Raw genomic sequence first — 57,671 nt, 5'->3', positions numbered from 1 at the left:
GAAAGAAAAAATGGATTTTTATCCGTCATCATTATCTGGAGGACAGCAACAACGTGTTGCGATCGCACGTGCACTAGCAATGCGTCCTGACGCTATTTTATTTGATGAACCTACCTCGGCCTTGGACCCTGAAATGGTCGGCGAAGTCTTACAGGTTATGAGAAGTTTGGCAGAAGAAAAAATGACCATGATCATAGTGACACACGAAATCAATTTTGCTCGTGAAGTGGCTGATAGAGTATTGTTTTTAGATGCTGGATCGATTTTGGAAGAGGGTCCATCAAACGAGATTCTGACCTCCCCGACTAATCCTAGAACGCAAGATTTCCTTCGTCGTGTAACCCATCCAATATAGGGAGATGTTATGAGTAATAAGCTATACCATTCACTCTGGGATGACACGAATAGAGTATTATTCGAACCAGATTCGTTAGAACCTTCTTCCTCTAGCTCCGTTGTCGTCATTGGCGGAGGCATTCTTGGTGTTTCTACTGCCTACCATCTGTCCCATATGGGTGTAAGCACAACGCTCTTGGAGAAACATGATATTGGTTTTGGCGGTAGTGGTCGTAACGGTGGGCAGGTAATATCAGGATTAAAGTACGATCCAAATGTTTTGGATGTCATGTACGGTGAAGAAACAACCAAATTAGTTGGCGAAGCTGCAGATTTTACCTTTCACCTTATTCAGTCATTAAACTTAGGTTGTCAAGCAGAACAAAAAGGGTGGGTGCAATCTACCTGCAAAACGAAGCATTTAGATATGCTCGCCAAACGTGCTGAGCAATGGTCAAAAAGAGGTGTAAAGGCCGAGCTTTTAGATGCTGGCACTATTTCAAAACGACTTGGTACTGAGTACTTTTGTGGCGGATGGCACGATCCTCGTGGCGGCACCCTTCACCCTTTGAGCTATGTGAAATCGTTAGCATGCGCGGCACAGCAATCAGGCGCTAAAATTGTCACAAAAGCAGAGGTTGTAAAATGGCATAAAGCGTCCCCGAATCGCCTAGAGTTAGCAGACGGAACACAGCTAAACGCAGATTATGTCGTATTGTGTTGTAACGCTTACACAGATGAGCTTCAGCCCAACTTGAAACGCAGCATCATACCGGCCCACAGTTTTCAAGTTGCCACCAGCCAACTGACACAAGAGCAGCTAACGACCATACTACCCGCGAAGGTAGCCTCTTCTGATACCCGAAGAATAGGGAATTACTTCCGCCTTAGTCCGGATGATCGTTTGATGATGGGCGGACGAGGCAGCTTTAGTGAGCCACAGTCCCAAGCAGACTTCTCTGAGCTTCATCGCGCAGTAACCCAAATATTCCCACAATTGGAAGGTGTAACCTTTACTCACCATTGGTATGGGCGTGTCGCCATGACAGCAGATCACTTGCCCCACATTCATAAGCTTTCTGACACTAGTATTAGTGCTGTCGGCTTTAATGGCCGAGGCGTAGCCTTAACAACACGTTTAGGAGAGGCAATAGCTCAATATATTAGCAGAAATACCACATTGCCTATGTCGTTCATACCAGTAAAGCCGTTTATACTGCACAAACTTCATCCAGTTTATGCGTCCATCGCCATAAAGTACTATCGCATTAGGGACTCTCTAGAGTCTTAAAAAGAGTGACAAGATAGGCTCAGAACCATACCCAATCACTTGAAAGCACTGTTTAAAATTTATTCCACACGCGATGCAGCAATATGCTCTAGTACTTGACGTTTGGTATTTGCAATATGAGAGCGTAATTTTTCAATGGCGCCTTCGACATTGCCTTGGCGAGCCAGTCTTAATAAATCACTATGATCTTGCTGGGCATGTTGGGATTGGTTCAATTGATCGATGTGCATGCTCACATAACGGTTGGATTGTAAGCTGGCACGTTCCAATAGCTGATTGGTCAGTTTTCTCCCTGCGGCCGCGTACAGAGCGCTATGAAAGGCGGCGTTTAATGGCCCCCAAGCGGCGATATCGCCCGATGCGTAAGACGCTTCCATTTCTTTCAGGATACGCTCACATTCAGCAACGTTTTCCTCTTTCATTAAAGGAATGGCACGGCTGAAAAGATCCACTTCCAGCATCATTCGGACATCAAAAATTTCCGCAATTTCATCCAGAGAATGCTGAGTCACGGTGGCACCACGGTGATTGGTAAATACCACCAGCCCTTCGGCATCAAGACGTTTTAGCGCTTCACGAACGGGCATGCGGGACACATCGTACTCTTCTGCCAACAGTTCTTGACGAATCAGTTCCCCTTCGGCCAGTTCCCCTGACAAAATACGCTGACGCAGATCCGCCACTATGACATCGGGCAAACTTTGACGTACTACCGCTCTTTTCGGCGCCAATTTACAACTCCTTTACAGCCAACAGTCATTAACATCAGCTTAATTATACGCAAAAGCGCCACTCACGTGAGATGAGCCGCGCTTTTTTATGATTTATTTAATCCGCCATTTATCAGATATGGTTAACGAGACAACCATTTCATGTCCACTCTTTAAGTGATTATTTGAAGAGGCCTTGCTCGAATAGGCTCATTGTTTGAACTACATCAAACATTGAATTGATAGCTTGCCCTTTTTTCTCCTCTTGCCTTTACCTACTATCGAAACATGCGATTGAGTTCTAGTACTCAGTAAAACCACCAGCATGTGACCAAATTTGGAGTTCATTATGCAAGTAGAGTTAACCCAAGCTTCATTACTTAAAAGCCATTCTTACATCAATGGTGAGTGGGTTGCCGCGCAGTCTGGCAATACCTTTGCCATTACCAACCCCTCAAATCGCCAGCATCTTATCGATGTTGCCAACCTGGGGGCCGATGAAACAACCGCTGCAGTAGAAGCGGCCAATAAAGCGTTGAAAGGTTGGCAAGCACTTACTGCAAAGGAACGCGCCACACTATTACGTCGCTGGAACCAACTGATTCTAGACAACCAAGATGACCTCGCCAAACTGATGACCTTAGAGCAGGGCAAACCCTTAGCGGAAGCAAAAGGAGAAGTGGCGTATGGTGCCTCTTTTATCGACTGGTTTGCTGATGAAGCACGCCGTTTAAATGGTGATGTGATTCCCACCTATGCTAAGGACAAGCGTGTTTTAACCATTAAACAAGGCATTGGTGTGGTCGCGGCGATTACGCCTTGGAACTTCCCCATCGCCATGATTACCCGTAAAGCCGGCCCTGCATTGGCGGCTGGTTGTACCATTGTCATTAAGCCTTCTGACGAAACACCTCTGTGCGCTTTGGCTCTAGCGGAACTGGCTCATCAAGCAGGCATCCCCGCTGGTGTATTAAATGTGGTGGTCGGCAAAGATGCAAAAGCCATCGGTGGCGTCTTAACAGGCCATCCTACGGTGCGGAAATTGTCTTTCACAGGCTCAACTCCTGTTGGCAAATTGCTGTTATCTCAGTGTGCTCAAACGGTGAAACGTACTTCAATGGAATTGGGTGGTAACGCGCCTTTTATCGTCTTTGACGATGCCGACCTAGATGCGGCGGTAGAAGGGGCCATTGCCTCTAAATACCGTAACGCCGGACAAACCTGTGTTTGTGCCAACCGTATATTGGTGCAAGAAGGCGTGTACGAGGCGTTTGCCGACAAACTGGCCAAACGTGTTGCCAGCTTTAAAACTGGCGATGGTTTTGGCGAAGGCGTGAATATTGGTCCTTTGATCAATGCTGCTGCCATTGAAAAAGTGGAAGCCTTAGTCAGCAACGCCATTGAAAAAGGCGCAAAAACGCTGATTGGCGGTTCAAAAGCCAGCACGATCGGTACACAGTTCTTTGAGCCCACCATTTTAACTGACGTAACCGAAGACATGGACATCTTCTCCAACGAGATCTTTGGTCCAGTGGCGCCATTGTTTAAGTTTAAAACCGAAGAAGAAGCCGTTGCCATGGCGAACAATACCCCATTTGGCTTGGCATCTTACTTCTATTCTCAAAATATCGGTCGTATTTGGCGTGTGTCTGAAGCTTTGGAATACGGCATGGTTGGCATCAACGAAGGCATTATCTCTACGGAAGTAGCGCCATTTGGTGGGGTTAAAGAGTCCGGGAGTGGCCGCGAAGGGTCCCAATACGGTATCGACGAGTACGTTGAAATCAAATACTTGTGCATGGGCGGCTTGGCGTAAGGAATTCCTTAACTCAATCAGGCTATCTCAACTTACTCGTATCTCAATTAAGAACAAGCGGTGCAGACGCTACCGCTTTATGTACATAACATAGAGCATGCTCTAAAGGTGAAGACAAAATGAAAAACGCAGATTTACAAAAACGCAAAGAAAGTGCGATTGCTCGTGGTCAGGGCAACATGGCGCCTTTATATGTTGACCGAGCTTTAAACGCAGAAATCTGGGACGTAGAAGGCAAACGCCATATTGATTTCGGCGCAGGTATTGCGGTAGTGAACACGGGCCACAATCACCCGAAAGTGAAAGCTGCGGTCCAAGCCCAGCTAGAACGCTTCACCCACACTTGTGTGATGGTCAGCCCGTACGAATCCGCTGTTGCCTTGGCCGAAAAACTCAATGCTGCAGCACCTGGTAATACACCGAAAAAATCCATCTTCGTTACCACTGGTGCCGAAGCGGTCGAGAACTGCGTGAAAATCGCTCGTGCTTATACAGGGCGTCCTGGCATCATTGCGTTCAACGGTGGCTTCCATGGTCGTACTAACATGACCATGGGCTTAACAGGTAAGGTCAACCCATATAAAATTGGCTTTGGTCCTTTCCCAAGCGATATTTACCATATTCCTTTCCCAAATGAGTATTTGGGCATTACTGAAGAGCAAGCACTTGCTGACCTTCAAATGCGCTTTACATGCGATATTGAGCCTTCGCGAGTGGCGGCGATTATCATCGAGCCAGTACAAGGTGAAGGGGGCTTCTACCCAGCATCAGCCAGTTTCCTACAATCACTACGTAAGCTGTGTGATGACCACGGTATTTTGCTAATCCTTGATGAAATTCAAGCAGGCTTTGCCCGTACAGGTACCATGTTCTGCCACGAACAAGCAGGCATCGAAGCTGACCTTATGACTGCCGCAAAAGGCATCGCTGGTGGCTTCCCGCTGGCAGCCGTTGTCGGTAAAGCTGACATTATGGATGCACCGATCCCTGGCGGCCTAGGCGGTACATACGGTGGTTCTCCTGTGGGTTGTGCCGCAGGTCTTGCCGTATTTGAAGCAATCGAAGAAGAAAAGCTCTGTGACCGCGCAAAACAAATCGGAGCACACTTTGCAGAGCATCTAACCGCTCTGCAAGCAGAATATCCACAAATCATCGGTGACGTTCGCCATGTTGGTGCCATGATTGCCGTGGAATTCGTACAAGATGGGGATGTGAACAAACCTTACCCTGAGCTTGCTAAAAAACTCTCTGCTAAAGCAGGAGAAAATGGTTTGATACTGCTTTCTTGTGGTATTCGCGGCAACGTGATTCGTTTCCTTCCAGCGTTAACGATTGAAACCAGCATCATTGACGAAGGCATGGAAATCTTCAAACGCTGCTTTAAAGAATTGGTTTAACAACCCATAAGATCACCCTACAAAACGCTGTTCTGAGCCATCGGAGCAGCGTTTTTTTATGCTCGACATAATGTTCACCCCATCAATAACGCACAAATAGAATGAGCTCATCTATTTTTGCGAATCTCTAGGACTAAGTGTGTCCCTATAGGTCACTACTTTTTGCTCTGTCATCAATGTTTCACCATCGTGACTTCATTCTGTCACTTACATTTTATTACATTGTTCGTCTATTTCTATCTTCCTTACGCCACTTGGAGATCAAAACGCTTATGAAAACGCTGATGTTTGCCGCCAGCGCTATTGCTGTGCTCAGTAGCCAACTAACCTTTGCCTCATCGACCATTCCACCCGAATTGATAAAAAAAGCCCAGCAAGAAGGCGAGGTAGTCAGTGTGGGGATGCCCGATAGCTGGGCTAACTGGAAAGAAACATGGCAAGACTTAAAAACCAAATATGGTATCCAACACCAAGATACTGACATGAGCTCAGCACAAGAAATCGCGCGTTTTGCCTCTGAAAAACACCATGCAACGGCCGATATCGGTGACATTGGTTTTGGCTTTGCCAAAATTGCCAAGCAGAAAAACATTCTGCTGCCTTATAAACCCACTACTTGGAACGATATTCCAAACTGGGCAAAAGATCCCGACGGTTATTGGGCAATGGGGTACACAGGTACGATTGCCTTTATTATTAATAACAAACTGGTCAAAAACATCCCCCATAGTTGGCATGATCTATTAAAAGGTCACTACCGTGTTTCCCTTGGGGATGTGGGTTCGGCAGCACAAGCCAATAACGCCATACTAGCCTGTGCCTACGCGAATGGTGGCAGTGAAAGAAACATCGAACCCGCCTTAAAATTCTTCGCAGAATTAGCGAAACAAGGTCGTCTATCACCGAATGGACCAAGCCTTGCCAATCTGGAAAAAGGTGAAGTAGAAGTGGGCGTCATGTGGGATTTTAACGCCTTGAATTACCGCGATAAAATCGATCGCAGCAAATTCACCGTGTTGATTCCTTCTGATGGTTCAGTGACCTCAGGCTATGTTTCTATCATTAACAAATATGCTCCTCACCCATGGGCGGCAAAATTAACACGGGAATATATCTTCTCTGATGCCGGGCAAATTAACCTAGCCCGTGGCTATGCTCGACCCATCCGTACCGATGTCAAGCTGCCAGCGGATGCGAAGAGTAAGTTGTTGCCTAACTCTGAGTATAAAAACGCTCACCCCATTCGTGACTTCAAAGCATGGCGTTATGTCTCTAGCCGTTTACCACAAGAGTGGCAAAGCCAAGTTATGATTTACCAACACTGAGGTTAATATGTCCAGACGCGTCATATATATTGTACTGGACGGTTTAAGTGATCTGGTAGCCCGTGAACACATGGGCTACCTACTTGCTTTGACCGAAGCCAATATCGCCACTCACTATACCATTGCCTGTGAACTGCCTGGGATTTCACGCCCCCTCTACGAGTGCCTATTAACAGGAGCCACGCCGGTTGAAAGTGGCGTGCTGCACAATCAAGTGGTTCGCCTTAGTAATCAGACCAGCTTATTCGATCTGGCCCGTTCACAGGGGAAAACCACCGCAGCAGCAGCCTATCATTGGGTCAGTGAACTCTATAATAATGCCCCTTATGATCCCGTAAGAGATCGCATCACTTGTGCACCTGCGCTGCCGATCCAGTACGGGATGTTTTATCACAAAGATCATTATCCAGATGATCACTTATTTTTGGACGCCGAGTATCTGCGCCGTACTTATGACCCAGATTTACTCCTGATCCACCCGATGAACATTGACGATGCGGGCCATAAGTTCGCTTTTGATTCCAAGCAATATCGCAATCAAGCGCGTATGACGGATGGCATTTTGTCAAATTGGCTACCCAGCTGGTTAGAACAGGGCTATCAGATCGTCATCACCGCCGATCATGGTATGAATAACGATTTTAGCCATGGCGGTATCCTGCCGGAAGAACGCCAAGTGCCCTTGTTTGTAATGGGGGAGGTGTTTAGCCATGATAAGTTTGCCAGCCCTAAACAGACGCAATTGTGTGGCTTGGTCGCCGATATTCTCAAGCTCCCTCATGACAAGCCGAACTGCCGAACCATGCTTAAGGACGTCCCGTGAACAATAGATTATGTCGTCCATTTTTGGTGTTCATTCCTTTTTTCATCATCCTCGGCCTGTTTCAACTGGCCCCTTTGGTGTGGGTTGTCATAAACAGTTTCATCAATAATGACGGCCATTGGTCGCTGGCCAATTATCAGCAAGTGGTGAGTTCGCCATTCTACCGACAGGCCTTTACCCATAGCTTTTTGATATCGATTTTTTCTGCAGTGGCGGGTTTACTCATCGCGACCATAGGTTGTGCCTCGCTCCGCCATATGCAGGGAAAAATACGCAATATCATGATTGCCTTTACCAATATGACCAGTAACTTCGCGGGTGTGCCACTGGCGTTTGCTTTCATTATTGTCTTGGGCTTTAACGGGGCAATCACCTTGATTCTGCGCAAATGGGGATGGATAAACAGTTTTGATCTGTATGGTACCCAAGGCTTGTCTGTCGTCTATACCTATTTTCAGATTCCGCTTGCCATGTTGTTACTCTATCCCGCGTTTGATGCCTTAAAAGTTGATTGGCAGGAGGCAGCCAGTTTATTAGGCGCTTCTCACCGCTATTATTGGCAACATATTGCACTACCAGTTCTTAGCCCTGCGTTATTAGGCACCTTCATCATTTTATTAGCCAATGGCTTAGGTACCTACGCAACGGCTTATACCCTGACCTCAGGCAACTACAATTTGGTTACGGTGCGCATTGCTAACTTGGTCGCAGGGGATTTATTTCTGCAACCCAATCTTGCTGCTGCGATTTCGGTCATCTTGATGTCCCTGTTAATTTTTATTACTTGTGTTAATCAATGGCTCGTTAAAAGGAGCTATCATGTCTACTAAACGTGCGATGGCTTATCACTATTCGGTTACCTGTTTTATCTATTTTCTGTTGCTCATTCCGTTGCTCGCCACCTTAGTGTATTCCCTATGCGATCAATGGGGTGCCACCATTTTGCCCTCTGGTTTTACTTTTAAATGGTACATTCAGCTTTGGACAGATCCACGCTTTCTCACAGCACTCTATCATTCCATGACACTGGCCGTTGGCACGCTGATTCTCAGTGCCGTGTTAATAGTTCCTTGCGTGTTTGTGGTGTTTTACTACTATCCTAAACTCGATACTGGGCTGAACATTTTGACCCTGCTGCCATTTGCTATCCCTCCAGTGGTGTCATCCGTTGGTTTATTGCAGCTTTATTCTGATTACCCATTGCTGTTAACGGGTACTCCTTGGATTCTCGTCGGTTGTTATGTGGGCATTGCGCTACCTTTTATCTATCGTGCTGTGAACAACAACCTACGCGCCCTGAACGTGCATGACCTCATGGATGCGGCACGCCTATTAGGCGCCAGCAGTACTCAAGCTTTTTTTAAATTGATTTTACCCAACATTCGTAAAGGCTTGATGGCGTCTTTATTTCTGTCCTTCTCTTTCCTAATTGGTGAGTTTGTCTTTGCTAACCTGCTGGCTGGCGCCAATTTTGAGACGTTACAGGTCTATCTCTACAACATGCAGCAAAACAGCAGCCATTTTACTTCTGCATTGGTGATTTCCTATTTCTCCATCACCTTGATACTGACACTGCTAGCCACTCGATTTAACCGTTAGGACGTCATCCATGAATTCAGTTGCCATTTCCCATTTAACAAAACGCTTTACTGAAAAAACGGTCTTCTCTGATATTAATTTAACCATTCAAGACGGCGAGTTTTTCACGCTATTAGGCCCTTCTGGCTGTGGTAAATCCACACTATTACGCTGTTTGGCAGGACTCACCCAAGTCGACAACGGAACCATACAATTAGGCGAACGGGACATCACTCACCTTGCTCCACAAAAACGAGATATTGGCATGGTGTTCCAAAGCTACGCGCTGTTTCCCAACCTCACGGTAAGAGAAAATGTCGCCTTCGGTTTGCGCATTCAAAAGCTGGATACTAAGCAAATCAAACAGCGTGTCGATGACATCCTCGCACTGGTTGAGTTAGGAGAGTTTGCCGAGCGTTATCCTCATTCTTTATCAGGCGGTCAGCGCCAACGGGTAGCGTTAGCCCGCAGCTTGGTGGTACGCCCCAAAATGCTCTTACTAGATGAGCCCCTATCGGCACTTGATGCGCGTATTCGCAAACATTTACGCCAGCAAATCTGTGCCATTCAAAGGGAGTTAAAACTCACAACGGTCTTCGTCACCCACGATCAAGAAGAAGCCCTGACCATGTCGGACCGTATTGCTTTGATGAACGAAGGTAAAATCATACAATGTGACCCACCGGAAAAGCTCTATATCGAACCAAGCTCCGACTTTACTGCTCGCTTTATGGGGCAATATAACGTGCTGGATGCGGATCAAGCGCAACAACTGTTTAAAGAAGCCTATCAAGGTTCGCTCGCCATTCGCCCTGAGTCGATTTATGTCTTTGAGGATAACCGACAATACGATGAACGATTTTCAGATAAAATTGCCGCCACCGTCAAAAGTCAACAGTTACTGGGTTCCATCATCCGCTATCAACTGATCGCCAATAATGTTGAACTTACCGTCGATCTACTCAATCGTCGTGCGGAAAGACTGTTCGATGTGGGAAGCGAACTCTCTATCTTGATTGATAAGTCGGCCATGCGTCATCTCTAATCTATAGCGAGTAGGAACAAATAGCCGAACGCTCTGAAGAACGGATACAGCTATCATCCCCTACCAAGTCGCTGTATTCGCTGCAGCGGCTTGAATAGGAGTTGAGAAGCTCTTAGGGAAGGTCGTGACGATTCGAATTATAAGGAGGTAACCCCATATCTCGTTTAACAAAATCCGGTAGATGACGAGATGACTGCTGTATATTCTGCTCTTTACGATAGATTTCCTTATCCTGTCTTTTTTTCTTTTGGTCTTTATACCATTTGATTATTTTTTGGTTTAACCATAACAATAATGTCCACATAGCCTTCTCTCCTTGTCTGTAGGCTTGTATTATTAAAAAGAAATGCATAAAAAACGAACGTTGTATTCTTACGATATACATTAGAAAATCTTATATAATGCTGTTTTCGACCACCCCACATGGACGCCACCCATGAACACACGAGTCTCCCATCTCAAAGCCACACATTATTTCTGTATTGCCAGTCAAACCTTGAGTTATACCAAGGCAGCCCAGCAACTCCACGTTTCCCAAGCCGCCGTCAGCCAACAAATTCGCTTATTGGAAGACTATTTGGGAGTACCGTTGTTTTATCGTCATGGGCGAGAAATGCGCTTAACACGCCAAGGGCAACACTTGTCATCCCACCTGACTCAAGCGTTTGATCATATTCAAAAAGGATTAGACAGTGTCAAACTCGAACCCTTAGAAGGGATTTTGGAAGTATCAGGACTACAGAGTTTCGTATCCTTATGGTTGATGCCCAGATTATGGCGTTTCTCGGATCTGCACCAAGAAATTACAGTAAAGCTCTTTTCATCCGATGAACGAGAAGACATTCACTCCGGTAAAATAGACGTCATTATTGATAACAAGCTAACCAACGACAAAGAAGACATTGTTCAACAACGCTTATTATCTTCAGAGGTAATTCCTGTCTGTTCGCCCTTATTAGAAGCTCGAATTGGTTTTTATCATGCATCAGACCTATTGAAATGCTGGATGATTCAAGTTGATGACCCAGCCTATCAATGGAAGGTGTGGTTTGCTGAGCAGTCAATATGTCCGATACGTACAGGCAATATTCCTTGGGCCGAAGTGAACTCTTGGTACATGGGCATCAGTGCAGTGAAAGCAGGGCACGGAGTGTTCCTATGCCCACGCTTTTTAGTAGAAGAAGAATTACAAGAAGGGACATTGGTAGAGGCCTTTCCTAAAGCCATTAATCAACCAATAGAGTTCTACGCCACCTACGCAAAAAGCTCCCCGAAAAAAGCACGCATTGAAGCCTTTGTTGATTGGACGCTCCTAGAAACCGAACGAAAAAATAAAAAGCCCTCGGCGGAACACCCCCATCAAGCTCTGCCTTGGCCCTAATGCAGTTTAGTCAGTGAATAGATCTGACGGAATAATCGCGCCACGCTGCTGGATCACTTGCGCCGCTATAGTATGCGCTTTAAGAGCCGCTTCTTTAGGGCTAGCCCCCTGAAGAAGCCCTGCGATATAGCCACCATTGAATGAATCTCCAGCCCCAGTGGTATCAATCGGTGTAATACCTGGTAAGGCAGGCACGAGCGTTTTCTCTGACGCAATAAAACAACCTTTTGCCCCCATTTTGACAATCACATCACCAGCTCCCTGTGCTAACCAGAAAGCCGTCACCGTATCGGCGCTATTTAGGTCCTGCAGTGCCTCTTCGTCTTCTAGGGTCGTCATGACAATCGCTCCCGTTTTCGCTAGGGCTTGGAAGCTTGCTAATGCGTCGCGTTTTGATTCCCATAAAGCGGGGCGATAATTCGGATCAAAAATCACCTGACGACCCTGTTCTTTCAACGTATCGATTAACAACGCTCGATCATTAGGTGGTAAGATCGCCAACGAAATACCCGATAGATAAACCGTTGAGAAGGATTCTAACGACGCTAACAAACGATGACCCTCTTGCCCTTGGAACAGGCTTTTCGCCGCCGATTGTGAACGCCAATAGGTAAAATAGCGCTCCCCGTGGACATCGTTTTCGACTAAATAAAGCCCCACAGTGCGATCATCCATCTGACGGATGTATTGTGTATCAAGGCCCGCATTTTCTAAGGTTTGCACAAGTTCCTGACTCAACGCATCCTTACCGACAGCGGTCATATAACTAACACGTTCACCTGTACCTAAAATATGCTTCAAATAGTAAGCTGTATTGAAAGTGTCCCCAGCGAAGCCTTTTTTTAATTGGTCAGGCTGATCCGATGCCATCAGTTCCACCATGCATTCACCAATGCAGACCACAGAACAATGTGTCATTGTGTGTTTTCCTCTTGCAAAACATATCGCTTTAACGCGAACTCCACACCGCGAATTTCTGCCAAGCCCTTCATTCGACCTAACGCAGAATACCCAGGCTTCGATTCTCGACGTAAATCGTCCATGATTTGATGACCGTGGTCAGGGCGTAAGGGAATAGGGTGATGCAATCCCAATGATCGACGACGTTGCTCCTCTTTTAACAACACCAGCATCACATCCGCAATATCAGCGTTGCCTTCTAAATGGGCCGCTTCATGGAAGCTGCCCCAAGTGTCTTCTCGTTGCGTGGAACGTAGGTGGGTAAAGTAAATCCGCTCAGCGAAACTAGTGGCCATTTCACATAATGCATTATCTTCACGGACGCCATAAGACCCAGTGCAAAAGGTTAAACCATTGGTCATGGAAGGCACCCGTTGAATCAACCATTCAATATCGTCTTTTGTCGACACAATGCGCGGCAACCCAAACAAAGGGCGCGGTGGGTCATCCGGATGAACCGCCAAATGCACACCACAGAGTTCGGCAATGGGGACAATTTCATCTAAAAAGAGGCCAAAATTTTCTCTTAATGTGGCTTTATCAATGCCATCGTAAGCGTCTAAGGCCTCGCGGAAGTTGTCCAAAGTATAGCTTTCTTCTGCCCCAGGTAAGCCCGCTAGGATAGTGCCAATTAAAACGTCCTTTTGCTGTTGCGTTAATTGCTCAACATACTGCTTGGCGGCGTGTATTTCCACGTCCGTATAGGTGTTTTCGCTACCAGGTCGCTGCAAGATAAATAGGTCAAACGCGGCAAAAGCAGTTTGATCAAAACGCAGCGCGCGGGAGCCATCTGGTAGGGCATAGGTTAAATCAGTACGTGTCCAATCCAAGACGGGCATAAAGTTATAGCACACCGTGGTTACACCACACTCCGCCAAGTTTTGGATACTCTGGGCATAATTCTGAATGTAGGTTTGGTAATGACCAGTGCGTTGTTTAATATCCTCATGCACAGGAATACTTTCAACCACAGACCAGCGCATGCCGGCCTGTTCAATCGTGTTTTTAACCTTTTGGATAACCTCAGTAGGCCACACTTCCCCATTAGGAATATGGTGCAATGCAGTGACAATGCCAGTTACACCCGCTTGTCGAATATCCTGTAATGAGATGGGATCCTGCTCCCCAAACCAGCGCCATGTATGTTCCATAGTAAACTCTCTTGTTTTTATTGAGACATTCCAGCAATTAGTCAAATACTTTTAATAGCTTGAATGGATAAGTTCTTGAACACGCGTTTTGTTGATCAGTGCGCTAAAATAATGAACCACTCGACTCACACAGTCGCTATCGGAACGAATCTCAACTGGAAAAATATCGTCACGCGATAAGCACGCAGTCACTAACTCATATGCGGTAGCGTCGGGCTGTTTCATAATGTCAAATAGGTCACTTTCTAACGGATCATTGATGGATCGTTGAGCTTTTTCCGCTAAGTAGATAAATGCCATCCAACCGGCAATGCCAAGCTCGATGGCGGAGGTTTTATGAAATAACCCCCGCTGTTCGACAAGCGTGCCTAACCAGCGCTGAGGCAGCTTTTGACTGCCATCCATCGCGATTTGAATTAGCTGATGTTGCAGACTGTCATTTTTGAAACGAGCAATTAGCCGCTGATAATAATCGGTCAACACAGATTCAGGGAAACCGGACAGCGTCGGCGCCACTTCCTTAAGCATAAAGCCCTCAAGCAAGCGACCAATCGCCTCGTCCTGCATAGCTTGTGCCACGGTTTTATAGCCAGCTAGAGAGCCAAGATAAGCCAGCAATGAATGACTACCGTTGAGCATGCGTAACTTCATCATTTCATACTGGGCAACATCATCGACCATTTCTACACCAACGTCTTCCCATTTAGGTCGGCCAGCAGGAAAGTGGTCTTCTACTACCCATTGGCTAAATTGCTCACACTTCACCACCGTTGGTTCTCTAATGCCAGTGTCCCGTTCAATGTCGGCTAAGTCTTCTGGCGTGACCGCTGGCACAATGCGATCGACCATCGAACTTGGAAACGCCACATGGCTCTCAATCCATTGCGCTAAGGCTGGATTCTGAGCATGCGCCAAGGCCACCACCGCATTTTTGGTTCGCTTACCGTTATGGGGCATATTATCGCAAGATAAGACGGTAAACGGCGGCATGCCTTTCTCACGACGTAGCTTTAACGCCACCACGATAAAGCCTAAAGCGGTTTTTGGAGTATCGGGTGAAGCAATATCATGCTGAATATCCGGGTTGTCCACTAGCAATGCTCCAGTTGACGGTGCTAAGTAGTAGCCTTTTTCCGTCACCGTTAACGTCACTATCTTGATATGTGGTGCCACCAGAGTATTGATCAGGTCGAGGCCGCCTTCCTTCGTGCCACTAAACAGCGTCTGTTTTATCGCTTTAATGGAACGGATGGTAAGATGTTGGCTGTCAGCGTATTCAATCACTTGGTATTGATTATTCGCTTTGTTCAGTTGCTCCACCAGCTGATAATTGGAGCGAATATTCGCACTGGCAATCATCCAATCACCACCGTGTAATGCCAATACTTGCTCTCCATACACCGCTTGATGGGCGCGATGAAATGCCCCAAGCCCAATATGGACAATGCCTACTTGATGTTTTGATGGATCAAGAGAACTCGAAATCGTATTAATTTGCATAGTAAAAGCGCTCTTAATGAATGAGTGACGGCAACCATAAAGACACTGCAGGGATATAAGACACAAGCAGTAAAACAATTAGGTTACAGATTAGAAAAGGCCAAATGGCTTTCACCACTTTGGTCATGGGCAATTCACCAATGCCAGCGGCAACAAAGAGACACACACCAACGGGTGGTGTCGTCAGGCCAATAATCAAGTTCAGTACGGCCATCACACCGAAGTGAATAGGGTCCATTCCAACCCCTTCCGCAACTTTTAACAAGGCAGGAAAGAGAATGATCAACGCTGCAATGGTTTCCATAAAGCCGCCCACTATCAGAAGCACAATATTGATAATGAGAATAACGACATAAGGGTTTTTGCTGATATCAAAGATGGCATTGGCCAACATTTGTGGAAGCTGCTCACTGGTCAAAATCCAGCCAAACAAATTGGCCATGCCAACTAAAAGCAACAAGCTTGCCGAGCTCATGGCCGTATCTACAAGCAACTTAGGCAGGTTTTTCCAAGTAATGCCCTTATAAACAAACATACCAACGACAAAGGCATACAAACTGGCCATGATTGAGGCTTCAGTTGGCGTAAAGAGTCCGCCGATAATCCCATAGAGGATGATAAAGGTCATCAATAGAGCCCAAAAAGCCCCTTTACCAACAGACAGAACCTCACGAAAGGTCGCTTTTTTCTCACGGGGGTACTGACGTTTCACGGCGATAATGTAGGCCGTTATCATCATCGCAAGCCCCAATAAAAAGCCTGGGACAACACCTGCGAGAAACATTTTGCCAACCGATATACCGCTTAAAGAACCAACAATGATCATTGGCACACTAGGAGGAATGATCGGTCCAACCGTCGAAGAAGCCGCCGTTACAGCCGCCGCGAAGGATTTGTCATAACCGCTGCGTGTCATCCCCGGAATCATCACGGCACCAATACTGGCGGTATCAGCCACAGCAGTTCCAGAGATGCCACCAAAGATCATCGAACCACCCACGTTGGCCAAGCCTAAACCGCCACGAATATGGCCCAACAAGGCATTACTAAAGCGAATAATATAGTCCGTTATATTCCCCACATTCATTAAATTCCCCGCCAGGATAAAACCGGGAATACACAGCAATACAAAGGAATCCATTCCCGCATACAAACGCTGAGGAACGATGGTCAGCGAAATCCCAGCCAGCATTAAGTAACTCAATGAAGAGATACCCAAGCAAAAAACGATGGGCACACCAATCAATAATAAAGAAAAGAACACAGCAAAAAGAACGAATGTATCCATTATGACTCTGCTCCTTGGTTATCGCGATCAAGCAGCAAAAATAGTGCGCAGACCACACTGTAAAAGACGGTTACACAGAAAAACACGTACACAGACATAAAGATCCACGACATAGGGATTTCTAGAGTAGGGGAGGTTTGCCAGCGACCTATCATCACGTACTTCAAGGCAAACGGTAAAATATAATAGGCAAAACCGCCGATCAGAACATGGCAAAAAATCTGATAAGCTTTATGCCATGCAGGGGGCAACGCCCAATGGAACAGCTCTAAACGAACATGGCGATTATGTCGAATCACCAACCCCGAACTAAACACAATTAGATAAAGAAACAGATAGCGAGACAGCTCTTCTGTCCAAATAGGAGAGGAAGGAAGCATAAAACGTGATACGACTTGAATAATCACGACCACCACTATGCCCAATAAAGCAGACACAGCAAGTGTTGCAAAAACCCAATCCGTTATTCTGACCAGCCACCTTAACCCTTGCACAAGCTTCATAAGCCTTATTCTCAACGTCGAATGATTACCAACAATGTCACGCACTTTCCCCACAAAAAGCCCCCATTACTCAGGTAATAGGGACACCACTTTTTGAGGTTAGATTTTGTTATAAAGTGCAAGTTGCTCAGGTGTTAAAGACTCTTTTACTGCTTCTTTCGCCTTGGCTTTAAAAGCTGCCACATCCGATTTCACAAAGATCATTCCATGTTTTTCAAGGGTCTTTCTTAAATTGGCTTCATCAGAGGCAAACATACTATGCTCGTAGTTTTGCATCTTTTTCGCCGCATCTAACACCACCGCCTGCAGATCCTTCGGCATGCTGTTAAACTTATCTTGGCCAATAACCACATAGATCCAGCTACGCACATGGCCCGTTAGGTCGACGTATTTTTGCACCTCATAAAAACTCGCACTGTTAATCAAGCTCAGAGGGTTTTCTTGCGCATCAATCGTGTGTTGCTGAAGTGCTGTAAACACCTCGCTGAATGCCATAGGTATTGGTTTTGCCCCCAATTTTTGCCATACCTTCACAAACAAAGGTACGTTCGGTACTCGAAGTTTCAAGCCATCTAAGTCGCTCGGTTCAATGATTTTGCGGTTTGAGGTAAGGTAGCGAGGACCACGTTCAAACCAAGCAATCGGCTTAAGACCAGTACGCTGTTCAATTTGTTGCTTGATTTCTTTACCTACTTCGCCATCGACCACCTGTTTCATCTGTTTAGAACTGGTAATAGCATAGGGAACGGCCAGTAACGCGGCTTTAGGTGCCCAGTTTTGTAAGGATTCCCCGGTGATGGTCATATCCGCCGTACCCAGTTGAATGCTATTGATCACATCCATTTCTTTACCCAACTGCTCATTAGGATAAAGTTTTACTTTGATACGCCCATGTGATTCTTGCTCGGCGACTTGTTTGAACTTAATCGCCGCTTTCCCCCAAATGTTTTGGTTATTAACTGGGTAGCCAAATTTCAATGTGAAATCCGCCGCTTGAGAAAAGCCCGCCAACAAAACAGATGACATTAAGGCCGCTTTTAAGATTGGTTTTATCATTTTCTAGCTCCAATTTTTTATTTTTAAATGGATGGGATATTTACTCATCACCTCTTTACCCACTGGTCATTTGCCTTGCGTAATCAATAGAGCCACCCAAAAAGGCCTTTTGGGTGGAACTTAAACGCTGATTAGTGTGGCTTAGGAAACTCAATTCCTGCCTCTTGTGCGGATTTCAGCAAACGGTTTAACGTCTCATCATTTAATCGAACGCCATGAACCTTAGACTGTTTAGCGCAATCAAGGCCAAACTGCCCGGGTACTCGCACAGGACTCGTGTCGTCTTTAGGACGAGAAGCAAGACAGAGCTCTGTCAATTTATCCATCTGTTGCTTAAAGGCTGCTAAGCCAGCAAAAGCTTCTGGATCAATCAGCTGGATATAAACATTCCCACCCCACCGCGATACATCATCTGCTCGGCCATGCCCTGAAAGGCCTTGCGTCAGCATCTCTACCATCATGCTGAAACAATAACCTCTGTGCCCATAATCTGCGCCACCAATAGGAAGTATTGCGCCTCCATCATTGATAACGGTTGCATCCGTTGATTCATTGCCTTTTTTATCTTGCAGCATTGGGTAGGGCATAGGCAGGCCAGTATTTAAATGTTCACGGACTTTAGAAAAGGTACAAATAGAAGTAACGGTATCAATAATCACTGGATCTTCACTTGTCGGATAACCAATCGCCCAAGGGTTGGGCGTTAACACTGGATCAAGCCCACCAAATGGTGCTACAAGTTTCCCAGCAGGATCGGATGTTGAAACAATACAAATCAAGTCCTTATCCGCCGCTAACTTAACATAAGTGGATAAACAACCAATGTGATGTGCCCGATTAATCGAAGCGGTAACAACCCCATACTCTTTTATACGCGAAAACGCTTCATCCATTGCCTTATTCATCATCCAGATCCCTGGAAGGTATTGTGCATTCCAGACAAATGTCGAGCCAGTATCGTTAACGATGACAACGTCATCGGCTTCTTGCATCTTCCCCGCCTGTAACTCTGGAATATAATAGGGAATTAACGATAAGCCATGTGTCGTAAAACCTAATTCATCACTTTGAATTAATAGTTCAGTGGTAATATTGGCTCTTTCTTCAGGCATTCCATATTGAGTTAATAGTTTGGTTCCTAATGTTTTCAATTCATTACGATTAAAATAGGTAAAGTTCATTTCTTACTCCATTAAAGTAGAAGGCAGCATCAAAGATATCTCAGGAAACAAAGTTAAAATAATTAAAAACAATATGAAGGTCATAATAAATGGCAGTGAGGATTTGAAAAAATCTTCCGTTTTACACTTCAACAAACTGCATACGGTAAACATACAGATACCAACAGGAGGCGTGTTTGCTCCGATGAGAATGGTTGTTGTCATAATTATGCCAACATGTACAGGGTCGTAACCAATTGAGGTCAAAACAGGTAAGATAATTGGAGTCAATAGGAGTATACAAACCGAACCATCTAGAATCATTCCGAAAAATAATACGAGCAATAAACACAAGGCTAATATCAAATAATGGTTGGTAGTGATCCTTGAAATGAAATCTCCTGCTGCGACAGGTAGTTGCTCTAATATGATGGCATACCCTAATGCCCCAGCAGCCATTATCAAGAACATCACCATGCCTAAGTCGACGGCCGAGTTTTTTAACGCCTTTTTCAGACCATCAAAAGATAACTCTTTGTAAACCCAGCGCCCCACAATCAATGCATAAACTACGATAAAAGCACCGGCTTCACTAGGAGTAAAAAGGCCAAGTCGAATAACAAATAGTAAAAAAACAGGGAATAACAACGCCCAAATATTGATTTTCGCGCTATGAGATACCTCTTTGAACTTAGGCAATCCCGGTAGTTCAGGTTGTATTTTATAACGTTTTGCAATCCACCAACTTAGCATCATCTGCATAACCGTTAGTAGTAATCCAGGGATGATGCCCGCTAGAAAAAGCTTACCGATTGATACATTTCCGACAAAACCAAATAGAATCAAGCTAATGCTAGGAGGAAATAGACCGGTAATAAGAGAGCTAAAGGCAATCACATTAGCAGAATAAGGAACAGGATAGCCTTTACGCGCCATCTCTGGTCCAATCAATCGACTTTGCATGGAAGCATCAGCCACAGCAGACCCAGAGACACCTCCAAGGATGGCACTCATAAAGATAGATATTTGCGCTAAACCACCCGACATCCAGCCCACAACATAGCGAGTAAAATGAAAAAGGCGGGCAGCAATGCCCGTTTCATTCATAATGTTACCAACTAGAATAAATAACGGCACCGCCAGTAACGCAAAATTCTGCGTAGGCGAGGCTATTTTTTGATAAAAAATAGTAAATGGTAACTCACCAATAAAGTAAAAATAGACAGCTGATGATATTAAAATTGAAAAAGAGACGGGCATACCTATGAGAATTAAGACAAAAAACACTATGCTTAATGTTAACATCTTATACCTCTGCCTTTTCTTCTTTAAATTTATAGCATCCTATTTTTTTTATACAGCTTTCTATTTGAGCCATGATGGTAATAGACATCAAGAACATGGAGATTGGAATAATCGGCATCACATATCTGTATGGAATGCCAGTCGCATTAAACATCCTAAACCTATACACTTGAATCAACTCCATACCTCTACTAATAGAAAAGAGGGTAAAGCCTAACATCAGTATAAGTACTAATAATTGAATGATGTTTTGTGTCTTTTCGCTTAGTTTTTCGACAAGGTATGTTATCCCAATATGTTGTTTTTTCTTTAGCGTTATATCGACACATAAAAAACAAATAAGCATGAAGAGTATTTTGGCAATTTCAATAGACCAAATTATTGGATACCCCAAACTTCTTGATACAGCGGAGCAAAATACAAGTGCAACAATTAATGATAAAACAATCTGAGACAAAACAACTTCTAGGCGATAAATATATCGGCTTATTTTATTAAACATAAAAGCTCCTAAAGCTCAATTTAATAATGAACTACCATTTTTAGGTTTATCATTTTAAGCTTGCTTCTACTTTTTTATATTCCGACTCCAGCCCTAATTCTTTAAATAATCCTTTGCTATTTTCTTTAAATTTATTGATATCAACTGGGTGAAAGATCATTCCATGCTTAACAGACTCTTGAATATAATGCTTCTCATTTTTAATAATTTCATTAGTCACCAAATTGCCTGCATCAAATGCTTTTTCTTTTAGTAATTTTTGATATTTTTCGGGCAAAGATTTTAGCCAATGATCTCCTACAACAAGATATGTCATTAAATATGCATGATCTGTTGGTTGAATATATTTAGCGACTTCATATAGCTTAGAATCATAAAATGCGGCAGGATGAACTTCTACACCATCAATTACTTTTTGCTGTAATGCGGTATAGACTTCGTTCCACGGCATAGGTGTTGCTGTCCCTCCTAGCACTTCAACGGTTTTAATACCAATCTTTGAATCTGCCGCTCTAATACGCATACCTTTTACATCAGCAGGTGTTGATACCGGTTTTTTTGTAATTAACATTCTGGTTCCCTGAAACCAGTTCGCAGAAAGAATATCTAACCCACCTTTTTTTTGTAATTTCGCTTCTAATTTTTTGAAAGCATCTGATCTATAGTATTTTTGAGCTTGCTTTAAAGAGTCAAAAATATAAGGGCTGGCCAACACGCCAAAATCATTAACATAATTCTGTAAACGTGATGGATCCGCCATCATAGAGACATTAGAGCCCGCTCTAGCTTGCTCAATTAAGTCACCTGTTCCTCCAAGAGAGCCACTTGGGAAAACGTTAATCTTAATATCGCCATGGGAGGCAGACTCTACTTGTTTTTTAAAATAATACAGTCCTTTTGTTAGCGGGTTGTTTGGTGCCAACACCGTACTCATATTTAGCGTGTACGAGGCAGCATGTGCCGACAAGCTAATAAGTGATACAGATGCTATTAACCATGTTCTTTTGATCGTCATAATCGTCTCCGTTGTTTTTTATTTTTATTTCATGAGACATGCGGTCTCGTTATGAACTTCTCGTGCAAAAATTAATTAATCACTCGCTCATCTCCACAAGCACTTTGCGAGTCAGTTCAGGGTGGTTTTCCATTAGCTGAATCCCTTCAGAGATACTGTCTAATGAGATGCGGTGGCTAATAAGCGCGAGTGGATCCAAACGGCCAGTTGAAATCATTTCCAGCACATAAGGAAAACGTTTGTTATTCAGACGAGAGCCCACAATGGTTAGCTCTTTTTTAATCACTTCAATTTGTGCCAGATCACTCGGCGTCGCACTAAAACCTAACAAGCCAACACGGCCTGCAGGGCAAGCAATGCGCAGAATTTCAGGCAATAAGGCGGGGATGCAAGCCGCATCAGCAATCAAAGGTACACCTTCTCCGTTCATCCATTCTTGGATACAGTCCTCTACCTTTTGCTCTTTGCTGTTAATGGTGTCAGTCGCGCCCAAGGACTTGGCGGCGGCTAATCGCTCCTCAACAATGTCAGTGACAATAATGCGCTCAATGCCCATGGCCTTAGCCACTTGCACGATAGTCAAACCGATCACTCCTGCACCATAGACCAGTAAGGTATCCCCAGGAATGGGCGCCATACGAGAGAGCACATTCGCAGCAATAGAGTAAGGCTCCACTAATGCAGCCTGTTCAAGGCTCACATTGTCAGGCAGCTTTATAACATTGCTGGCAGGGGCACTGGTAAACTCACCAAAACCACCATTACAGTGTACGCCAAATACTTGTAAGTTAGCGCACACATTCGAACGGCCAGCTCGACAGGCATAACATTTCCCGCAACCAATAACCGGATCGACACAGACATGATCACCAACCGATACATGGTCAACGCCGTCTCCTACCGCCGCTACGACACCGGAAAACTCATGACCCGTAATGCGAGGAAACTGCACAAAGGGGTTCTGTCCATGAATGATATGGAGATCAGACCCACAGATCCCAGCAAAAGAGGTTTTGATTAACACTTCTCCCGCTTCAACGACAGGTCTATCTATATCGATCAGTGCATAGTCATTAACGTTTGCAACTTGGAAAGCTTTCATAATCGGTTACCAATTCCAGATGGTGCCATCTTCCAAGCGATTTACCGGAAGATAAGCAGGTTGATAGGGATATTTCGCTGCTAACACTTCATCAATATCAACGCCGTGGCCCGGCACTTCCCCAGGCGTAAAGAAGCCGTCGTTAAATTGATAGGCATGCGGAAATACAAGATCGGTTTCTTCTGTGTGGGGCATGTGCTCTTGAATACCAAAATTTGGCACCCAAGAATCAAAGTGCAATGCGGCCCCCATCGTGATCGGCGACAAATCCGTCGCACCATGAAAACCAGTTTTGACATGAAAATTAGCGGCAAAATCGGCAATACGACGCACATTGGTGATACCACCCGCGTGACTAATGGTAGCTCGAAGATAATCGATCAATTGCCTTTGGATCAGCTCCTGACAGTCGGACAGGCTGTTAAATACCTCGCCGATCGCCAATGGCGTAGTCGTATGCTGACGAATCCATTCATAAGAAGACTGATTTTCTACTGGTGTACAGTCTTCTAGCCAGAATAGGTGATAAGGCTCGACGTCTTTACCTAATCGGCCTGCTTGAATTGGCGTCAGGCGATGATGAACATCATGAAGAATATGTAGATCCTCACCAAATTCTTTGCGAACGGCGGCAAATAAAGAAGGGACGTGATTTAGGTATTTCTCAGTCGACCAAACATGTTCGGCAGGTAAGGAAGAGTCCGCTGGTTCATATGGCTGACCAGGGGTTTTCGATACACCATAGGTGGTTGGTATACCAGGAATCCCGCATTGAACTCGTACTGCTTTGTAACCTCTATCAACATGCTTTTGGACTTCTTCAAGACAAGAATCAATATCTAGCCCTGTCGCGTGCCCATACACCATGACTTTATCGCGACTTTTCCCACCGAGTAGTTGGTACAGTGGCATACCAGCCACTTTGGCTTTAATATCCCATAAGGCCACATCAACGGCCGCGATAGATGTCATCCCAACAGGGCCACGGCGCCAATAAGCGCCTCTATATAAGTATTGCCAGATATCTTCTATACGATGGGGATCTTTGCCAATAAGGGTAGGAATGACATGATCTTCAAGGTAAGCAACGACGGACTTTTCACGGCCATTTAACGTCGCATCACCGATTCCGTATACGCCCTCGTCCGTCTCAATTTTTATAGTAACCAGATTACGACCAGGGCAGGTTACAATCACTTTTGCAGAACAAATCTTCATAAAAGGTACCTGATTATTTTTTTTGGTATACCAAAACAAGAAATTGCACTAAACTTAACGGAATAAAAAGCAAAAAACAAGACCAAAATTCAAATTTGGCATACCAATATAATCAATAAGCATTTGATATTTTGTAGGCTTATTGATTTTATTAACAAAATTAGAAAATTGGCATACCAAAAAACTAAACAAAAGACAGTACTATGGCAGAACGACTTTATAGAGAGATCGGCGAAAAAATAAAATTGGAAATCATAAAATCCAAACTAAAAGTAGGGGATAAACTGCCGACAGAGCGCATCTACGCAGAACTGTTTGGTGTGAGCAGAACCCTAGTAAGGGAAGCCTTCATTATGCTGGAGATAGAAAAGCTAATTGAGGTAAAAAAAGGCTCTGGCAGCTATTTAAAAAGCCAGATATCCAACCAGCAAAGCAGTAAAATCTCGGATGTGGGTCCCTTTGAGTTACTGCAAGCCAGACAAGTACTGGAAAGCTCCATTGCAGCCTGTGCCGCACACTCCATTACCAAAGCAGACTTGAACGCACTACAGGTAACATTGGATTTAGAAAGCTCGGAGCTTAACTCAGTCGAAAAAGCCAATGCGGCAGACCGAGATTTCCATCTTTTAATTGCCAAAGCAACGCAAAACACCTTATTGCTGGATACCGCTACCCGCTTGTGGGATATGCGGGATGAAAACTCCATGTGGCAACAGCTGCATGAGCGTATAAAAGATTCGTCATACCATGGCAAATGGTTGGATGATCATCAGCAAGTATTTGATCAACTCAGAAAACGCAATGCAGAGGGTGCAAGACAGGCTATGTGGCAACATTTAGAGAACGTGAAACAAACCTTGTTTGAACTATCTGATACAGATGCTCCCAATTTTGATGGGTATTTATTTGCCAATCCACAGCATTAATTCGTACGGGATCTCTGATCAGTAAGGTGCTTCGTCTATCTGTTCGAGATCGAAGACACTACGAATTTGATTAATAAACAATTCGCGCGGTTTATTAGGTTGGGCGGTTTTTTTAGTCGTCACGGCGACCCCCAGGTTGTAGTGACGTGTCTGGGTCGCAACGGCGACAATCTGCCCAGCGTCCACATATGGTTTGGCGTACAACTCGGGCAAAAAGCCAATATAACGACCTGATAAAATCAAGGCTAAACGGCTGTCATAAAAATAACTGATAGCCGCCAATTTCACATGGGATATTTGTTCGCTGGCTTGTTCATGATGCTTCAAGCCTGCGTGGGAAGCGGGGAAATGGTCTATCTCTTGTTCTTGCTTTTTCTTCGACATAGCCACGAGCGGATGATCTTTTGCCGCATACACAAAGCAGTTGTCGCTGTATAAATGGATGTAGTCCAAGCCATCTAGCTTACGATGATAGGGAATAAAACCCACATCCGCCTCATCATTGAGAATCATCCTTTCGATATTCGTCATAGACGCCACATTCGTGGTAATAAATACTTCTGGTGCCGCTTGGGAAAAAGCGCGAATCAGCTCAGGGAAGCGGCTGCGCGAATCCAAACTCACTTTATCCGATAAGGCAATGCGCAACTGTCCAGTCAAACTGGCATTCAGGTTATTCACTGTGGTACGAAAGGCGTCCAGCGACTCCAATAATTGTTCCGTCATTTGGTAAATAATGACGCCTTCTTCCGTTAGGGAAAAACCGCCTCGACCACGCTTACAAAGTACTAGGTTCAGGCGGGACTCTAAATTTGAAATATGCAAACTGATGGTTGAACGGCCAATGTTAAGGGCGGTTTCTGCCGCCGAAAAACCACCGCAATCCACCACGGTTTTAAATACCTTTAATTGCTTGATTTCGTAGTCACCAACCTGACCCAACGAATAATTCTTTGTGCTCATGGCTCCCCCTGATAGCGATATCGCACTTTTTGTAAGTCATTATTTTCTTAGTGCAATCCACAGCAAAGTCTACCAGAAGCCTTGATAGAAAGGGGATAGCATGAAGACGAATAGCAGACAAATATCACCACAAATGGATACAGATAATAAGCAGTACTAAATAAGACAACACAAACACACCCAGACCAATCAGCAAGCAAAGGCTGTGATATATAGCAAAGCCACTTTCAATAAGATGGTTACCAGAGGAAGGGAAGCACTAATAGAGTGCATTGATGATTGTTACCTTTACATTTCTTGCTTGATTTTGCTGTACAAGTGCTGGCAAGCAGTAAACTGATACCGCATTTTTACTGTATAAAATCAGTCATATTTGTCAATTTATTGTCATTATATTGATATTGATTAAAAGTCGATCTTTCAACTAATTTTGCACCATATTGGATCTGTTTTTATCCAAGATAGTGCATAAAAAGTAACGCCATTTATTTGATTTATTTGTATTTTTTATAGTTTTACTTTGTTTGGTGAAAACAAAACTTTAGGTGGATAAGGCACGATTTAACCTTTTAATGGTTTTTGAAAACATCGAAATAAGGACGAGATGTTATATTTTTGTCACATTTCTTTGCAAAATCCAATAATAAGGAAGTCACTTCATGCTTAAGACCGTAAAAAAACTAAAACAGCACCTAGTAGCAAGCTCTCTCGCCGTCGCTCTTGGCGTCGGAGCAATCGCTTCAAGCGCCGTTCATGCCGCTGAGTACAACTGGCGTTTTGCCAACCTATACAGCCGAGGCACCGCTTTTGGCGCCGTCTACGAAGATTTGGCAAAAAACATCGAAGTGATGTCGAATGGCCGAATTAAAGTACAAGTGCTTTACTCTGGCGAAGGTGTCGGCTCTTCCGGCATTTTTGGTGCAGTGAAAACTGGCCTCATCACCATGGGGGCACCATTCCAGTCACTCAATGCAGGGGAACTGCCTGCCGGTATCGTCGAAATCGGTCTGCCTGGTGGCACCAATGATGTGGGCGATCTAAGCACGTTGTTCTACGAAAAAGGCTGGGCACCCATTCTGAAAAAAGCCTATGGCGAGCAAGGCCTAGTTTGGCTTGATCCTTACATTCAGCCTGCAGTGTACGTCATCACTAAAAAGCCAATTAACTCTGTTGCCGATTTCAAAGGCTTGAAAATCCGTGCGCCAGGGGCTTACGGTAAATTCCTCCGTAACTTAGGAGCTTCTCCTGTGTCTCTAGCTTGGTCTGAGATCTATACCAGTCTTTCCACTGGCGTGATTGACGGCTCTATCGGCTCAAACATGATTGACCACCGTGATGGCAACCACGTTGAAGTGGCAAAATACATGTACCCATTGCCGCTTGCTGGCGCTCAAGTCTTACCGATCATCGTCAACCAAAGTGCCTGGAATAAGTTGCCAACGGACCTCAAAGCCATTGTCAAAGCAGCAACGGCCGTTCACGCCCAAGAACAAATGACGAAGTCTCGTTTATGGGAATCTCAAGCGGTTGCCGATATGGAAGCCAAAGGCTTGCAATGGAGCCCTGAACCAAGTGCTGCCGATAAAGCCGCTTGGAAAGCAGCGGGAGCCAAACTGATGGACGAATACGCAGCCCAAGATGAGTACAGCAAAGAGCTGATCGATATTCTGCGTAAAGATCAAGCTAATGACTAATTAGGTTCACTCACTTTATCAAGCAGGCAGCCATTGATTTGAGGGTAAACAATGGCTGCCTTTCGCTTTTTTCGTTCCACCCCGATCTAACTATGTTGATAACGGCCTGCCATTCGTCATGTAGTGGCAGGGCAAAGCGCTCAACCTAACAGGTATAAAACCATGATAATGACTGCGATTAGGTATTACTGCCTAGAAGTCCACGCATTGGTGGCTTTCATCGGAAAATCTGTTTCCTATTTAATGCCCATTTTGGCATTTGTCGTCGCGTTTGAAGTCTTTTGCCGCTATGTACTCAGCCATCCAACCGTCTGGGCCCACGATACCGCTTTATTCCTTTTTGGCTACATAGCCGCCCTTGGCGGTGCTTATGTGCAGCAACAACGGGCTCATATTAACGTCGACATTTTATATAACAAAGTATCGCCACGTATGCGCAGTCTATTCAATATGGTCTCTTTTATATTGGCGCTCTTCTTTGTCTTATTGGTTTGCAAAATGAGCATTGGCAAATTCGAAGAGGCGCTGAAGTTTAACTACCGTCGTCAAAGTGAATGGGCACCACACATGCACCATTACTGGCTCATGATGTCCGTCGCCAGTGGACTACTGGCCTTACAACTCGTTAGCGACTGGCTAGAAGAGTGTTACCACTTGTTGACCGGCAAACAACTGCTTCCCGAGAACATCCGCCATACCGAGGAACACGCCTAATGATCAGTATCGAAGTGTTAACTGGCATACTCTTTGTCTGTGTTATCGCCGCATTCGCTTTAGGGGCCCCCGTTGGCCTAGCCTTAGGCGGTATTGCCATGGGCATCGGCTATGCAACTTGGGGGGAGGCTCTTTTTAACGTTATTCCAACCACACTGGAAGACACCTATTTCAGCTTTATCTTGCTTGCCATTCCTTTATACATTTATATGGGGCAACTGCTCACCCGTTCAGGCATTGGCGATGCGATGTTCAACGCCAGTCAGATGCTAATTGGCCGGGTTCGAGGTTCGTTAGCCATCAGTGTCATTGTTGTCTGCTCGATGATTGGCGCAATGGTCGGCATTATTGGGGCGGGCATTATGACCTCCGGCAGTATTGCGCTGAAACCCATGCTGGACCGAGGTTATGACAAACGTTTAGCCCTTGGCGTCATTATGGCGGGCGGCGGCTTAGGGATTTTGATTCCTCCCAGCATCCCCATGATCATGTTTGCTTCATCCACACAGAACTCAGTAGGGCGCATGTTCATCGGTGCCCTGATTCCTGCGTTGATCACCATCGTCCTATTAATCGCTTATGTGGTGATCTCATGTAAATTAAATCCGCAACGTGCCCCACTAGATGTTGCCCCTGACAACCCACCCACGCCAAAAGAAAAATTCCTTACTGCCCGTGATGGCTTGTTGTCTTTGCTGCTGATTATTGCCGTATTGGGTAGCATTATTATGGGGATCGCCACACCAACAGAGTCCGGTGCAATTGGCGTCGTCGGGGCGATGATTTTAGCCATCCTCTTTAAACGTTTTAAACCTCGCATGGTACAAAAGGCGGGCATGCAAGCGGCACTGTTGGTCAGTGTCGCCATGTGGATCATCTTTGGCGCTTCCGTGTTCAGTAACTTCCATTTATTGATGGGGGTACAAAGCATGGTGGCAGGCTTTACTCAGAATTTAGGTTGGCCGCCCATTGTCGTCATCATGATGTTTCAAGTGATTATGTTGCTGCTGGGGTTCATTATCGATGAATTTATCATCGTTTTGATGTGTGCACCTATCTTCACCCCTATTGCGGTGTCTCTCGGCTACGATCCCATTTGGTTTGGTATCTTGATGATTTTAAACATTGAGATTGCCGTACAAACCCCACCTTATGGCTTCGCCTTGTTCTATTTAAAAGGCATTGCCCCTCCGGGAATTACCATGCTGGATATCTACAAATCCATCACGCCGTTTGTTCTAATCAAACTCTTGGTGCTTATCATTGTGATGTTGATGCCAGAGCTCGTGACTTGGCTACCAAATAAATTGATGAGCTAACCTTTGCTAGCGTGGCATTTTTACGGATAAAAACGCCACGCTACGACAGCCCCTAGTTGGGGCTAACAATACCTAAACAGACGCGCTGGGCGGTTTTTTTCGGAGATGGCTGAAAGATGACCTCTTCTTGGATCGTGGGTTTAAAGCCCTTCCATTCATTGGTAAAGTCTGAGAAGGCTCCCTTTTGGCACCCTTCACCCAGCTTGCCTAACACGAGTACCCCCTGACGTTCGATCGCTTGAGCGCTAATATGGGGGTTATAAATACTATCTTGTGCCTTCTCATTCCATTTATTCGTTACTTGAGGGTGAGAACCAATATAAAACGTTAACCACTGGGCTAATTTCGCGCCGCCCACCAGTGTTAATGGCTTTTCTGTATTCAATTCCCAAAAAGTAATCGCTTCATCACTAAAGGTTTTGATACCACTAAAATGCTTACCGGCATTTTTTATGTTCAAAGACATCACCAAGATATAACCCGAAATCAGAATCAGCGCGAAGGCCATTAAAGTATTAAAAGGGCGACGTAGATGCCGCCCAACGTCTTTTGAAAGAAAGCCGACTAAAACCGCTGGTGCCGACATAAAAAAGGGCTGTAACCATTCCGTTAAACGATCCCCTTGATGAAAGCTAAACCATCCCATAATCACGGCTAAAGGCGCTAACAAAATCCCCGCACTCAGGTACACTTTTTCAGGAACACGCCAAGTCAAGTGACCCATTTTTCGTCCTAATAATGCTGCGACAAACAGCAAAGGATAAAAAACAGATAAAAAAGGTAACCAGTTGTCCATACTCAAATGGGGAGACATTTCACTGCCAACCCACTTAACGGTGGCAAAGTTGTGATCGATCAACCAGACAACATTTGGTAACACGAGCGCTAAAAAGCATACGACACCAATGTAGAAGTAGGGGCTTTGCCAGCAACGGCGCACCGAAGGAACGATAAGGGCAAAGAAAAAGATCATGCCCACAAGACAAATAGAGGTGTATTTTGACATGGTCGCCAGACCGAGCAGAACCCCTAATAATACCCACCACTTAGGTGAGTCATACACGGCCTTAATAAACAGCAATCCGATCCAAGGCCAAGAGCCAAATAGCAGGAAGTTATCGTTATATGGAATCACATCGACGTTAATCACAGTCGATAAATTCAACGTCAGCATAGCAAGCCAAGCCAACGGCCGAGAATCCGTCAACTTATAAGCAAGACAATAGCAGCCTAGCATACCAATGCCAGTAACAAAGAAATGGCTAGCGTACCAATAAAAAGCCGACAGTGAAGCCGAATGCAAGCTGTATAACGGCTTGAAAAAAGCCCCGATCATCCAAGGATTTTTTGGACTACCCCATTCATTATTCACAGCCCAGTTTAATGCCTCTATGGCATCATAGGGGACCGCTGGATCCAGTGAAAAAGACGCCAACGCCCAGGCCGTGGCGTAGATAAAACACCAAACACACGCCGCTCGATAGGCATATACCTTTGTGGTAGCAGAAGTGGACGAGGGAAAATACACAGTGGAGAAACGCATAAAGAAATCTTCCCTAAAGAGTTAGTCATACCATCATGACTAAATACGGTAAAACAAAGGATCTCGATATCATTACCATGCCATATCCACGTATTATCATGATGGATAACGGTGTTCGGGTCTTAGAATTTGACCAGTGGTTGGTGCAATATAATCATTAATTAAGAGAGAAAAAAGATACCAGGAGAAAAATAGCTTTTCTTTGCTACATAGAAGATATTTGGGACATTTCCTTGCAATAATGCATCAAAAAAATATCAAATAGCAAAAAAGACGACCCCATTGGATCGTCTTTTTTAAAGTTTGATGAAATGGAATTTTCTCTCGTATAATAAAATAAAAAGTAAATACTCACTTACAATCAATATATTAAGTACGAAAGATAACGTTAAGCCGTATAACGCTTCAATAACAAAGCCGCGTTGACACCACCGAAGCCAAAGCCATTAGATAACACGTACTCCACCTCTTTTTGGCGCGCCACAAGCGGTACAAAATCCAAATCTTCCATACCCTCGTCAGCATGATGCATATTCAAGGTAGGAGGCAACATGGAGGTCATAATGGCTTGGGCACTAAAAATACTTTCAATACCACCAGCCGCTCCTAGCAAATGTCCAGTCGCAGACTTGGTGGAAGAAATAGCAACCTTGGTTACATAGTCGCCAAACACACTACGCAATGCATTGACTTCACCACGATCTCCCACTGGTGTTGAAGTGGCGTGGGCATTAACATAGCCAATTTGCGACACATCAATGCCCGCCATCTTAATCGCCGCTTTCATCGCACGAGCCGCACCATCACCATCTTCAGGGCCGGAAGTTAGATGATAAGCATCACCACTGGTACCGTAGCCAACAATCTCAACCAAAGGTTTGGCCCCACGAGCCAAAGCATGCTCTAAGGTTTCGATTACAATCAACCCAGAACCTTCCCCCATAACAAAGCCTTCGCGATCTTTATCGAACGGACGAGACGCTTCTGCTGGTGCATCATTTCGTGTTGATAAGGCTTTTAGGGCACCAAATCCGCCGATGGACAAAGGATCGATACAGCCCTCGGCACCACCAGCGAGTGCGACTGTCGCTTCGCCAGTCAGAATCATACGCACCGCATCACCGATGGCTTGCACACCAGCGGCACAGGCTGTCACAGGAGCCCCCAATGGGCCTTTAAAGCCATATTTGATGGAGACATTACCTGCGGCTAAATTTGCTAAGAAACTGGGTACTGTGAAAGGTGAAAGACGACGGGCACCTTGCTCATTTAAAATATTGTGGGCATTGGTTAGCGCAGGTAAACCGCCGATTCCAGTACCGATGACGGTTGCCGTCGATTCTTTTTCTTCATCTGTTTCAGGAAACCAGTTAGCCTGTTTTAGTGCTTCTTCTGCAGCGGCTAAAGCATACAGAGTAAACAAATCGATACGTTTGCGTTCTTTGGGCGTCATGTAATCATCTTCATTCAAGCCATTTTCTTGCTCTGTATGGCTTGGTACCTGACCCGCGATTTTTGTCCCTAAGTTTTCGACCATTTCAACTGGTAAAGGACGAATACCTGATTCTCCCTTAATTAAACGATCCCAAACGGCGCTAACGCCTAAGCCTAAAGGAGAGACGATCCCCATTCCAGTAATGACAATACGCTCTTTAATCGACATAATGACCTCTTAGCAATAAATACACATATTGATATTCATTTTGTCGTGATGAATATCAAAGAAAACAAATAACAATCTCGCAAATGATTTCGACGAGAAGAAAGTCTTCATGCTAAAGTAGCGTTATATATGATCAAGATAATATTTAGGAGACTAAATATGCCATACAGTCCAAAGCATAAAGAAAAGACACGACAGAGAATTCTCCAATCGGCGGCAAAACTGTTTTGCGCCCACGGATTTGATCGCGTCACACTGCATCAAATCATGAAACAAGCCAACATGACCCATGGCGCTTTTTACGCACATTTTTCTGGCAAGAGCAGCCTTTATGAAGCGGCCATGCAATTTGCTGCTTCACACGCTTTTTGGGCTCGGGATGACAAACAAACCGAAGGCAAAGAAACTCATCTAAAAGCCATGGTCACCCGCTATCTTAGCTGGAGCCGAAATGACAAGGAGCATCCATCACCACTGGAGTTTCTTGTTACTGATGCTGCTCACACGGAAGAAAAGGTGCGCCAAGCCTATCAAGCCTGTTTCGATAGTCTTGTTGAGCGCCTTGCTGGCATTCTCAAAAAGCGCGGCAGCCAAGACGCTGAAACACTGGCCGAGGAAACCGTGGTATCACTGGTGGGTACCGTTGCGATTGCGCGATCGTTTACCCAACCACTGCAAAATGACTTTTTAAAACGCGCTCAAGAGCGCATCGTCAATCGCCTCAATAGCGGCTTCCAAAAAGAAGACGACAGCGACATAGTGAAAGGCTGACAATTTACCCTAATAAACCCAGTGTGGGAAAGCCTGCTTAAGTTTAGCAAGGACAGTTTCTCTCAAACTCTGAGCGGCGGTATTCAATGTGTCTGCTTGTATAAGACACAGCATCAGATCTGGCAACTTTGGCAACCATTCTTTCTCTAGAACCACCAAGGAAGCAGGGCGGCCGGCAGGAGTACGAACTGTCATGCCTAAGCCCGCTTCCGTTGCAGCCCATACCCCCGATAAACTATGACTAGAGATCGCAACTCGCCATGGAATTTCTCTTGCGTCTAACGCCTTTATCGCCGCCTCACGCAGTAAACAGGGACTTTCAAATAGTACTAAAGGTAGTGGGATTTGCGGATCGGCAAGCGCCTCAGGCACACCAATCCATTGCATCGGAAATTGCCCAATTACCTCAGCCTTTTTCAGCACACTTTTTGTTTCGATATTATTAGCGTCAAGACTTTGCCAGCATAAAACCAAATCTAGCTCTCCCTGTAGAAACCTTTCCATCAGTTTTCCATTACGAGAAACTTGAACATCCAAAACCACTTCGGGATTCGTCCGATTAAATTGCGCGAGCATATCGGTCAAAAACCGTTCACCAAAGTCTTCTTGTAGCCCTATTCGAACAACACCAGATACTTTGGGTTGTCGTAATGCCATTACCGCATCATCATTCACAGCGAGTAAACGTTTCGCATAGGAAAGTAGTTCTTCGCCAGCCGGAAGCAATATTAAACTCCGCCCTGAACGTTTGACGATGGGTTGCTCAAGCTGCATTTCTAATTTTTTTAAGTGAGCGCTGACGGCAGACGTAGAACGGTTTAAACGCTTCGCCGCTTCAGCAAAGTTCCCCAACTCCACCCCTAAGACAAAACTTCGTAGCGCTTCTAAATCTAACGTCACTTTACGCATAAAGCATTCTCACCTTAATAATCCTGTTTTTCAGGACTATTAATACCATATCTTTTGATTTTTTAAACTTAATAAAACCCTTATTCTCATTCTCCAACATCAACTCATTAGCGCACTGATTAGAGGAAAAGTTCATGGGTGAATCATCATCGACTCTCAATAAAGAAACTCTCGATAAAAAAATCAGGAAATCCACAGAAGCAAAAAAAGTATTTGGAGAGATCGCTCCTTTCTTTGCCTTGGTAACAGACGACGTTTTATTCGATCAAGTCTGGCAAAGACCGCAGCTCAGTCCACGAGATCGGAGCCTCATTACGGTTGCCACATTAACGGCTTTGTACCGCACAGAGCAGCAACCATTTCATCTGCAAAAAGCCATCGAGAATGGGGTGAGTGTAGGAGAGCTTGCTGAAGCCATGACACATTTAGCCTTTTATGCCGGCTGGCCTTGTGCCGCATCAGGACTGACAAGCTTAAAAAAGCATATGGCAGGTGAACAACAAGAGCAGACAGAGGAGGGTAAGTAATGCCATTCACACATATTTATATTTCGGCAGATAAGCCAGATGACTACGTCAAAAAAGTCTCTCAATCACTCCAAGAGGCGTTAACCGACTCTTTTTTAGTTCCTCAAAAAGACTGTTTCCAGATTATAAACCGCCTCACCGATGAGCAACGTGTTTATGACAAAGCTTACGCCTGTCCGGTAAATCAAACTCGAAGTAGGGACTGGCTATTTTTTGACATTACAGCAGGAAAGCCTAGAGACAGAAAAACCAAAGAAACATTTTACCAAACGTTATCAGCAAAACTACACGCTTCTGTAGGGCTTAATCCAGCCGACCTGATGATCATCATCTCAACTAACCAGATTGAAGAATGGTCATTTAGCAACGGTGCAATGGCGACCTTACCTTGACCTTAAAGGAGAGAAACAATGATTGTTATGCAATACAGTTTCACTTTACCGGACAATTACGACATGCAAATCATCCGTAATCGGATTGCTGAAAACGGCCATAGATTAAATGGCTTTCCTCAACTTATCTTTAAAGGGTACTTATATTCAATTAAGAACGATAGCGAACTCGGTTCCCCTAAAGAAAACCAGTACGCACCATTTTATCTTTGGGATAGTAACGAAGGCATGACCTCTTTTCTTGCAGCCTCAGGATACCATCAGTTAGAGCAAGACTTTGGGCGCCCTAGAATCAGTTATGAGGTCCCAATTGTTTATGCAAAGAAAGCGAGCCTAACCAGTGCAAGATATCTTAAAAAAGAGGTCATTCACCTCTCCAGAGGGGCAAAGGTTGCCGATATTATTGAACAGGAAAAGGCACTAGACATAGATAGTTTATCTCCCATAGAGCACAATCTAGTGGCTTATGTCAGTAGCTTGAACCCAGAACAATGGCGACTAACACGTTGGACATTGTGGACTTCCCATACGGTAGAGACAAAGAACATGGCAAGCGTCTTATCAAGCGATTGGTTCCACATTGGTTATTTAGCGCAATAGATAGACGTTTTATTCTACCTTTGCTGACAGAGTAAAATGAAACCTACGCTTGCACCAAAGCTTTTTCAACTCAAAAATATTTCACGTGAAACAATGAGATAATCCAAAGCCAGGAGAGCACAATTGATTCTTCTGGCTAAAGCTCGTCCGAAATAGTGGGTCATTGATTTATCTAGGTTTCACTCAAATGCATTCAGGATAAGTAAACACTTACTTATCCTGAAAACTCCAATAAAGAATCTATTTAATCAACAAGCTTTGAGGGTATTGAGTGGTCAAGGTAACGTCATTAGTCTTCTTCTTTATCATGGCGCTGATACCAATCCAGCACATGAGGAGCGAGCTCGCGGCCTGAGACGAAGAAGTGACCGTTGAGTAAGGTTTCTCTTTGGTTATAGCGAAAGGGTTTGCCCTCTGGTGTCACCAGCATGCCGCCAGCCGCTTCGATGATGGCTTGTTGTGCCGCCGTATCCCATTCGCTGGTAGGCCCACGACGCAGATGAAGGTCAGCAATACCTTCGGCAATTCGGCAGCCTTTTATCGAGCTGCCTTTAGGGAGCTCACGCACTTGATCATAAGCGCCTTTAAGGGTTTCTTTTAAATCGGCTGGTAAAGCAGGTCCATGACTACGACTGGTCATCACAACGATCGGATCCCGAGGCTCTCGCATTTTAATGCTTTCAAAGTCCTTGCCATGCCATTTCACCGCCCCGATGGGCAAGCCTTGATACGATTGCGTCACCCCAAAGTAACCCTCGGAAGTCGTCGGTAGATACACCATGCCAAGAATCGGTTGTCCATTTTCAACCAACGCGATGTTAATGCTGAACTCACCATTACGCTTGATAAATTCTTTGGTACCGTCTAACGGATCAACGATCCATAGTAACGTCCATTTAGAACGTTCGGAATAGGGAGCGACACCTTCTTCAGACAGCACAGGAATCGCTGGCGTCAATGTTTGCAAACCGGCAAGTATGACATTGTGCGCAGCCAAATCCGCTGCGGTAACAGGGCTGTCGTCGGACTTTTGTTCGACACCAAGATCCGCACGTTGATAAATTTGCATGATCACATCGGCGGCATCGTGTATTATTTTTTGCAGAGCTTGGAAAAAAGGGTGATGATTTACATCCTGCATAACAGCCTCTAACATAAACTACAAACTGGATCGATATTGTCTCATATGAGTAAAGCAGAAAAGCAGTCAACACCACAAGCAGTTAGATTGGATAAATGGCTTTGGGCCGCGCGTTTTTATAAAACTCGCTCACTTTGTAAGGATGCTATTGATGGCGGCAAGGTGACTTACAATGGGGCCAAGGGTAAAGCAAGTCGTAACGTGGAAGTAGGGGCGTTAATTAGCTTGCGCTTAGGCTGGGATGAAAAGGTAGTCAAAGTGCTTGCTATTAGCGAACAACGTCGCGGGGCACCAGAAGCACAAATGCTTTATGAAGAAACACCTGAGTCCATTGAAAAAAGAGAAAAGCGTGCGATTCAAAACAAATCCTTCGGTGGTCGAATTATGTCAGACCATAAGCCAAACAAGAAAGAGCGCCGTGATATTAAGCAATTGAAAAAAGACATTTTCAGCGATCAAGGCTAGTGCACTTTTCTCTTGGTACGTTTTCCCCTCCAACGTCCTGCACACTAACCCAACGCCTCATAATAGATAGCAATGTAACTAACAGCGTTCGTACCTGCCATTATAATTAACAATGCAGGTACTCAATTCCAACTCCATCAAGGCTTGCATGAGCGCCTGAGCGGTTAATTGTGTTTCTCGAATCAGTGCATCAAAATCCAAAGCTTGGGTGTCTTCTTCTAATATTGTCGCAACCTTTTTTGCCTCATTTGAAAGCAGCTCCGGCAGGGAGGTTAGCGAACGTTTCATATCACCGTCGAGTTTATCTTGATCCGTCATATTAAGATCAGAGGCTTTGCCATGGGAATTTGGCTTTCTTACCAATGTTCCATGTGGAACATTCTGCTTATCTTCATGGGCATTTTGCAGCAGTGTAGGGCACTCACTAAGAATATCGTTAACATTGCGAATCAAAATGGCCCCTTGGCGAATAAGTTGATGACACCCTTCCGATTGGGAATCCACCACACGACCCGGTAAAGCAAACACTTCTCTATTTTGTTGCATGGCGTAATTCGCACTAATCAATGAACCACTTTTTGGAGAGGCCTCCGCGACCAAAACACCCGAACTCAATCCACTAATGATACGATTTCTAGGAGGGAAGAGATGAGCACGTACATCCGTCATTAAGGGGTATTCACTCAGTAGAACACCACCTTGAATTAGAATCGACTCAAACAGTTTTGTGTTTTGCTTAGGATAACGGTGAAGCAAGCCAGTTCCCATCACCGCTATAGTCGGCGTCGCTTTGGCATTGAGCGCCCCTTGATGGGCAGCCGTATCAATGCCACGAGCCCCACCACTGACCACACAAACACCGCGTTTCGCCAGTTGTTCAGAAATTTGCAAAGTGGCTTCTCGACCATAGCCAGTACAGTGGCGCGCTCCAACAATGCCAACTTTTGGCTTAGACAAAACAGCCAAAGACCCTTCTACATACAAAAAAGTCGGTGCCACCGATATCTGTTTTAACGCATCAGGGTAAGCGGGATGATGCTGAAAAAGCATATGATGATCAGCTTTCTCCAGCCACTCTAAACTTACCTCACGTTTTTGATTTTGCTCCTCTGTTAGTTGTCCATGCTCAAGATAGGACATGGCTTCACGAGCGGTAATTTCTGGCCACTTTAAAGATCGTAATAATTCATAGGTAATCGAATGATTAGAGTCTTGACTGGATAGCTCAGACTCAGTTGGTAAATCACTCTCAAATAGATTACCTGAACAAGGCAAGTGCGTTGATTCAGAGAGCGTTGATTCAGAGAAGCTAGACGAACCTGTCGCGAGCTGCTCTAGATAAGTGTACAAACGAGAGAGACGAGAAGGGCCTATGCCAGTAAGAAAACTCAGACATAACCAATCTTCTTCACTGAGAAAAGCACAAGGGTTATTCAATGAACCATCGTTACTAGAAGGAGTGTCATTAGAATGGGAAGAGGGCAAAGTGGATAAATGAGAGACTGTCATGTTGTTGCGATCCTTGTGCTGTATAAAACTAAAGAGAAAACTAAACGACGCCATCCTATGGCATGGCCTTGAAAATCGCATTTTTCAGAAGTTATGTCTAGAAATAGACAGACCCTATCGTGGCAATTCTTTTTTATTGACCAAAAAACCGCCATCATAGCGCTGCCCAATAGGGCAAGTTGCGTTACAATAGAGCCATATCAAAACCGTGCATGAGCACGCAAAAACGAATACGCAGAAAGCACTTGCGTATTATTTAGAGACTTAGAATAGACAAAGAAGATACTGGACAAGATCATGGCTGTGTTACCCGTACTAGAATACCCTGATCCGCGTTTGCGCAAAGTCGCGGAGCCAATTACAGAATTTACTGATGCGTTGCAAAAACAAATCGACGACATGTTTGAGACCATGTACGAACAAAAGGGCTTAGGTCTTGCGGCAACGCAAGTAGACTATCATTACCGCTTGGTCGTAATGGACTTTTCAGAAGATCATACTGACCCTTTAGTATTCATTAACCCTGAGTTTGTGATAATCGACGATGAACCAAACGAGTGCCAAGAAGGCTGCTTATCGGTTCCAGGGTACTACGAGCACATTTACCGTGCGGCAAAAGTAAAGGTAAAAGCATTAGATCGTCATGGCAAACCTTTTGAAATGGAAGTCGACAAGTTGCTTGCGGTATGCGTTCAGCATGAAGTCGATCACTTAGACGGCAAGCTGATGGTGGATTACCTATCACCACTTAAGCGCAATCGTATCAAGACGAAGCTGCAAAAAGCCGCCAAAAAGCGCGACTAATTGCTTGTCATCGTTTCATCTCTCTAGATGTTAAAAAGCGCTTAGCCGAAACGCTTAACTCCGATTTTACCGTTCTCAAAATCAGGCCTTGGCCTGATTTTTTTGTTAAGGAACACAAAATATCATGACGCAAAATACTATAAAATATTCACCACTTCGCATTGTCTTTGCCGGCACGCCAGATTTTGCTGCGGCTAGTTTACAAGCACTGTTAGACAGTAAAGACGCAAATCATTACGACATTGTTGGTGTCTATACGCAGCCAGATCGTCCGGCTGGACGAGGCCAAAAACTCCTTGCCAGTCCAGTGAAACAATTAGCCTTGTCTCATCACCTTCCTGTCTTTCAGCCACTTAACTTTAAAGCAGACAAAGACAAAGCAGAATTGGCCGCCTTAAATGCCGACATTATGGTTGTAGCGGCCTATGGCATCATTCTTCCTAAAGCAGTACTAGATACCCCAAAAATGGGTTGCATTAACGTGCATGGTTCCATTTTGCCACGCTGGCGTGGTGCCGCTCCCATTCATCGTGCTGTGATTGCTGGAGATGATGAAACGGGGATTACTATCATGCAAATGGATGAAGGCTTAGACACGGGAGACATGTTGTTAAAAGCCTACTGCGATATCAAAATCACCGATACTTCCGGTAGCCTTCATGACAAACTGGCCAAACTCGGCGGCAGTGCCCTGATTGATGCTTTGGAAAAAATCAAAATAGGGGAACTGACACCAGAGAAACAAGATGATGCCCTGAGTTGTTATGCAGCCAAACTGACCAAACAAGAGGCAGAAATCAACTGGGATGAACCAGCAACATTAATCGAACGTAAAATACGGGGATTATCTCCTTGGCCTGTCGCCTATACTCAAAGTAGCCAAGGCATCATGAAGATTCATCAAGCTGAACCTGCCGATGTGAGCGCTGATACCTCATCCCCTGGTGATATTTTAGTGGTCAGTAAACAGGGCGTGATCGTCGCAACGGGCAATGGCACCATCCGCCTCACCGAAATTCAATTCCCAGGCGGCAAGCGTATGAAAGTCCAAGACGCATTAAATGGTAAACACAAAGAAGCCATTCAAATTGGCCAATGCTTAGGTCTCAGTTCAGTAGAGTAAATGACATGACATATTCTGATAAGAAGGTCACAGACAACAATACCAATGGGGAAACGTCCATCCAACACGGTGCTCGTCTCGTCGCCATACAGGTGATCACCGGTGTACTAAGCCAACAGGGCTCCTTAAGTACGCAATTAGCTCGTCACCAACAGGATGTCTCTAGCGAGCATATTCCACTGCTTAAAGAGCTGTGCTTTGGTGTTTGCCGTCAATATCCTCTTCTCAATAGCATCGCCTTACACCTGCTTAGTCATCCTTTTGAGGAAAAAGACACTGATCTATATGCCACCTTATTACTCGGCTTATATCAATTAGGCTACATGAATACACCAGACCATGCAGCGGTACATGAAACGGTAGAAGCCTGCCGTTTACTAAAAAAAGACTGGGCGACCAAATTGATGAATGCTGTCTTGCGCCGTTATCAACGTGAGGCAGATGAGATTATCGAGCAATTAGAGGCTATGCCTTCTGTTGAATACAACCATCCAAAATGGTTAGTTAAACGCTTTGTTAAACATTGGCCTGAGCAGTTTGAACAAATCATTGAAGCAGGTAACAGCCATCCGCCCATGTGTGTTCGTGTTAACACAAGTGCCGTTTCACGTGAAACATATCTTGAAGACTTAAAAGAAAAGGGAATAGATGCCACCATTGGTCAAGCCTCACCATCGGCTCTGTATCTAAGATCGGCCATAAAAGTGACAGAGTTACCTGATTTCGAAAAAGGCTTTTCCAGTGTTCAAGATGAATCCGCACAACTCGCCGCTCACATTTTAGCCCCTCAGGTGGGAGAGAAAGTCCTTGATGCCTGCGCTGCACCAGGAGGGAAAACAGGACACTTGCTGGAGTTTGCCGCCAGCCATCAAAACACAGATGCCATTCTTGATCTCACTGCCATCGAGCTAGAACCTTGGCGGTTAGAAAAAATCGAAGCGAACTTAGAGCGTATTGGACTCATGGCAAACTTGCAGTGTGCGGATGCCAGCGATCTATCCGCTTGGTGGGACGGTAAGGCATTTGACAAAATTCTACTCGATGTCCCTTGTTCCGCAACGGGGGTTATTCGTCGCAACCCAGATATTAAGATCAATCGTAAGCCAGCCGATATTAATGAATTATCGGCTATTCAAAAACACATAATCGATCAGGTATGGCAAACCCTCAAACCTAATGGTTATCTTTTGTATGCGACTTGTTCTTTAATGCCGGAAGAAAACGCACAGCAAATCACCACATTTTTAGCAACCCATGATGACGCCATTGAAGTGCCACTGAATACTCTAAATCACAACTTAAAAATTGAGTGGGGGACCGCTGTCCAACATGGCCGTCAACTTTTCCCAACCATAAAAGGCCACGATGGATTCTACTATTGTTTGTTACAGAAAAAACTCTAGAGGAGAAGACCTAGCTAGAAGGCCTAAAGGTCATGCTCGACAAGAATAAATCCAGCTAAAGAAGCCATTAAAAATACCCTACAAAATTGTTCCACATGAAACATCTTTGAATGGGTATTTATTGCTTCGCTCTTGAAGGATTCGAATGAATAACCCAGCTCCAATTCTCAAGGTATCAATGTTTCATTGTTTACTCCGCCAGAGGCGGGAAATTAACCCCGAAGAGATTCAAAAAGATCATGAATTTTTTTGTGCTTTTTTAGCTGATACGGCTAATTATTATTTTGATGTAAAGAGCATTGCGCCTAACATAGAGAGTATGACGAACATGGCTCAAGTATGACGTGACTCACTATACTTCTTAGGTCATGATACATGCGATACCGCTGAAGCGGATAAACGAATACCATAAGTTAGAAAATATAAATAAGACGTGCTTTAAGGCAGACTATGAAAATCATCATTATCGGAGCAGGCCAGGTTGGCGCAACGCTCGCAGAAAACCTCGCGAATGAAGACAACGACATTACGGTTATTGATACGGATTTAGTCCGCCTTAGAGAATTACAAGATCGGCTCGATATACAAACAGTCGAAGGGAGTGGCGCGCATCCAGATGTGCTCGAGCAGGCAGGGTGCAATGACGCCGACATGCTTATTGCCGTCAGCAACCAAGACGAAACCAATATGGTGGCTTGCCAAGTGGCTCACACTCTGTTTAAAACCCCCACCAAGATTGGTCGAGTACGTTCCAGTGCTTATGCAAAATACCCCGAATTATTCAGCGATCAAGCGCTCCCAATCGATGTCAGAATCAGTCCGGAAAAAGAAGTCACCAAACATTTAAGCCGTTTGATCCGTTACCCCGGCGCACTACAGGTGATGGAGTTTGCCAATGGCAAAGTTCAGCTTGTGGTCATCAAAGCCGAAAAGGGCGGCCCATTGATCGATCAACCCATCAGTTATTTACGAGAGCATATGCCGTCTATTCAGACACGTATTGCAGCGATTTATCGCGATGGCACATCGATCAAACCAGATGGCAACACACGGATTCATGCCAACGATGAGGTATTTTTCCTGACGGCGCAGCGAGATGTTTTGGATGTGATGAGTGAGTTACGTCCCCTTGATACCCCATACCGCCGTATCATTATCGCTGGTGGTGGTAACATTGGTGAGCGTCTCGCCCACAGTCTTGAAAAAGAATATCGTGTCAAAATCATTGAGCGTAATCCAGAGCGTTGCCGCTATCTATCCGAAACACTGGATAAGACCATTGTGCTAAATGGCGACGCCTCAAGAAAAGAGCTTCTACAGGAAGAAAACATTGAGTCTACTGATGTATTCTGCGCGCTGACCAACAACGATGAAGCGAATATCATGTCGTCCATGCTGGCTAAGGTATTGGGTGTGCGCACGGTTATGACCATCATCAATAACCCCGCTTATGTGGACATCGTTCAAGAAGGCATGATCGATATCGCTATTTCGCCCCAACAGACGACGATTAGCTCCTTACTGACTTATATTCGACGAGGCGATGTGGTCAACGTACACTCCATGCGAAAAGGGGCAGCAGAGGCTCTGGAAGCGGTGGCGCATGGTGACTATCGCTCTTCCAAAGTAGTCGGTAGAAGCATCGCCAAAGTGAACTTACCGGAGGGCGCAACTATCGCGGCGATTGTTCGTGAGGACGATGTGATTTTGGCGACTGGGGATGTCATCATTCAAGCAGAAGACCATGTCATTATCTTTGTCTCCAACAAAAAACAAATCCCCGCGGTTGAACAGTTATTCCAAGTTGGGCTGTCTTTCTTTTAGGGGGCATAGCGAATCTTAAATAAGGAAACTCATCCAATAGGAAACCTAGAGTAAAACTTTCAAGACAGTCAGGTGCCAGGAAGCTAGTATGCATTTTCGAGTGATTTTACGCGTCATTGGGTTATTGGTCATGGTGTTCAGCCTATCCATCTTGCCACCCATTATTGTCTCCCTGATTTATCACGATGGCGAATTAGACTCTTTTTTATATGCCATGGCCATCAATCTCCTATGTGGTTTTGTGCTTTGGTTTCCGGTACGGAAAAACCGCGGAGAGTTGAAAATCCGTGATGGCTTTTTAATTACGGTGTTATTTTGGTCGGTACTAGGCTTGTTTGGTTCTGTGCCTTTCTTTCTCGCCTCGCAGCCGGATCTAAGTTTTACCGACTCCCTGTTTGAGTCGGTTTCTGGTCTCACCACCACAGGGGCCACTATCCTAACGGGCATAGACAATTTGCCTAAATCCATCCTGTTATATCGCCAATTGTTAACCTGGTTAGGAGGCATGGGGATTATAGTATTGGCCGTTGCCATCATGCCTATGTTAGGAATCGGTGGAATGCAGCTCTATCGAGCCGAGACACCAGGGCCCGTTAAAGACTCGAAATTAACCCCCCGCATTGCCGAAACCGCCAAAGCACTGTGGTACATCTATGCCACACTAACCATCCTCTGTGCTCTGGGATATTGGTTGGCGGGCATGGATGTATTCGATGCCATTTGCCATAGCTTTTCTACCGTAGCGATTGGTGGCTTCTCGACACACGACGATAGTATTGGCTATTTTAATAGCATTAGCATTGAGATGATCGCCACCTTTTTCATGATCGTCTCCGCTTTTAACTTCGCATTACATTTTCAGGCATGGCGCCATAAAAGCGTTTGGCACTATTTGGCGGATCCAGAAGCGCGCTTCTTCTTATTTATTTTGGCCTGTACCATCACCTTATCAGTGATCGTATTAGGAATGACCTCAACCTATGATTGGGGCACGTCACTACGCTACGCTGTCTTTGAGTCGGTTTCCATTGCCACCACTTCAGGCTTTGGCACAGCCAATTTCGCCACTTGGCCGCACTTTTTACCTTTCTTATTGATCATCACTTCCTTTGCTGGCGGCTGTGCCAGTTCCACAGGGGGAGGAATGAAGGTCATCCGTATTCTCCTAATCCTTAAGCAGGGTCTACGAGAGATCCAGCGTTTAATCCACCCCAACGCGATCATTCCTGTGAAGGTCGGCGGTAAAGCCGTTCCGGAACGAGTGGTCTCCGCTGTATGGGGATTCTTTTCTGCCTATCTATTGGTGTATGTCATACTGATGGTCGGTCTAATGGCAACTGGTGTTGATCAAGTAACCGCATGGTCTGCTGTAGCAGCGACACTCAACAACTTAGGTCCCGGTTTAGGCAGTGTCTCTAGCACTTATGCAGGCATCAACGATACGGCAAAATGGATGCTGTGCTTTGCCATGTTACTCGGACGCTTAGAAGTCTTCACTTTGCTGGTATTATTCACACCAATGTTTTGGCAAAAGTAACGGTTACATGGATTAGCATGACAAGAGAAAAGTTAGTAAAAGAATAGATAGGAAAGCAAATGACACCAGCCATCAATCAATTGAAGAAGCTAAAAATCGACTTCTCACTGCACGAATACGAACACGATCCAAATTGCACCAATTTTGGAGAGGAAGCCGCCGAGAAGCTCAACATCGATGCAAACAGTGTGTTTAAAACCTTATTGGTGAGCGATGACAAACAGTTTTTTGTTGCGATTGTTCCTGTCACTGGTACCTTAAACCTAAAACGTGCAGCAGCAGCTTTCAAGGTTAAAAAGCTTCGTATGGCAGATCCCAAAGAAGCAGAACGACTCACGGGGTATCTGGTCGGTGGGATTAGTCCGATAGGGCAAAAGAAAAGCTTAACCACCTGCATTGACGACAGCGCTCAAGCACTGGAAAAAGTGTATGTGAGCGGCGGCAAGCGTGGCTTAGACATAGGCCTAGCTCCCATTGATTTAAGCTTGGCATGTCGCAAAGCCAGCTTCGCCAACATTCGTGATAACCAATAGCATAGTCTCAAAGAGAACGTATTTATTTTACTCAACAAACAGCGAAAGGACATAACATGGCGCAAGTTAAGCCGATTATTCTACTAGACCGAGATGGTGTCATTAATCAGGACTCCGATGCTTATGTGAAGTCTGTTGACGAATGGATCCCACTACCAGGCAGTATCAAATCTATTGCCGCCTTGTCCAAATCCGGATTTCAGGTCTTTGTGGTCACCAACCAATCAGGCATTGCACGTGGCTATTATGACGAAGCGACATTACAAGCCATGCACGACAAAATGATTCAATTAGTAGAAGCAGAGGGTGGCACGATCGCTGGCATCGAATATTGTCCGCATGGTCCTGATGACCACTGCAATTGCCGCAAACCAAAGAGCGGCATGATTGAAGCCATTGAAACCAAACTTGGGCTATCCTTCGAAACCACCCCCGCCATTATGGTCGGCGACTCACTACGCGACTTAGAAGCGGGCAAGGCACGGGGCTGTTCTCCCGTACTGGTACTCACAGGGAATGGACGTGAAACGCAATACAAAGACATCGATTTTTATTTCGACGTTTATACAGACTTATCTGCGTTTGCCATCTCAACTTTACATAAATACCAATAAGTAAAAAGAGACAGAGTAAGTAAGTATTTACTCTGTCTCTAATTGACCAATATCTTCACTGTGTTTGAGATTTTCCCTCTAGAATAAGAAGAATATTATCCTCTAACCAATTCACTAATGCCGCGACACGCTCACTGACTTCAACACCCAAAGTGGTCAAACTGTATTCCACATGGGGCGGAACAACAGGGTAAGATGTCCGCAGAACAAAGCCATCGTGCTCTAACGTCTGCAATGTCTGGGCGAGCATTTTCTCACTCACTCCGTTAATCGCACGGCGCAATTCACTAAAGCGATGAGTTTGACCATCTTTTAATGCCACCAATACCAACACCCCCCAACGGCTGGTCACATGATTGAGCACCGCGCGGGAAGGGCACTTATCCGAAAACACATCCCCCCGTTCAAACAAATGGGCCATGTCTTTGCTTTTCGCTACTGCTTTGTTTTCCTTTGTTGAATGAGGGATCGAATTATTTTTCATACTTACCTTTTTGTATGTACTTACCAAAAGTTTGTTAGTGATATATTCTATCCTTAACAGATTCAAACGAAAAGGAGAAAAACCATGATGTTAATTACAGGCGCTTCTGGTCAATTAGGCCGTTTGGTGATTGATAACTTGTTGAAAACCACCCCAGCAAATCAAATCATTGCCGCGGTTCGAAACCCAGAGAAAAACGCAGATTTAGCAGAAAAGGGCATTCAGGTTCGTCAGGCCGATTACAACGATTTTGATTCACTTGTCGCCGCCATGGAAGGAGTAGATAAAGTACTATTGATATCTTCTAGCGAAGTAGGACAACGCACACCTCAACACCGCAATGTTATCGATGCCGCCAAACAAACAGGGGTATCACTCATTGCTTACACCAGTATTTTGAATGCCGATACATCCACGCTTATTCTGGCAGAAGAACACGTTGCAACCGAAAAACTGTTAGCAGACTCTGGCGTACCTTATGTATTGCTTCGCAATGGTTGGTATTCAGAAAACTACACCATGGGCGTCGCGACAGCCCTAGAATATGGCGTCGTTGGCTGCGCTGGAGATGGGAAACTGTCTACTGCAGCGCGTGCAGACTACGCGGCCGCAGCGGCAGCCGTATTGGTTAAAGAAGGTCAAGCAGGCAAAGTATATGAATTGGCTGGTGATAACGCTTTTACGCTCAGCGAGTACGCCGCAGCTATTAACAAGGTATCAGGTAAAACTGTCGCTTACCAAAATGTCCCAGAAGCCGAATACACTAAAATTTTGGTTGGTGCTGGTTTACCAGAAGGCTTTGCTGCCATTCTAGCGAATTCAGAAACAGGCGCTTCTCAAGGTGGATTATTTAGCGACAGCAAAGATCTATCTACTCTCATCGGCCATCCGACGACTCCCATCGAAGACAGTATCAAAGCCGCACTTTAAACGCTAAACGCTTACCACTAGCAACAAAAAGAGCCACGTCTTAACACAAAGTGGCTCTTTGACTCTCTTATTGTTCCTATTTTCTTAAAATAAATAAAACTGTTGCCTCATTATTCATTGTCAACACAGCGCCTATTGGAGCAAAGAGGCTTTCATATAGTGCCAGCAGAAACACCTATCGGTGGTGCTCAGGCCATCTTTATTGACTGGGAGAAAGGCACCTTACTCGGTGGTTCCGAACCACGTAAGGATGGTTGCGCTCTTGGTCTTTAAGGTCATAGAATCCAATAAAGCATATATTTGAACAATATAGGAAATCAAAATGGATCAACTTATGTCGATATGGCCTATCGGTCTAGCTCTTATGGGGACTGGGGTGCTAGCGGGAATTTTAGCAGGCTTATTTGGTGTGGGCGGCGGAATTGTCATTGTGCCTGTATTGTATTTTTTATTACAACACTTTGGCGTCAGCCCCAACTCCGCTATGGCGATAGCAACCGCGACCAGTCTGGCAACCATTGTGCCAACGGCCATTTCGTCTATTCGATCACATCATAAAAAAGGCAATGTTGATGTCGCATTATTAAAATTTTGGGGCGGATTCATACTAGTAGCCTCCGTTATAGGAAGTTATCTTTCCACTCGAGTTTCTGGTGACTTCTTGACTTGGATGTTCAGTATCATCGCCATTTTTATCAGTCTAAACATGCTTTTTCGAGCCAAATCGTCCGCACTGGTTCAATCATTACCAGGGAAAATAGGGCAAGTGATTATGGCCCTTATAGTGGGAGGATTGTCCGTTATGGTTGGCATCGGTGGTGGGACCATAGGTGTTCCTTTACTGACCAGCTGCAATGTTTCAACTCATAAAGCGGTCGGCACCGCCGCTGCCTTTAGTTTACTGATCGCCTTACCTGGTGTTATAACCTTGCTGGCCATAGGGCAAACACCCGCAGACGCGCCGATCGGTACTTGGCGATTAGTTAATATTCCCGCCTTTGTCTTCATTATCCCATTAACTATATTATTCGCTCCCGTTGGTGCGAAAATCGCCGCTAGGCTGAATCAACAATCCCTCAAACGCGCCTTCGCCGTGGTGTTATTTATCACTGGAGCACGCATGTTAATTCAAGTTTCAGGGATACTTTAAGCGAGCAAAAGCGTAATAAAACAGATGTTTCGGAGGCTTTGGAGTCATTTGGGTTTATCCTCTTTGAAGAGTTACCTAAATCGATTCCAATGACTTTAATAGCAGGCACAATGGTTCGACTCTTCCCAAAGGCTATCCTAAGCATAGCTTTGGGAAGAGACAGACCATCTAATTAAACCATTCAAAACAATCGAATGGCTTATTAATGATGTGTGATGTCAGCGACTTAAATCGTGATGCACTGCAATGAGATCAGAATGTCTTTTATAACGTATCCATCACCCCACCATCGACACGAAGGCTGGCGCCCGTTGTGGCAGACGATAGATCAGAGCACACATAAACAATCATATTCGCCACTTCTTCCACCGATGCCATGCGTTGAATAATCGAGCTGGGGCGAGCTTGCATGACAAAATCAGCCGCCACTTCATCAATGGATTTACCACTTTCTTTTGCTGGACCCGATAACATGTTTTCGACGCCATCCGACATGGTCGGGCCAGGTAAAACAGAGTTTACCGTCACCCCTGTACCCGCTAGGCGCTTTGCCAAACCACGAGCAAAGGACACATCAGCTGTTTTGGTGACGCCATAATGGATCATGTCATAAGGAATATTAAAGGCCGATTCAGAGGCCAATATCACAATGCGTCCCCAGCCTTTTTTCATCATAGCGGGAGCAAACGCACGGGACAGACGCACAGCGCTCATCACATTGACTTGCCAGTATTCGTCCCAAACCTCATCATCGGTTTCGAAAAAGTCTTTCATCCCAAAAATACCGGCATTATTGACCAGAATATCCACATCACCCGCTGCCTCGACCAAAGCTTGGCAGCCTTCGCTAGAACCAAGATCCGCCGCAATACCTCGGGTATTTCCACCCAAGCGCTGTGCCGCTTGCTGTGTTTTCTCTTCGGACCGTCCATTAACGATTACCGTCGCGCCAGATTCCTGTAACAACTTAGCCGTGGCAAACCCAATCCCTTGAGTCGATCCCGTTACCAATGCCGTTTTACCTGTAAAATCAATCTTCATCATACTCTCCTTTGAATCTTTCCTTTGAATGGACCGGACTGAATACTCAGTTCTAAAAGCCTCGCGCAACACCAAAATGAAAGCAAGACACGCCCACGTAAGTGCACAGAAGATTCATTTTGGTGGTTATTTTGATGGAATATAATGACTAACATAAATGACGGATTTTATCGGTCGTAATGTTTAAAGAAAGGCTGTATGAAGAGAAATGATATCAAGACGGAATTGTCTTGAGTTCTAGAGTAATACATTTATTACAACCAGAACTGAGCTAATTCAAAAACAAAAAGCCCCCATTTCACGTGAAACAGGGGCTTTGCTTTTACTAATGGATTAAACCTTAAACATCCAAGTTAGCGACACTTAAGGCGTTGTCTTGGATAAAGTTACGACGTGGTTCTACTTCATCACCCATTAGGGTAGTGAACATTTGGTCAGCGGCGACGGCGTCGTCGATGGTGACTCGCAACATACGACGAGCATCTGGGTCCATGGTGGTTTCCCAAAGCTGGTCTGCGTTCATCTCACCCAATCCTTTATAACGCTGTGTGGTTAAACCACGGGACGCTTCTTTCATTAGCCAGGCTTTCATATCGCTAATGGTGGATACTTTTTCGCGACGCTCGCCCCGTTGGATAAAGGATTCTTCACCAAACAATTCTTCCACGGTTTCAGACATGGCGACAATGCGTTTGTATTCAGGTGAGCTGAAGAAAGGCGCTTCAAAGCGATAACGGTTGGACACACCATGGGACATGATATCCACCACAGGCAAGAACAAGTTACGTTCAGTGTCTTTCTCAACGGAGAAATCAAAACGGAAGCCAGTACGAGCGTCCAATGGCATTTGGTTACGAATGGCTTCAACCCATTCCATCACTGTTTCTTCGTTGGTGAGATCCTCTTGAGTGAGAGCTTTACAGTACAGAAGCTTACCCATCACATCTTTTGGATACACACGTGCCAAGCGATCAATATCGGCTTCGATTTTAATGTAATCACGAATCAGTTTAGTCAGGTGTTCACCATGAATTCCTGGTGCTTCTTCATTCACGTGCATGTGCGCGCCATCTAACGCCACTTCAATTAAGTATTGTTCCATGGCCGCTTCATCTTTGATGTATTGCTCTTGCTTACCACGTTTGATCTTAAACAGAGGTGGCTGGGCAATAAAGATATGACCACGTTCGATGATTTCTGGCATTTGACGGAAAAAGAAGGTCAACAGCAGGGTTCGAATGTGCGAACCATCCACGTCGGCATCGGTCATGATGACGATGCTGTGGTAGCGTAATTTATCAGCGTTAAATTCGTCACGACCAATACCACAACCCAAGGCGGTAATCAGGGTGCCCACTTCGGCAGAGGACAACATTTTGTCAAAACGAGCTTTCTCAACGTTCAGAATTTTACCTTTCAGCGGCAAAATCGCTTGAGTACGACGATCACGTCCTTGCTTAGCAGACCCCCCCGCAGAATCACCCTCCACTAAGTAGATTTCAGAAAGCGCTGGGTCTTTCTCTTGACAGTCTGCCAATTTTCCTGGCAAACCAGCAATGTCTAGGGCACCTTTGCGGCGGGTCATATCACGAGCTCGACGCGCCGCTTCACGGGCACGGGCGGCATCAATCATCTTATTGACGATGATTTTCGCTTCGTTTGGCTTTTCAAGCAGGTATTCAGCAAAACGCTTACTCATTTCCTGTTCTACAGCGGTTTTTACTTCGGACGAAACAAGCTTGTCTTTGGTCTGAGAAGAGAACTTCGGATCAGGAACTTTTACCGATACAATGGCGGTCAAGCCTTCACGGCTGTCGTCCCCAGTGGTGGCAACTTTTTGTTTCTTCGCCAGGCCTTCAGATTCGATAAAGTTATTCAAGGTACGCGTCAAGGCACCACGGAAGCCCGCTAAGTGAGTACCACCGTCACGTTGTGGGATGTTGTTGGTGTAACAATAGATGTTTTCTTGGAAACCTTCGTTCCACTGTAGTGCCACCTCTACGGCGATGCCGTCTTCTAGGTCATCACGCTGGCAGATAAAGTGGAAGATGTCATTAATCGGAGTTTTATTGGTGTTCAAATGCTCAACAAAAGAACGTAGCCCACCTTCATAGTTAAAGAATTCTTCTTTACCAGTGCGCTCATCTTTCAATTTGATGGCGACCCCAGAGTTCAAGAAGGATAATTCACGCAGGCGTTTTGCCAAGATGTCATAGTGGAACAGGATATTAGTAAAGGTGTCGGCAGAGGGCTTGAAGTGAACCGTTGTGCCTTTGCCATCCGAGTCTCCAATGATCGCAAGAGGCGCTTGTGGCACACCATGCTTGTAATGTTGCTCGTAGACTTTGTCGTTTTTACGAATGGTTAACGTCAGTTCTTCGGATAGGGCGTTGACAACCGAAACCCCCACGCCGTGAAGACCACCCGATACCTTGTATGAGTTATCGTCAAACTTACCACCAGCATGGAGAACCGTCATGATAACTTCGGCAGCCGAGACGCCTTCTTCTTCGTGCATATCAACCGGAATACCACGACCATTGTCTGACACAGAAATCGATTCGTCCGGATGAATCAGTACCGTGATGGTGTCACAATGGCCTGCTAAGGCTTCATCGATGGAGTTATCAACCACTTCGAACACCATGTGGTGCAGACCCGTACCATCGTCCGTGTCACCGATGTACATACCGGGACGTTTACGAACGGCATCAAGCCCTTTGAGCACCTTGATACTGGACGAATCGTAATTATTTTCACTCATTTAACTCTCCTGAAAACCTTTGCTCGATAAGGACAATTCGCCGTTATTCATAGAAAAGTGACGAACGTCTGTGGTGTCGGCCCACGTAAAATCCGTGGTATCTGGCCCAACACTGGTAATAAAAATTTGACTGTTTAACGACTCCAACAAACGACACAATTTTTGTCGATGGTTGGCATCCAACTCTGCGGGTAAATCATCCACTAAAAACACCAGTGGCCGACCCATTTCGATCAGCAATTGCCCTTGGGCAATTTTCAGCGCTGAGACGACCAGCTTTTGTTGGCCACGGGAGAGGGTGTCTAAGGCATCCCCGCCTGCACTCTTCACACGTAAGTCCGCTCTTTGTGGCCCAGAGTGGGTATAACCCAACTCAATATCACGCTCGCGCCCCGCTTCAACCGCCATTTGCAGCGTCTTTTGTGAATCCCAGCCTTGATAGAACTGCAAACTCACGGCCAACTCGGCATTTAATACTGACAATACCTGCAAAAAGTACGGCGTTAAGCGCTCTACATAGGCTTTTCGCGACCCATTCACTTGCTCACCAAGACGGATTAATTCCTGATCGAAAGCCGCCAGCAAACTAGGGGAGATTTTACCACGTCTGAGCAAGGTATTCCGCTGTTTTAATGCTTTTTGCCAACCTCGCCAGGCACGAATAAAGCTCCCATCAAAATGGAACACGCCCCAGTCAATAAATTGGCGTCGAACACTGGGGGATCCTTCTAATAATCGAAAGGCATCGGGGTTAATCAGCTGCACAGGAAGACGTTCTGCCAGTTCGATCACAGACTGTGCCCGTTCTCCTTGAATACGCACCTCGATTTGACCATCCCGATGGCGCTGTAAGCCAACGGGCGTAGGGCGGCCATGCTCATTGTGAAGTTGCGCAAACACCAGGCAAGAATCTTGCTCATGCTGAATATAGGTTTTGTGTTTGTGACTACGAAAAGAGCGCCCAAACGAGAGTAGGTGGATGGCTTCTAATACGGACGTTTTGCCGCTGCCATTCTCACCAATAATAATATTCACCTGAGAAGAGGGCTCAAAACGCACACTCGCGAGGTTACGAACATGAGAGATGTCCAAACGAACCAGCGGCATAGGACTAACCTAAATCAAAGAAAAGAGAACCCGCTTGCCTTGGCAAGCAGGTTTCAGTGCGAGGAATCACGGGGTGAATTACAAACGCATAGGCATCACAACGTATTGTGCTGCATGGCTTTGTGCTTCTTCGATCAAAGCACTGCTGGTGTTAGAGTCACTGAGTGACAAACGCACTTCTTGCGAATCTAACACGCCCAAAACATCTAGCAAGTAACCCACATTGAAGCCGACTTCCAGTTTATCGCCCTGATATTGCACCAAGACGGACTCTTCCGCCTCTTCCTGCTCAGGGTTGTTTGCATACACTTGCAACATGCCATTCGATAAAATCAAACGCACACCACGGTATTTTTCATTCGACAAAATTGAGGCACGCAAGAAGACTTGGCGCAATTCCGAACGATCAGCAATGACAATTTTTTCGTTCTTTTGTGGAATAACCCGATGATAATCTGGAAACTTGCCATCAACCAATTTCGAAGTGAAAACGTATTCCGCCACACGAGCACGAATATGGTTGGTACCAATCGTGAGCTCAACCGTGTCATCGCTGTCGTTTAGCAAACGATTCAATTCCAACACGCCTTTACGAGGTACGATCACTTGAGTGAGATCGCCACTGACTTGAGCATCTTCCACCGCCGTTGCCAGACGGTGACCGTCGGTTGAGACCGCACGAAGCTGACCATCGGCCACTTCAAACAACATGCCGTTTAAGTAATAACGTACATCTTGGTTGGCCATGGCAAATCCGGTACGCTCAATCAAACGACGTACTTTGTTTTGCGCCACAGAAACGGTCAATTCGCCTTGCATGTCTTTAATGTTCGGGAATTCATCGGCGGGTAAGGTGGACAAGCTAAAACGAGAGCGGCCTGAACGAATAACGGCTTTTTGATCATCCAAAGTAAATTCAATCACCGCACTATCGGGCAAGCTCTTACAAATGTCCATTAGCTTACGAGCCGGTACGGTAATGCGGCCTTCTTCACACTCATCTAAGGTCACATGACCAATCAATTCTACTTCCGAGTCAGAGCCAGTCAGGGTCAATGTTTGATCTTTGACTTCGACCAACACATTGGCCAAAACAGGCATAGTCTGTTTGCGCTCTACAACGCCTGCCACCAGTTGGAGTGGCTTAAGAAGTGTCTCTCGGACAACTGAAAATTTCATTATTTTCCCCGTTAAATCAAAGTCTTAGACCATCAGGTCGTCAAAATTCGCATCAATTGTTTGTAGTCTTCACGGATATCCGAATCCGTGTCTTGAAGTTCTTTGATCTTACGAATCGCGTGCAGTGCTGTCGTATGATCGCGACCACCAAAGGCATCGCCAATTTCTGGCAGACTATGGTTTGTCAGTTCTTTCGCTAAAGACATGGCCACCTGACGAGGACGGGCCACAGACCGGCTGCGACGTTTTGACAACAAATCGCTGATTTTGATCTTGTAGTACTCAGCCACGATGCGTTGGATATTATCAATGTTCACCAACTTGTCTTGCAAGGCCAAAAGATCTTTTAATGACTCTCTTACGAAATCGGGTGTAATCGCTCGACCCGTAAAATGCGAGTTGGCAATGACACGTTTTAATGCACCTTCTAATTCTCGCACATTAGAACGAATCTTCTGAGCAATAAAGAAAGCCGACTCGTAAGATAACTTCACGCCGCTTTCGTCCGCTTTACGCATCAAAATAGCCACACGTGTCTCTAATTCTGGTGGTTCAATCGCCACCGTCAATCCCCAGCCAAAACGGGACTTAAGACGATCTTCTAACCCTTGAATCTCTTTTGGATAACGGTCACAGGTGAGAATCATCTGTTGTCCCCCTTCCAATAAGGCATTAAAGGTGTGGAAAAACTCTTCTTGAGTACGATCTTTACCCGCAAAAAACTGAATATCGTCAATCAGTAACGCATCGACCGAGCGATAATAGCGCTTAAAGTCGTTAATAGCGTTCAGCTGTAATGCCTTAACCATGTCCGCCACAAACCGCTCTGAATGCAGATACACGACCTTCGCATTCGGATTGTGGTGCATTAACTTGGTTCCCACCGCTTGCATTAAGTGGGTTTTACCCAAACCAACGCCGCCGTATATAAAGAGGGGGTTATAGGCTCCGCCAGGGTTTTCAGCGACTTGTAACGCGGCCGCATGAGCCAATTGGTTGGATTTCCCTTCAACGAAGTTGTCAAAGGTAAAAGAGTTATTCAGATTCGCCCCGTGATTGATACCGCCTTCTACTTCCACTTTTCGATTAGGAGGAGTAAGGGGTAACTGGCCTTGCTCGTACGGCTCTAAATCGCTTTCGCGTAAGCCTGTATCCGACAAGGTTAGTGGCGCTTCAAATTCCAAATCCGCATGTTGACTCTGTTCACCATCCATCAAACCAAAACCTGGACGATAGCCAGACTCATTAGCCACATCATTATTTAACGGACTGGATACGGGCTCAACGGGAGTAGGAGGGGGCGGCGGTGCCTGATTTGCCTGAGCGAAGTTCTGCTCTTTTACGGCAAAGCGTAAAGTAGCGGCAGGATCACTCCCAGCAAACTCGGATAAGAGTTCTTTAATACGCGTTTGATATTTGTTACTCACCCAATCCAACACAAAACGATTCGGCGCGCGAAGGCATAATTCCCCATTAGGCGTTATTTCTGCCTGCAATGGACGAATCCAAGTATTGAACTGCGATGTGGAAAACTCCTCCTGCAAGCGCTGCAGACAAAGATTCCAATGCTCCAAAGACAC

Annotated in this window: 55 protein-coding genes (1 of these 55 running past the window's edge); 29 read left to right on the top strand and 26 right to left on the bottom strand. The window is 45.2% G+C overall.

All coding sequences use genetic code 11. The annotated features are described in order from the left end of the window. Positions 1–355, top strand: the 3' portion of a protein-coding gene (locus AC0VYG_RS00275) for an amino acid ABC transporter ATP-binding protein (protein ID WP_475430364.1). Its footprint begins 377 nt before the window's first position; 355 of the gene's 732 nt are visible here — the last part of the coding sequence; its start codon lies off the left edge, out of view; it ends in the stop codon at positions 353–355. A 9-nt stretch (positions 356–364) separates the two neighbouring features. Continuing rightward, positions 365–1,627 (top strand): NAD(P)/FAD-dependent oxidoreductase, encoded by a 1,263-nt coding sequence (locus tag AC0VYG_RS00270; protein ID WP_475430363.1) that lies wholly within the window; start codon positions 365–367, stop codon positions 1,625–1,627. A 59-nt stretch (positions 1,628–1,686) separates the two neighbouring features. On the opposite strand, the gene AC0VYG_RS00265 is transcribed toward AC0VYG_RS00270, so the two are convergent. After that, entirely contained in the window at positions 1,687–2,358 is a 672-nt protein-coding gene (locus AC0VYG_RS00265) for a GntR family transcriptional regulator (RefSeq protein WP_475430362.1), read from the bottom strand. A 328-nt stretch (positions 2,359–2,686) separates the two neighbouring features. Between AC0VYG_RS00265 and AC0VYG_RS00260 the strand changes: the two genes are divergently transcribed. The 7 genes from AC0VYG_RS00260 (at position 2,687) to AC0VYG_RS00230 (ending at position 10,321) form a co-directional block, all read left to right on the top strand. Continuing rightward, on the top strand, positions 2,687–4,153 hold the full coding sequence (locus tag AC0VYG_RS00260; protein WP_475430361.1) for an NAD-dependent succinate-semialdehyde dehydrogenase: 1,467 nt from the start codon (positions 2,687–2,689) through the stop codon (positions 4,151–4,153). A 119-nt stretch (positions 4,154–4,272) separates the two neighbouring features. Then, the gene (gabT, locus tag AC0VYG_RS00255) at positions 4,273–5,550 is read left to right on the top strand and encodes a 4-aminobutyrate--2-oxoglutarate transaminase (RefSeq protein ID WP_475430360.1); all 1,278 of its coding nucleotides are present in this window, start codon (positions 4,273–4,275) and stop codon (positions 5,548–5,550) included. 272 nt (positions 5,551–5,822) lie between these two features. Further along, positions 5,823–6,875, top strand: coding sequence for an ABC transporter substrate-binding protein (locus AC0VYG_RS00250; RefSeq protein WP_475430359.1), 1,053 nt, complete (start codon positions 5,823–5,825; stop codon positions 6,873–6,875). A 7-nt stretch (positions 6,876–6,882) separates the two neighbouring features. After that, entirely contained in the window at positions 6,883–7,698 is an 816-nt protein-coding gene (locus tag AC0VYG_RS00245; RefSeq protein ID WP_475430358.1) for an alkaline phosphatase family protein, read from the top strand. Beyond that, positions 7,695–8,528, top strand: coding sequence for an ABC transporter permease (locus AC0VYG_RS00240; RefSeq protein WP_475430357.1), 834 nt, complete (start codon positions 7,695–7,697; stop codon positions 8,526–8,528). Before AC0VYG_RS00245 ends, AC0VYG_RS00240 begins: the two co-directional genes overlap by 4 nt. After that, complete coding sequence (locus tag AC0VYG_RS00235; RefSeq protein ID WP_067011880.1) at positions 8,518–9,297, top strand: ABC transporter permease; 780 nt, start codon at positions 8,518–8,520, stop codon at positions 9,295–9,297. Before AC0VYG_RS00240 ends, AC0VYG_RS00235 begins: the two co-directional genes overlap by 11 nt. Positions 9,298–9,307: 10 nt before the next feature. Further along, positions 9,308–10,321: an ABC transporter ATP-binding protein gene (locus tag AC0VYG_RS00230; protein WP_475430356.1), complete on the top strand. Its 1,014-nt coding sequence runs from the start codon at positions 9,308–9,310 to the stop codon at positions 10,319–10,321. 112 nt (positions 10,322–10,433) lie between these two features. Here AC0VYG_RS00230 and AC0VYG_RS00225 read toward each other — a convergent pair whose 3' ends face one another. Beyond that, positions 10,434–10,625 carry a hypothetical protein gene (locus tag AC0VYG_RS00225; RefSeq protein WP_199475710.1) on the bottom strand — a complete coding sequence of 64 codons (192 nt, stop codon included), beginning with the start codon at positions 10,623–10,625 and terminating at the stop codon, positions 10,434–10,436. 132 nt (positions 10,626–10,757) lie between these two features. Between AC0VYG_RS00225 and AC0VYG_RS00220 the strand changes: the two genes are divergently transcribed. Then, complete coding sequence (locus tag AC0VYG_RS00220; RefSeq protein WP_475430355.1) at positions 10,758–11,702, top strand: LysR substrate-binding domain-containing protein; 945 nt, start codon at positions 10,758–10,760, stop codon at positions 11,700–11,702. Between the two features lie 6 nt (positions 11,703–11,708). On the opposite strand, the gene AC0VYG_RS00215 is transcribed toward AC0VYG_RS00220, so the two are convergent. From AC0VYG_RS00215 to manD, 12 genes are all read right to left on the bottom strand, one after another. After that, the gene (locus AC0VYG_RS00215; RefSeq protein WP_475430354.1) at positions 11,709–12,620 is read right to left on the bottom strand and encodes a sugar kinase; all 912 of its coding nucleotides are present in this window, start codon (positions 12,618–12,620) and stop codon (positions 11,709–11,711) included. Further along, the gene (gene uxuA / locus AC0VYG_RS00210; RefSeq protein ID WP_475430353.1) at positions 12,617–13,813 is read right to left on the bottom strand and encodes a mannonate dehydratase; all 1,197 of its coding nucleotides are present in this window, start codon (positions 13,811–13,813) and stop codon (positions 12,617–12,619) included. Before uxuA ends, AC0VYG_RS00215 begins: the two co-directional genes overlap by 4 nt. 51 nt (positions 13,814–13,864) lie before the next feature. After that, entirely contained in the window at positions 13,865–15,313 is a 1,449-nt protein-coding gene (locus AC0VYG_RS00205; protein ID WP_475430352.1) for a mannitol dehydrogenase family protein, read from the bottom strand. Between the two features lie 13 nt (positions 15,314–15,326). Continuing rightward, positions 15,327–16,601 (bottom strand): TRAP transporter large permease, encoded by a 1,275-nt coding sequence (locus AC0VYG_RS00200; protein ID WP_067011863.1) that lies wholly within the window; start codon positions 16,599–16,601, stop codon positions 15,327–15,329. Further along, positions 16,601–17,104, bottom strand: coding sequence for a TRAP transporter small permease (locus tag AC0VYG_RS00195; RefSeq protein WP_067011861.1), 504 nt, complete (start codon positions 17,102–17,104; stop codon positions 16,601–16,603). The genes AC0VYG_RS00200 and AC0VYG_RS00195 overlap by 1 nt, the downstream gene beginning before the upstream one ends. Positions 17,105–17,203: 99 nt before the next feature. Further along, positions 17,204–18,160, bottom strand: a complete 957-nt coding sequence (locus AC0VYG_RS00190; RefSeq protein ID WP_067011859.1) for a TRAP transporter substrate-binding protein — start codon at positions 18,158–18,160, stop codon at positions 17,204–17,206. A gap of 131 nt (positions 18,161–18,291) precedes the next feature. Beyond that, positions 18,292–19,341 (bottom strand): Ldh family oxidoreductase, encoded by a 1,050-nt coding sequence (locus AC0VYG_RS00185; protein WP_475430351.1) that lies wholly within the window; start codon positions 19,339–19,341, stop codon positions 18,292–18,294. Positions 19,342–19,344: 3 nt separating this feature from the next. After that, entirely contained in the window at positions 19,345–20,625 is a 1,281-nt protein-coding gene (locus AC0VYG_RS00180; protein WP_067340466.1) for a TRAP transporter large permease, read from the bottom strand. A gap of 1 nt (position 20,626) precedes the next feature. Further along, complete coding sequence (locus AC0VYG_RS00175; protein WP_475430350.1) at positions 20,627–21,127, bottom strand: TRAP transporter small permease; 501 nt, start codon at positions 21,125–21,127, stop codon at positions 20,627–20,629. Between the two features lie 49 nt (positions 21,128–21,176). Then, positions 21,177–22,142, bottom strand: a complete 966-nt coding sequence (locus AC0VYG_RS00170) for a C4-dicarboxylate TRAP transporter substrate-binding protein (RefSeq protein ID WP_475430349.1) — start codon at positions 22,140–22,142, stop codon at positions 21,177–21,179. Positions 22,143–22,221: 79 nt separating this feature from the next. Further along, positions 22,222–23,244, bottom strand: a complete 1,023-nt coding sequence (locus tag AC0VYG_RS00165; RefSeq protein ID WP_475430348.1) for a Zn-dependent oxidoreductase — start codon at positions 23,242–23,244, stop codon at positions 22,222–22,224. A gap of 6 nt (positions 23,245–23,250) precedes the next feature. Then, complete coding sequence (manD, locus tag AC0VYG_RS00160; RefSeq protein WP_067011846.1) at positions 23,251–24,462, bottom strand: D-mannonate dehydratase ManD; 1,212 nt, start codon at positions 24,460–24,462, stop codon at positions 23,251–23,253. 203 nt (positions 24,463–24,665) lie between these two features. On the opposite strand from manD, the gene AC0VYG_RS00155 reads away from it, so the two are divergent. Next, a complete protein-coding gene (locus AC0VYG_RS00155; RefSeq protein WP_067011844.1) occupies positions 24,666–25,388 on the top strand; it encodes an FCD domain-containing protein in 723 nt (240 codons plus the stop codon). A gap of 18 nt (positions 25,389–25,406) precedes the next feature. Here the strand turns inward: AC0VYG_RS00155 and AC0VYG_RS00150 are convergent, their stop codons facing one another. After that, on the bottom strand, positions 25,407–26,351 hold the full coding sequence (locus tag AC0VYG_RS00150; protein ID WP_067011842.1) for a LysR family transcriptional regulator: 945 nt from the start codon (positions 26,349–26,351) through the stop codon (positions 25,407–25,409). A gap of 659 nt (positions 26,352–27,010) precedes the next feature. Between AC0VYG_RS00150 and AC0VYG_RS00145 the strand changes: the two genes are divergently transcribed. The 3 genes from AC0VYG_RS00145 to AC0VYG_RS00135 all read left to right on the top strand — a co-directional run bounded on the left by AC0VYG_RS00145 (position 27,011) and on the right by AC0VYG_RS00135 (position 30,078). After that, a complete protein-coding gene (locus AC0VYG_RS00145) occupies positions 27,011–28,045 on the top strand; it encodes a TRAP transporter substrate-binding protein (protein ID WP_475430347.1) in 1,035 nt (344 codons plus the stop codon). Between the two features lie 162 nt (positions 28,046–28,207). Then, complete coding sequence (locus tag AC0VYG_RS00140) at positions 28,208–28,759, top strand: TRAP transporter small permease subunit (protein ID WP_475430346.1); 552 nt, start codon at positions 28,208–28,210, stop codon at positions 28,757–28,759. After that, a complete protein-coding gene (locus AC0VYG_RS00135) occupies positions 28,759–30,078 on the top strand; it encodes a TRAP transporter large permease (protein WP_475430345.1) in 1,320 nt (439 codons plus the stop codon). Before AC0VYG_RS00140 ends, AC0VYG_RS00135 begins: the two co-directional genes overlap by 1 nt. Positions 30,079–30,130: 52 nt before the next feature. Here AC0VYG_RS00135 and AC0VYG_RS00130 read toward each other — a convergent pair whose 3' ends face one another. After that, positions 30,131–31,621: a glycosyltransferase family 39 protein gene (locus tag AC0VYG_RS00130; protein WP_475430344.1), complete on the bottom strand. Its 1,491-nt coding sequence runs from the start codon at positions 31,619–31,621 to the stop codon at positions 30,131–30,133. Between the two features lie 388 nt (positions 31,622–32,009). After that, the gene (fabF, locus tag AC0VYG_RS00125) at positions 32,010–33,284 is read right to left on the bottom strand and encodes a beta-ketoacyl-ACP synthase II (protein WP_475430343.1); all 1,275 of its coding nucleotides are present in this window, start codon (positions 33,282–33,284) and stop codon (positions 32,010–32,012) included. Positions 33,285–33,443: 159 nt separating this feature from the next. On the opposite strand from fabF, the gene AC0VYG_RS00120 reads away from it, so the two are divergent. Further along, a complete protein-coding gene (locus tag AC0VYG_RS00120; RefSeq protein ID WP_475430342.1) occupies positions 33,444–34,055 on the top strand; it encodes a TetR/AcrR family transcriptional regulator in 612 nt (203 codons plus the stop codon). 9 nt (positions 34,056–34,064) lie between these two features. Here AC0VYG_RS00120 and AC0VYG_RS00115 read toward each other — a convergent pair whose 3' ends face one another. Then, positions 34,065–34,964: a LysR substrate-binding domain-containing protein gene (locus tag AC0VYG_RS00115; RefSeq protein WP_475430341.1), complete on the bottom strand. Its 900-nt coding sequence runs from the start codon at positions 34,962–34,964 to the stop codon at positions 34,065–34,067. 134 nt (positions 34,965–35,098) lie between these two features. Here AC0VYG_RS00115 and AC0VYG_RS00110 point away from each other — a divergent pair, with 134 nt between their 5' ends. From AC0VYG_RS00110 to AC0VYG_RS00100, 3 genes are read left to right on the top strand one after another with little or no spacing between them, the layout of a single operon-like run. Beyond that, a complete protein-coding gene (locus AC0VYG_RS00110; protein ID WP_475430340.1) occupies positions 35,099–35,491 on the top strand; it encodes a carboxymuconolactone decarboxylase family protein in 393 nt (130 codons plus the stop codon). Beyond that, positions 35,491–35,883, top strand: a complete 393-nt coding sequence (locus AC0VYG_RS00105; protein ID WP_475430339.1) for a tautomerase family protein — start codon at positions 35,491–35,493, stop codon at positions 35,881–35,883. The genes AC0VYG_RS00110 and AC0VYG_RS00105 overlap by 1 nt, the downstream gene beginning before the upstream one ends. An 18-nt stretch (positions 35,884–35,901) precedes the next feature. Next, a complete protein-coding gene (locus tag AC0VYG_RS00100) occupies positions 35,902–36,483 on the top strand; it encodes a DUF4865 family protein (RefSeq protein WP_475430338.1) in 582 nt (193 codons plus the stop codon). 289 nt (positions 36,484–36,772) lie between these two features. On the opposite strand, the gene cysQ is transcribed toward AC0VYG_RS00100, so the two are convergent. Next, positions 36,773–37,624 carry a 3'(2'),5'-bisphosphate nucleotidase CysQ gene (cysQ, locus tag AC0VYG_RS00095; protein WP_475430337.1) on the bottom strand — a complete coding sequence of 284 codons (852 nt, stop codon included), beginning with the start codon at positions 37,622–37,624 and terminating at the stop codon, positions 36,773–36,775. Positions 37,625–37,669: 45 nt separating this feature from the next. Here cysQ and AC0VYG_RS00090 point away from each other — a divergent pair, with 45 nt between their 5' ends. Continuing rightward, positions 37,670–38,089: an RNA-binding S4 domain-containing protein gene (locus tag AC0VYG_RS00090; protein ID WP_475430336.1), complete on the top strand. Its 420-nt coding sequence runs from the start codon at positions 37,670–37,672 to the stop codon at positions 38,087–38,089. Positions 38,090–38,167: 78 nt separating this feature from the next. Here AC0VYG_RS00090 and dprA read toward each other — a convergent pair whose 3' ends face one another. Continuing rightward, the gene (dprA, locus tag AC0VYG_RS00085; RefSeq protein WP_475430335.1) at positions 38,168–39,598 is read right to left on the bottom strand and encodes a DNA-processing protein DprA; all 1,431 of its coding nucleotides are present in this window, start codon (positions 39,596–39,598) and stop codon (positions 38,168–38,170) included. A 297-nt stretch (positions 39,599–39,895) separates the two neighbouring features. Between dprA and def the strand changes: the two genes are divergently transcribed. The 8 genes from def (at position 39,896) to gmhB (ending at position 47,436) form a co-directional block, all read left to right on the top strand. Continuing rightward, complete coding sequence (gene def / locus AC0VYG_RS00080) at positions 39,896–40,402, top strand: peptide deformylase (protein WP_475430334.1); 507 nt, start codon at positions 39,896–39,898, stop codon at positions 40,400–40,402. 124 nt (positions 40,403–40,526) lie between these two features. Continuing rightward, positions 40,527–41,525 (top strand): methionyl-tRNA formyltransferase, encoded by a 999-nt coding sequence (gene fmt / locus AC0VYG_RS00075; protein ID WP_475430333.1) that lies wholly within the window; start codon positions 40,527–40,529, stop codon positions 41,523–41,525. 5 nt (positions 41,526–41,530) lie between these two features. Beyond that, on the top strand, positions 41,531–42,928 hold the full coding sequence (gene rsmB / locus AC0VYG_RS00070) for a 16S rRNA (cytosine(967)-C(5))-methyltransferase RsmB (protein WP_475430332.1): 1,398 nt from the start codon (positions 41,531–41,533) through the stop codon (positions 42,926–42,928). Positions 42,929–43,073: 145 nt separating this feature from the next. Then, entirely contained in the window at positions 43,074–43,271 is a 198-nt protein-coding gene (locus AC0VYG_RS00065; protein ID WP_475449883.1) for a hypothetical protein, read from the top strand. Between the two features lie 107 nt (positions 43,272–43,378). After that, positions 43,379–44,752 (top strand): Trk system potassium transporter TrkA, encoded by a 1,374-nt coding sequence (gene trkA / locus AC0VYG_RS00060; protein ID WP_475430331.1) that lies wholly within the window; start codon positions 43,379–43,381, stop codon positions 44,750–44,752. A gap of 88 nt (positions 44,753–44,840) precedes the next feature. Continuing rightward, a complete protein-coding gene (locus AC0VYG_RS00055) occupies positions 44,841–46,289 on the top strand; it encodes a TrkH family potassium uptake protein (RefSeq protein ID WP_475430330.1) in 1,449 nt (482 codons plus the stop codon). A 59-nt stretch (positions 46,290–46,348) separates the two neighbouring features. Then, positions 46,349–46,822 (top strand): Cys-tRNA(Pro) deacylase, encoded by a 474-nt coding sequence (ybaK, locus tag AC0VYG_RS00050; protein ID WP_475430329.1) that lies wholly within the window; start codon positions 46,349–46,351, stop codon positions 46,820–46,822. Between the two features lie 56 nt (positions 46,823–46,878). Continuing rightward, entirely contained in the window at positions 46,879–47,436 is a 558-nt protein-coding gene (gene gmhB, locus AC0VYG_RS00045; RefSeq protein WP_475430328.1) for a D-glycero-beta-D-manno-heptose 1,7-bisphosphate 7-phosphatase, read from the top strand. Between the two features lie 55 nt (positions 47,437–47,491). Here the strand turns inward: gmhB and AC0VYG_RS00040 are convergent, their stop codons facing one another. After that, on the bottom strand, positions 47,492–47,920 hold the full coding sequence (locus AC0VYG_RS00040) for a winged helix-turn-helix transcriptional regulator (RefSeq protein ID WP_475430327.1): 429 nt from the start codon (positions 47,918–47,920) through the stop codon (positions 47,492–47,494). 84 nt (positions 47,921–48,004) lie between these two features. Between AC0VYG_RS00040 and AC0VYG_RS00035 the strand changes: the two genes are divergently transcribed. Beyond that, a complete protein-coding gene (locus tag AC0VYG_RS00035; protein ID WP_475430326.1) occupies positions 48,005–48,850 on the top strand; it encodes an SDR family oxidoreductase in 846 nt (281 codons plus the stop codon). A gap of 322 nt (positions 48,851–49,172) precedes the next feature. Then, positions 49,173–50,000: a sulfite exporter TauE/SafE family protein gene (locus AC0VYG_RS00030; RefSeq protein WP_475430325.1), complete on the top strand. Its 828-nt coding sequence runs from the start codon at positions 49,173–49,175 to the stop codon at positions 49,998–50,000. A 264-nt stretch (positions 50,001–50,264) separates the two neighbouring features. On the opposite strand, the gene AC0VYG_RS00025 is transcribed toward AC0VYG_RS00030, so the two are convergent. The 5 genes from AC0VYG_RS00025 to dnaA form a co-directional block, all read right to left on the bottom strand. Beyond that, the gene (locus AC0VYG_RS00025; RefSeq protein ID WP_475430324.1) at positions 50,265–51,044 is read right to left on the bottom strand and encodes an SDR family NAD(P)-dependent oxidoreductase; all 780 of its coding nucleotides are present in this window, start codon (positions 51,042–51,044) and stop codon (positions 50,265–50,267) included. Between the two features lie 337 nt (positions 51,045–51,381). After that, positions 51,382–53,805 (bottom strand): DNA topoisomerase (ATP-hydrolyzing) subunit B, encoded by a 2,424-nt coding sequence (gene gyrB, locus AC0VYG_RS00020; RefSeq protein ID WP_475430323.1) that lies wholly within the window; start codon positions 53,803–53,805, stop codon positions 51,382–51,384. Next, positions 53,806–54,912, bottom strand: a complete 1,107-nt coding sequence (gene recF, locus AC0VYG_RS00015; RefSeq protein WP_067011795.1) for a DNA replication/repair protein RecF — start codon at positions 54,910–54,912, stop codon at positions 53,806–53,808. It lies immediately after the preceding gene. A gap of 78 nt (positions 54,913–54,990) precedes the next feature. Then, positions 54,991–56,091: a DNA polymerase III subunit beta gene (dnaN, locus tag AC0VYG_RS00010; protein WP_067011793.1), complete on the bottom strand. Its 1,101-nt coding sequence runs from the start codon at positions 56,089–56,091 to the stop codon at positions 54,991–54,993. Between the two features lie 32 nt (positions 56,092–56,123). After that, complete coding sequence (dnaA, locus tag AC0VYG_RS00005; protein ID WP_475430322.1) at positions 56,124–57,671, bottom strand: chromosomal replication initiator protein DnaA; 1,548 nt, start codon at positions 57,669–57,671, stop codon at positions 56,124–56,126.

This window comes from Marinomonas sp. 63XJN7_7_ISO-PGPR-S23-202, assembly GCF_056173505.1.
This window is presented reverse-complemented; position numbering and strand designations above follow the sequence as displayed.

What these genes read in the sequence shown, in the direction of transcription:
- AC0VYG_RS00130 (WP_475430344.1), bottom strand. Translation starts at nt 31,621, where the DNA reads ATGCGTTTCTCCACTGTGTATTTTCCCTCGTCCACTTCTGCTACCACA.
- cysQ (WP_475430337.1), bottom strand. Translation starts at nt 37,624, where the DNA reads ATGCAGGATGTAAATCATCACCCTTTTTTCCAAGCTCTGCAAAAAATA.
- fmt (WP_475430333.1), top strand. Translation starts at nt 40,527, where the DNA reads ATGACGCAAAATACTATAAAATATTCACCACTTCGCATTGTCTTTGCC.
- AC0VYG_RS00035 (WP_475430326.1), top strand. Translation starts at nt 48,005, where the DNA reads ATGATGTTAATTACAGGCGCTTCTGGTCAATTAGGCCGTTTGGTGATT.
- rsmB (WP_475430332.1), top strand. Translation starts at nt 41,531, where the DNA reads ATGACATATTCTGATAAGAAGGTCACAGACAACAATACCAATGGGGAA.
- AC0VYG_RS00110 (WP_475430340.1), top strand. Translation starts at nt 35,099, where the DNA reads ATGGGTGAATCATCATCGACTCTCAATAAAGAAACTCTCGATAAAAAA.
- AC0VYG_RS00200 (WP_067011863.1), bottom strand. Translation starts at nt 16,601, where the DNA reads ATGGATACATTCGTTCTTTTTGCTGTGTTCTTTTCTTTATTATTGATT.
- AC0VYG_RS00205 (WP_475430352.1), bottom strand. Translation starts at nt 15,313, where the DNA reads ATGCAAATTAATACGATTTCGAGTTCTCTTGATCCATCAAAACATCAA.
- AC0VYG_RS00120 (WP_475430342.1), top strand. Translation starts at nt 33,444, where the DNA reads ATGCCATACAGTCCAAAGCATAAAGAAAAGACACGACAGAGAATTCTC.
- ybaK (WP_475430329.1), top strand. Translation starts at nt 46,349, where the DNA reads ATGACACCAGCCATCAATCAATTGAAGAAGCTAAAAATCGACTTCTCA.
- AC0VYG_RS00040 (WP_475430327.1), bottom strand. Translation starts at nt 47,920, where the DNA reads ATGAAAAATAATTCGATCCCTCATTCAACAAAGGAAAACAAAGCAGTA.
- AC0VYG_RS00145 (WP_475430347.1), top strand. Translation starts at nt 27,011, where the DNA reads ATGCTTAAGACCGTAAAAAAACTAAAACAGCACCTAGTAGCAAGCTCT.
- AC0VYG_RS00100 (WP_475430338.1), top strand. Translation starts at nt 35,902, where the DNA reads ATGATTGTTATGCAATACAGTTTCACTTTACCGGACAATTACGACATG.
- AC0VYG_RS00260 (WP_475430361.1), top strand. Translation starts at nt 2,687, where the DNA reads ATGCAAGTAGAGTTAACCCAAGCTTCATTACTTAAAAGCCATTCTTAC.
- AC0VYG_RS00135 (WP_475430345.1), top strand. Translation starts at nt 28,759, where the DNA reads ATGATCAGTATCGAAGTGTTAACTGGCATACTCTTTGTCTGTGTTATC.
- gyrB (WP_475430323.1), bottom strand. Translation starts at nt 53,805, where the DNA reads ATGAGTGAAAATAATTACGATTCGTCCAGTATCAAGGTGCTCAAAGGG.
- AC0VYG_RS00230 (WP_475430356.1), top strand. Translation starts at nt 9,308, where the DNA reads ATGAATTCAGTTGCCATTTCCCATTTAACAAAACGCTTTACTGAAAAA.
- dprA (WP_475430335.1), bottom strand. Translation starts at nt 39,598, where the DNA reads ATGACAGTCTCTCATTTATCCACTTTGCCCTCTTCCCATTCTAATGAC.
- AC0VYG_RS00215 (WP_475430354.1), bottom strand. Translation starts at nt 12,620, where the DNA reads ATGACACATTGTTCTGTGGTCTGCATTGGTGAATGCATGGTGGAACTG.
- manD (WP_067011846.1), bottom strand. Translation starts at nt 24,462, where the DNA reads ATGAAGATTTGTTCTGCAAAAGTGATTGTAACCTGCCCTGGTCGTAAT.
- AC0VYG_RS00055 (WP_475430330.1), top strand. Translation starts at nt 44,841, where the DNA reads ATGCATTTTCGAGTGATTTTACGCGTCATTGGGTTATTGGTCATGGTG.
- dnaN (WP_067011793.1), bottom strand. Translation starts at nt 56,091, where the DNA reads ATGAAATTTTCAGTTGTCCGAGAGACACTTCTTAAGCCACTCCAACTG.
- AC0VYG_RS00115 (WP_475430341.1), bottom strand. Translation starts at nt 34,964, where the DNA reads ATGCGTAAAGTGACGTTAGATTTAGAAGCGCTACGAAGTTTTGTCTTA.
- AC0VYG_RS00090 (WP_475430336.1), top strand. Translation starts at nt 37,670, where the DNA reads ATGAGTAAAGCAGAAAAGCAGTCAACACCACAAGCAGTTAGATTGGAT.
- AC0VYG_RS00180 (WP_067340466.1), bottom strand. Translation starts at nt 20,625, where the DNA reads ATGTTAACATTAAGCATAGTGTTTTTTGTCTTAATTCTCATAGGTATG.
- AC0VYG_RS00150 (WP_067011842.1), bottom strand. Translation starts at nt 26,351, where the DNA reads ATGAGCACAAAGAATTATTCGTTGGGTCAGGTTGGTGACTACGAAATC.
- AC0VYG_RS00245 (WP_475430358.1), top strand. Translation starts at nt 6,883, where the DNA reads ATGTCCAGACGCGTCATATATATTGTACTGGACGGTTTAAGTGATCTG.
- gabT (WP_475430360.1), top strand. Translation starts at nt 4,273, where the DNA reads ATGAAAAACGCAGATTTACAAAAACGCAAAGAAAGTGCGATTGCTCGT.
- uxuA (WP_475430353.1), bottom strand. Translation starts at nt 13,813, where the DNA reads ATGGAACATACATGGCGCTGGTTTGGGGAGCAGGATCCCATCTCATTA.
- AC0VYG_RS00185 (WP_475430351.1), bottom strand. Translation starts at nt 19,341, where the DNA reads ATGAACTTTACCTATTTTAATCGTAATGAATTGAAAACATTAGGAACC.
- recF (WP_067011795.1), bottom strand. Translation starts at nt 54,912, where the DNA reads ATGCCGCTGGTTCGTTTGGACATCTCTCATGTTCGTAACCTCGCGAGT.
- AC0VYG_RS00270 (WP_475430363.1), top strand. Translation starts at nt 365, where the DNA reads ATGAGTAATAAGCTATACCATTCACTCTGGGATGACACGAATAGAGTA.
- def (WP_475430334.1), top strand. Translation starts at nt 39,896, where the DNA reads ATGGCTGTGTTACCCGTACTAGAATACCCTGATCCGCGTTTGCGCAAA.
- AC0VYG_RS00190 (WP_067011859.1), bottom strand. Translation starts at nt 18,160, where the DNA reads ATGATAAAACCAATCTTAAAAGCGGCCTTAATGTCATCTGTTTTGTTG.
- AC0VYG_RS00175 (WP_475430350.1), bottom strand. Translation starts at nt 21,127, where the DNA reads ATGTTTAATAAAATAAGCCGATATATTTATCGCCTAGAAGTTGTTTTG.
- AC0VYG_RS00225 (WP_199475710.1), bottom strand. Translation starts at nt 10,625, where the DNA reads ATGTGGACATTATTGTTATGGTTAAACCAAAAAATAATCAAATGGTAT.
- gmhB (WP_475430328.1), top strand. Translation starts at nt 46,879, where the DNA reads ATGGCGCAAGTTAAGCCGATTATTCTACTAGACCGAGATGGTGTCATT.
- AC0VYG_RS00235 (WP_067011880.1), top strand. Translation starts at nt 8,518, where the DNA reads ATGTCTACTAAACGTGCGATGGCTTATCACTATTCGGTTACCTGTTTT.
- AC0VYG_RS00105 (WP_475430339.1), top strand. Translation starts at nt 35,491, where the DNA reads ATGCCATTCACACATATTTATATTTCGGCAGATAAGCCAGATGACTAC.
- AC0VYG_RS00220 (WP_475430355.1), top strand. Translation starts at nt 10,758, where the DNA reads ATGAACACACGAGTCTCCCATCTCAAAGCCACACATTATTTCTGTATT.
- AC0VYG_RS00065 (WP_475449883.1), top strand. Translation starts at nt 43,074, where the DNA reads ATGAATAACCCAGCTCCAATTCTCAAGGTATCAATGTTTCATTGTTTA.
- AC0VYG_RS00250 (WP_475430359.1), top strand. Translation starts at nt 5,823, where the DNA reads ATGAAAACGCTGATGTTTGCCGCCAGCGCTATTGCTGTGCTCAGTAGC.
- fabF (WP_475430343.1), bottom strand. Translation starts at nt 33,284, where the DNA reads ATGTCGATTAAAGAGCGTATTGTCATTACTGGAATGGGGATCGTCTCT.
- AC0VYG_RS00170 (WP_475430349.1), bottom strand. Translation starts at nt 22,142, where the DNA reads ATGACGATCAAAAGAACATGGTTAATAGCATCTGTATCACTTATTAGC.
- trkA (WP_475430331.1), top strand. Translation starts at nt 43,379, where the DNA reads ATGAAAATCATCATTATCGGAGCAGGCCAGGTTGGCGCAACGCTCGCA.
- AC0VYG_RS00025 (WP_475430324.1), bottom strand. Translation starts at nt 51,044, where the DNA reads ATGATGAAGATTGATTTTACAGGTAAAACGGCATTGGTAACGGGATCG.
- AC0VYG_RS00195 (WP_067011861.1), bottom strand. Translation starts at nt 17,104, where the DNA reads ATGAAGCTTGTGCAAGGGTTAAGGTGGCTGGTCAGAATAACGGATTGG.
- AC0VYG_RS00165 (WP_475430348.1), bottom strand. Translation starts at nt 23,244, where the DNA reads ATGAAAGCTTTCCAAGTTGCAAACGTTAATGACTATGCACTGATCGAT.
- AC0VYG_RS00140 (WP_475430346.1), top strand. Translation starts at nt 28,208, where the DNA reads ATGATAATGACTGCGATTAGGTATTACTGCCTAGAAGTCCACGCATTG.
- AC0VYG_RS00155 (WP_067011844.1), top strand. Translation starts at nt 24,666, where the DNA reads ATGGCAGAACGACTTTATAGAGAGATCGGCGAAAAAATAAAATTGGAA.
- AC0VYG_RS00030 (WP_475430325.1), top strand. Translation starts at nt 49,173, where the DNA reads ATGGATCAACTTATGTCGATATGGCCTATCGGTCTAGCTCTTATGGGG.